The 57,671-nt window shown below is 70.8% G+C and carries 33 protein-coding genes (1 of these 33 running past the window's edge); 16 read left to right on the top strand and 17 right to left on the bottom strand.

The annotated features are described in order from the left end of the window. From ACFV9T_RS08715 to ACFV9T_RS08705, 3 genes are all read right to left on the bottom strand, one after another. On the bottom strand, positions 1-1,033 hold the 5' portion of the coding sequence (locus tag ACFV9T_RS08715; protein WP_385437685.1) for a substrate-binding domain-containing protein. The gene continues 917 nt to the left of window position 1, outside the view; the window shows 1,033 of its 1,950 coding nt (coding positions 1-1,033); the start codon lies at positions 1,031-1,033; its stop codon lies off the left edge, out of view. Beyond that, positions 1,023-2,570, bottom strand: coding sequence for a sugar ABC transporter ATP-binding protein (locus ACFV9T_RS08710; RefSeq protein WP_385437886.1), 1,548 nt, complete (start codon positions 2,568-2,570; stop codon positions 1,023-1,025). Before ACFV9T_RS08710 ends, ACFV9T_RS08715 begins: the two co-directional genes overlap by 11 nt. 95 nt (positions 2,571-2,665) lie before the next feature. Continuing rightward, positions 2,666-3,682 (bottom strand): LacI family DNA-binding transcriptional regulator, encoded by a 1,017-nt coding sequence (locus tag ACFV9T_RS08705; protein WP_385437684.1) that lies wholly within the window; start codon positions 3,680-3,682, stop codon positions 2,666-2,668. 209 nt (positions 3,683-3,891) lie between these two features. Between ACFV9T_RS08705 and ACFV9T_RS08700 the strand changes: the two genes are divergently transcribed. After that, a complete protein-coding gene (locus ACFV9T_RS08700) occupies positions 3,892-6,099 on the top strand; it encodes an ATP-dependent RecD-like DNA helicase (protein WP_385437682.1) in 2,208 nt (735 codons plus the stop codon). Between the two features lie 174 nt (positions 6,100-6,273). Then, entirely contained in the window at positions 6,274-7,578 is a 1,305-nt protein-coding gene (locus ACFV9T_RS08695) for a citrate synthase (protein WP_385437681.1), read from the top strand. 427 nt (positions 7,579-8,005) lie between these two features. Here the strand turns inward: ACFV9T_RS08695 and ACFV9T_RS08690 are convergent, their stop codons facing one another. The 3 genes from ACFV9T_RS08690 to ACFV9T_RS08680 form a co-directional block, all read right to left on the bottom strand. After that, the gene (locus ACFV9T_RS08690; protein ID WP_385437680.1) at positions 8,006-10,306 is read right to left on the bottom strand and encodes a heavy metal translocating P-type ATPase; all 2,301 of its coding nucleotides are present in this window, start codon (positions 10,304-10,306) and stop codon (positions 8,006-8,008) included. Beyond that, the gene (locus tag ACFV9T_RS08685; RefSeq protein WP_385437679.1) at positions 10,303-10,524 is read right to left on the bottom strand and encodes a heavy-metal-associated domain-containing protein; all 222 of its coding nucleotides are present in this window, start codon (positions 10,522-10,524) and stop codon (positions 10,303-10,305) included. The genes ACFV9T_RS08690 and ACFV9T_RS08685 overlap by 4 nt, the downstream gene beginning before the upstream one ends. A gap of 142 nt (positions 10,525-10,666) precedes the next feature. Further along, positions 10,667-11,317, bottom strand: coding sequence for a TetR family transcriptional regulator (locus tag ACFV9T_RS08680; RefSeq protein WP_385437678.1), 651 nt, complete (start codon positions 11,315-11,317; stop codon positions 10,667-10,669). Between the two features lie 176 nt (positions 11,318-11,493). Here ACFV9T_RS08680 and ACFV9T_RS08675 point away from each other — a divergent pair, with 176 nt between their 5' ends. Beyond that, a complete protein-coding gene (locus ACFV9T_RS08675) occupies positions 11,494-13,839 on the top strand; it encodes an MMPL family transporter (protein WP_385437677.1) in 2,346 nt (781 codons plus the stop codon). Between the two features lie 13 nt (positions 13,840-13,852). On the opposite strand, the gene ACFV9T_RS08670 is transcribed toward ACFV9T_RS08675, so the two are convergent. The 9 genes from ACFV9T_RS08670 to ACFV9T_RS08630 form a co-directional block, all read right to left on the bottom strand. Further along, positions 13,853-14,056: a helix-turn-helix transcriptional regulator gene (locus tag ACFV9T_RS08670; RefSeq protein WP_385437676.1), complete on the bottom strand. Its 204-nt coding sequence runs from the start codon at positions 14,054-14,056 to the stop codon at positions 13,853-13,855. 139 nt (positions 14,057-14,195) lie between these two features. After that, on the bottom strand, positions 14,196-15,218 hold the full coding sequence (locus ACFV9T_RS08665; RefSeq protein ID WP_385437675.1) for a Gfo/Idh/MocA family oxidoreductase: 1,023 nt from the start codon (positions 15,216-15,218) through the stop codon (positions 14,196-14,198). A gap of 45 nt (positions 15,219-15,263) precedes the next feature. Then, positions 15,264-16,703 (bottom strand): sugar porter family MFS transporter, encoded by a 1,440-nt coding sequence (locus ACFV9T_RS08660; RefSeq protein WP_385437674.1) that lies wholly within the window; start codon positions 16,701-16,703, stop codon positions 15,264-15,266. Positions 16,704-16,731: 28 nt separating this feature from the next. Then, entirely contained in the window at positions 16,732-17,589 is an 858-nt protein-coding gene (locus ACFV9T_RS08655; protein WP_385437673.1) for a sugar phosphate isomerase/epimerase family protein, read from the bottom strand. Positions 17,590-17,674: 85 nt separating this feature from the next. Continuing rightward, positions 17,675-18,694: a Gfo/Idh/MocA family protein gene (locus tag ACFV9T_RS08650; RefSeq protein ID WP_385437672.1), complete on the bottom strand. Its 1,020-nt coding sequence runs from the start codon at positions 18,692-18,694 to the stop codon at positions 17,675-17,677. A gap of 55 nt (positions 18,695-18,749) precedes the next feature. Next, entirely contained in the window at positions 18,750-19,670 is a 921-nt protein-coding gene (locus ACFV9T_RS08645) for a sugar phosphate isomerase/epimerase family protein (RefSeq protein WP_385437671.1), read from the bottom strand. Positions 19,671-19,870: 200 nt separating this feature from the next. Further along, positions 19,871-20,746 (bottom strand): ATP-binding cassette domain-containing protein, encoded by an 876-nt coding sequence (locus ACFV9T_RS08640; protein ID WP_385437670.1) that lies wholly within the window; start codon positions 20,744-20,746, stop codon positions 19,871-19,873. 5 nt (positions 20,747-20,751) lie between these two features. Further along, positions 20,752-21,822 carry an ABC transporter permease gene (locus tag ACFV9T_RS08635; protein WP_385437669.1) on the bottom strand — a complete coding sequence of 357 codons (1,071 nt, stop codon included), beginning with the start codon at positions 21,820-21,822 and terminating at the stop codon, positions 20,752-20,754. Between the two features lie 7 nt (positions 21,823-21,829). Then, on the bottom strand, positions 21,830-22,840 hold the full coding sequence (locus ACFV9T_RS08630) for a sugar ABC transporter substrate-binding protein (RefSeq protein WP_385437668.1): 1,011 nt from the start codon (positions 22,838-22,840) through the stop codon (positions 21,830-21,832). 301 nt (positions 22,841-23,141) lie between these two features. Between ACFV9T_RS08630 and iolC the strand changes: the two genes are divergently transcribed. The 9 genes from iolC to ACFV9T_RS08585 all read left to right on the top strand — a co-directional run bounded on the left by iolC (position 23,142) and on the right by ACFV9T_RS08585 (position 36,043). Continuing rightward, positions 23,142-24,089, top strand: coding sequence for a 5-dehydro-2-deoxygluconokinase (gene iolC / locus ACFV9T_RS08625; RefSeq protein ID WP_385437667.1), 948 nt, complete (start codon positions 23,142-23,144; stop codon positions 24,087-24,089). Positions 24,090-24,131: 42 nt separating this feature from the next. Further along, positions 24,132-25,010, top strand: coding sequence for a deoxyribose-phosphate aldolase (locus ACFV9T_RS08620; protein WP_385437666.1), 879 nt, complete (start codon positions 24,132-24,134; stop codon positions 25,008-25,010). Between the two features lie 67 nt (positions 25,011-25,077). Further along, positions 25,078-26,046, top strand: coding sequence for a 5-deoxy-glucuronate isomerase (iolB, locus tag ACFV9T_RS08615; protein WP_385437664.1), 969 nt, complete (start codon positions 25,078-25,080; stop codon positions 26,044-26,046). Then, positions 26,043-27,920 carry a 3D-(3,5/4)-trihydroxycyclohexane-1,2-dione acylhydrolase (decyclizing) gene (iolD, locus tag ACFV9T_RS08610; protein WP_385437663.1) on the top strand — a complete coding sequence of 626 codons (1,878 nt, stop codon included), beginning with the start codon at positions 26,043-26,045 and terminating at the stop codon, positions 27,918-27,920. Before iolB ends, iolD begins: the two co-directional genes overlap by 4 nt. A gap of 28 nt (positions 27,921-27,948) precedes the next feature. Then, entirely contained in the window at positions 27,949-29,445 is a 1,497-nt protein-coding gene (locus ACFV9T_RS08605; protein ID WP_385437662.1) for a CoA-acylating methylmalonate-semialdehyde dehydrogenase, read from the top strand. A gap of 141 nt (positions 29,446-29,586) precedes the next feature. Next, entirely contained in the window at positions 29,587-30,021 is a 435-nt protein-coding gene (locus ACFV9T_RS08600; RefSeq protein ID WP_385437661.1) for a hypothetical protein, read from the top strand. Between the two features lie 84 nt (positions 30,022-30,105). Beyond that, positions 30,106-32,214 (top strand): FUSC family protein, encoded by a 2,109-nt coding sequence (locus ACFV9T_RS08595; protein WP_385437660.1) that lies wholly within the window; start codon positions 30,106-30,108, stop codon positions 32,212-32,214. A gap of 136 nt (positions 32,215-32,350) precedes the next feature. After that, positions 32,351-33,112, top strand: coding sequence for a thioesterase II family protein (locus ACFV9T_RS08590; RefSeq protein WP_385437658.1), 762 nt, complete (start codon positions 32,351-32,353; stop codon positions 33,110-33,112). A gap of 105 nt (positions 33,113-33,217) precedes the next feature. Beyond that, positions 33,218-36,043, top strand: a complete 2,826-nt coding sequence (locus ACFV9T_RS08585) for an AAA family ATPase (RefSeq protein WP_385437657.1) — start codon at positions 33,218-33,220, stop codon at positions 36,041-36,043. A 6-nt stretch (positions 36,044-36,049) separates the two neighbouring features. On the opposite strand, the gene ACFV9T_RS08580 is transcribed toward ACFV9T_RS08585, so the two are convergent. Together ACFV9T_RS08580 and ACFV9T_RS08575 are read right to left on the bottom strand one after the other, a co-directional pair. Further along, complete coding sequence (locus ACFV9T_RS08580) at positions 36,050-36,682, bottom strand: response regulator (RefSeq protein WP_385437655.1); 633 nt, start codon at positions 36,680-36,682, stop codon at positions 36,050-36,052. After that, the gene (locus ACFV9T_RS08575) at positions 36,675-37,919 is read right to left on the bottom strand and encodes a sensor histidine kinase (RefSeq protein WP_385437654.1); all 1,245 of its coding nucleotides are present in this window, start codon (positions 37,917-37,919) and stop codon (positions 36,675-36,677) included. The genes ACFV9T_RS08580 and ACFV9T_RS08575 overlap by 8 nt, the downstream gene beginning before the upstream one ends. Before the next feature lie 179 nt (positions 37,920-38,098). On the opposite strand from ACFV9T_RS08575, the gene ACFV9T_RS08570 reads away from it, so the two are divergent. From ACFV9T_RS08570 to ACFV9T_RS08555, 4 genes are all read left to right on the top strand, one after another. Then, positions 38,099-38,713 carry a hypothetical protein gene (locus tag ACFV9T_RS08570; protein ID WP_385437653.1) on the top strand — a complete coding sequence of 205 codons (615 nt, stop codon included), beginning with the start codon at positions 38,099-38,101 and terminating at the stop codon, positions 38,711-38,713. A 69-nt stretch (positions 38,714-38,782) separates the two neighbouring features. Then, complete coding sequence (locus tag ACFV9T_RS08565) at positions 38,783-39,283, top strand: PH domain-containing protein (RefSeq protein WP_385437652.1); 501 nt, start codon at positions 38,783-38,785, stop codon at positions 39,281-39,283. Then, entirely contained in the window at positions 39,280-40,842 is a 1,563-nt protein-coding gene (locus ACFV9T_RS08560; protein WP_385437651.1) for a PH domain-containing protein, read from the top strand. Before ACFV9T_RS08565 ends, ACFV9T_RS08560 begins: the two co-directional genes overlap by 4 nt. Before the next feature lie 351 nt (positions 40,843-41,193). Continuing rightward, the coding region (locus ACFV9T_RS08555; protein ID WP_385437650.1) for a type I polyketide synthase at positions 41,194-57,671 on the top strand (16,478 nt) is incomplete at its 3' end.

Below are 57,671 nucleotides of genomic sequence, written 5' to 3'. Positions count from 1 at the left end.
CCTTACGGCCGCCGCCGGACGGCCCACCGGCCGACGCTCCCGGCGCTGCGGGCCGCGCCCCGGCGCGCCGTCGCACCGTGTCGAGCAGCACCGCGAGCGCGATGACGACACCGATGACGACCTGCTGCCAGAAGGCGGAGACCTCCAGCAGATTGAGCCCGTTGCGCAGCACGGCCAGGATCAGCGCGCCGATGAGCGTGCCGGACGCCTTGCCGACGCCGCCGGACAGGCTCGCGCCGCCGATGACGACCGCGGCGATCGCGTCCAGTTCGTAGCCGACCGCCGCCTGCGGCTGCGCGGAGGAGAGCCGGGAGGCGAGGACGATGCCCGCGATGGCGGCGAAGCCGCCGGACAGGGCGTAGATGACCAGCTTCTGGCGGCCCACCCGGATGCCGGAGAGCCGGGCCGCCTCCTCGTTGCCGCCGATCGCGTACATCGCGCGGCCCGCGTACGTACGGCCCAGCACTCCGGAGGTGATCAGGCCCATCGCGATCATCACGAGCACCGGAACCGGCAGCCAGCCGCCGAGCGTGTCACCGAGGCCGGACACCGAGTCGGGGACGGAGATGGGGCTGCCCTGCGAGATGACCAGGGCGAGGCCCCGGCCGACCGACAGCATCGCGAGCGTGGCGATGAACGGCGGCAGCTTGCCGAAGGACACCAGCGCCCCGCTGACCAGGCCGCACGCGACACCGGTGGCGACGGCGAGCAGCGCCGCGAGCCACACCGGCAGCCCCTGCGAACTCGCCGACCAGGCGAGCACGGTGGCGGACAGCGCGGCCACCGAGCCGACCGACAGATCGATGCCCGCGGAGACGATGACGAAGGTGACGCCGAAGGCGAGGATCGCGGTGACCGCCGCCTGGACGCCGACGTTGAGGAGATTGTCGGTGGTGAGGAAGTCGCCGGACAGCAGCGACATGGCCGCCACCAGCAGCACCAGGGCGCTCAGCGCGCCGTTGTCGAGCAGCACACGGCGCAGCACGGCCGGGCTCCCGGGGTCCTTCGTGGACGCGAGCGTGTCAGTGGCCACGGGAGCCCTCCTTTTCGTTGGCGCCGACGCCTTCGTCGTCGCCGTCTGTGCTTCCTTCGACGCCCTTGACGTCCTTCACCGCCAGGGCCATGACGGCGTCCTGGGTCGCTTCCCGCGCGGTCAGCTCTCCGGCGATCCGTCCCTGGGCCATGACCAGGACGCGGTCACTCATGCCCAGCACCTCGGGGAGGTCGCTGGAGATCATCAGGACGGCGTGGCCGGACGCCGTGAGTTCGTTGATGAGCTGGTAGATCTCGACCTTGGCGCCCACGTCGATGCCGCGGGTCGGCTCGTCGAGGATGAGCACCTTGCTGTCGGCGAGCAGCCACTTGCCGATGACGATCTTCTGCTGATTGCCGCCGGAGAGGGTGCGCACCCGCTGGTCGAGCCCTGCCATCCGGACCGCCAGCTGTTCGGCGACGCGCTCCGCCGCGCGGCGCTGCCCGGCCCGGTCGACGAGCCCGGCGCGGGTGGCGCCGCGCAGCGTGACCAGGCCCAGGTTCTCCTGCACGGACGCGTCCAGGACCAGCCCCTGGCCCTTGCGGTCCTCGGGGACGAGGCCGATCCCGGCGTCCATCGCGGCCACCACGTCATGGCGGGGCAGCGGGGTGCCCGCGACCTCGACGGTGCCGGTGTCGTACGGATCGGCGCCGAAGAGCGCCCGTACGACCTCGGTACGGCCCGCCCCGACGAGTCCGGCGAGGCCGACCACCTCCCCGGCGCGCACCTCGAAGCCGATGTCCTGGAAGCTGCCGCCCCGGCCGAGCCCCCGGACCTTCAGCAACGGCACGCCGTCGCCTTCAGTCTCGGGACGCTCCCTCGGGTACTGCTGCTCGATGGACCGCCCGACCATCAGCCGCACCAGTTCGTCCCTGTAGGTGGAGGCCGGGACCTGGGTGACGCTGCGGCCGTCGCGCAGGACGGTCACCCGGTCGCCCAGGGCGGCGATCTCCTCCAGGTGGTGGGTGATGAAGACGACGCCCACGCCGTCCGCGCGCAGCGTGCGGACGATACGGAAGAGCTTGTCGACCTCCTCCGTGGTGAGCACGGCAGTCGGCTCGTCCATGATGAGCACGCGGGCGTTCAGGGAGAGCGCCTTGGCGATCTCGACCATCTGCAGCCGGGCGATCCCGAGGTCGCGGACGCGGGTCCGGGGGGAGACGTCCACGCCGACGCGGGCGAGGAGTTCGGCGGCCCGCTCGTCCATCGCCGTACGGTCGATCAGCCCGAAGCGGCGCGGCTGGCGGCCCAGGAAGATGTTCTCGGCGACGCTGAGGTCGGGGACGAGGTTGAACTCCTGGTAGATGGTGGCGATGCCCAGCCGCTCGGCGTCCTGCGCCCCGTTGATACGGACCGGGCTGCCGTCGACCAGCACGCGGCCGCCGTCCGGGCGGTGCGCACCGGAGAGCATCTTGATCAGCGTGCTCTTGCCCGCGCCGTTCTCGCCGAGGAGTACGTGCACTTCGCCACGGCGGAGGTCGAAGTCGACGCCGTCCAGCGCGACCACGCCCGGGAACGTCTTCCGGACCCCCTCCATCCGCAGGATCTCCACCCCCTGGTCTGCGGGGCGGTCTGCGGGGCCGTCCGTGGGCGCGGGCGGCGCCGGTTCCGGCTCGGGGCTGGGCGTCGCGGTCATGGCGTGCTCCCTTCGGGCTCGCCGCAGGAGCGGCGGGGGACCAGGCGGGCGGACAGGGTCACCGATGCGGCGGGCCGCCCCTCGACGCGGTCGATCAGCGCGCGCACGGCGGCGTGGCCGAGGTCTCCGGTGGGCTGGGCGATGGCGGTGATCGGCGGATCGGTGTGGACGAACCACGGGATGTCGTCGAACGCGGCGAGCGCCACGTCGTCGGGCACCCGCAGCCCGCGCGAACGGATCTCGTCCATCGCGCCGAGCGCCATCAGATTGTCGGCGGCGAAGACCGCTTCGGGGGGCTGGGGCAGATCGAGGAAGCGGGCGGTCACCCGCCGCCCGCTGTCGGCCTGGAAGTCGCCCTGGCCGATGTAGTCGGCGGGCAGGGCGAGGCCGAACTCGCGCAGGGCGGAGCGGAAGGCGTCCACCCGCTCGCGTCCGGTGGTGGTGGCGGCCGGGCCCGCGATGATGGCGAGCCGGCGGTGGCCGAGGGCGTGCAGATGGGCGACCAGATCGCGGACCGCGCCCCCGCCGTCGGTGCGCACCACGGGCACCTCGTCCAATCCCTCGCCCTCGATCCAGCGGTCGACGAAGACCATGGGCGTCCCGGCGCGGGCGGCGTCCAGCATCAGCGGGGAGCCGCCGTCGGTGGGGCTGACCAGCAGGCCGTCGATACGGCGGTCCACCAGGGTGCGGACGTGGTGGTCCTGGAGGTCGGGCCGCTCGTCGGCGTTGCCGATGACGACGCTGTAGCCCCGGTCCCGGGCCGCGTCCTCGACCGAGCGGGCCAGCTCGGTGAAGAAAGGGTTCAGCACATCGCTGATGACCAGCCCGAGGGCGCGGGTCTGATGGGTGCGCAGCGAGCGGGCGACGGCGTTGGGCCGGTAGCCGAGGTCGGCGACGGCGGCGAGCACCTTGTCCCGGGTGTCCGTACGGACGGCCGGGTGGTCGTTGAGCACCCGGGAGACCGTCGCGACGGAGACCCCGGCGCGCTGCGCCACGTCCTTGATGGCCGGCATCGCCCCACCTCCTCGTGGAATCGATTACATCGATGATGCCGAGGAGATTGGAATCGATTACACGGGGCCGGGGCAAGATGCCGGAACCGGCCGAAACTGGATTGTGATGTTCCGCCCCGCCCCCTGCCCCGGAGTGCCCGCCGCCCGGTTATCCACAGGCCCGGCGTTCGCCCGGGACCGGTGTCCGCCCCGGGCGGTACGGTCGACGCATGCTCAAACTCGCGGTGGTCGAAGGGGTTCTGGAGCGGATCACCTACGCCAATGAGGAGAACGGGTACACGGTGGCCCGGGTCGACACCGGCCGTGGCGCGGGTGATCTGCTGACCGTCGTCGGCTCGCTGCTGGGCGCGCAGCCGGGGGAGTCGCTGCGGATGGAGGGCCGCTGGGGTTCTCATCCGCAATATGGCAAACAGTTCACCGTCGAGAATTACCAGACCGTCCTGCCCGCCACCGTGCAGGGCATCCGGCGCTATCTGGGCTCGGGGCTCATCAAGGGCATCGGCCCGCGCATCGCCGACCGGATCACCGAGCACTTCGGCGTCGACACTCTCGATGTCATCGAAGAGCAGCCCAAGCGGCTGGTCGAGGTCCCGGGCCTGGGCCCCAAGCGGACCAAGATGATCGCCGCCGCGTGGGAGGAGCAGAAGGCCATCAAGGAGGTCATGGTCTTCCTCCAGGGCGTCGGCGTCTCCACCTCCATCGCGGTGCGTATCTACAAGAAGTACGGCGACGCGTCGATCGCGATAGTGAAGAACGAGCCGTATCGACTGGCGGCCGACGTCTGGGGCATCGGCTTCCTCACCGCCGACAAGATCGCCCAGTCGGTCGGCATCCCGCACGACAGTCCCGACCGGGTCAAGGCCGGTCTGCAGTACGCGCTGTCCCAGTCCGCCGACCAGGGCCACTGCTATCTCCCCGAGGAGCAACTGATCGGCGATGCCGTGAAGTTGCTCCAGGTCGACACCGGGCTGGTCATCGACTGCCTGGGCGAGCTGGCCACCGAGGACGAGGGCGTGGTCCGCGAGCCGGTGCCGGGCCCTGAGGACGGCGAGCCGGTCTCGGCGGTCTATCTGGTGCCCTTCCACCGTGCCGAGATCTCGCTCGCCGGTCAGGTGCGGCGGCTGCTGCGCACAGACGAGGACCGGATGCCCGCCTTCCAGGGCGTCGACTGGGACGCGGCGCTCGGCTGGCTCGCCCAGCGCACCGGCGCCGATCTGGCCCCCGAGCAGAGCCAGGCGGTGCGGCTCGCGCTCACCGAGAAGGTCGCGGTGCTCACCGGCGGTCCCGGCTGCGGCAAGTCGTTCACCGTGCGGTCCGTGGTGGAGCTGGCCCGCGCCAAGAAGGCCAAGGTGGTGCTCGCGGCCCCCACCGGCCGGGCCGCCAAGCGGCTCGCCGAGCTGACCGGCGCCGAGGCGTCCACGGTGCACCGGCTGCTGGAGCTGAAGCCCGGCGGGGACGCCGCGTACGACAAGGACCGCCCGCTCGACGCCGACCTGGTGGTCGTCGACGAGGCCTCGATGCTCGACCTGCTGCTGGCCAACAAGCTGGTCAAGGCGGTCCCGCCCGGTGCCCATCTGCTGTTCGTGGGGGATGTGGACCAGCTGCCGAGCGTCGGCGCCGGGGAGGTGCTGCGCGATCTGCTGGCCGACGGCAGCCCGGTGCCCGCCGTCCGGCTGACCCGGATCTTCCGCCAGGCCCAGCAGTCCGGGGTGGTCACCAACGCCCACCGGATCAATTCCGGGACCCCGCCGATCACCCAGGGCCTGGCGGACTTCTTCCTCTTCGTGGAGGACGACACGGAGGAGGCCGGGCGGCTCACGGTGGATGTCGCGGCCCGCCGCGTCCCCGCGAAGTTCGGCCTCGACCCCCGCCGTGACGTGCAGGTCCTCGCCCCGATGCACCGCGGTCCGGCGGGCGCGGGCACGCTCAACGGACTGTTGCAGCAGGCCATCACCCCGGCCCGGCCGGACGTCCCGGAGCGGCGGTTCGGCGGCCGGGTCTTCCGCGTCGGCGACAAGGTGACCCAGATCCGCAACAATTATGAGAAAGGGGCCAACGGAGTCTTCAACGGCACGGTGGGAGTCGTCGCCTCGCTCGACAACGACGAGCAGCGGCTGACCGTGCTGACCGACGAGGACGAGGAGGTGCCGTACGACTTCGACGAGCTGGACGAACTGGCTCACGCCTACGCGGTGACCATCCACCGCTCCCAGGGCAGTGAGTACCCGGCCGTCGTGATCCCGGTGACCACCGGGGCCTGGATGATGTTGCAGCGGAACCTGCTGTATACGGCGGTGACCCGGGCCAAGCGCCTTGTGGTGCTGGTCGGCTCGCGCCGTGCGCTCGGGCAGGCGGTGCGTACCGTCTCGGCGGGCAGACGCTGTACGGCGCTGGATCACCGGCTCGGCGGGACATAGGAGTCGAGGGTGTCAAGAGGGTTTCCGAACGGTGACGAACGGGGCAGGATGGCCGTGTAGGCGGCACTGAGTGCCGCCAAAAGGCCCTTCAGTCGACCCCGAGTGCACACTCATCACCCGAGTAGGGGAAGGTGGGGGGAGTCAGGGCACCTCGAGGAAGAGAACCAGACGTCGGTGAGGGATGACGTGAGCGACGACAACTCTGTAGTACTGCGGTACGGAGACGACGAATACACCTACCCGGTGGTCGACAGCACCGTCGGCGACAAGGGCTTCGACATCGGCAAGCTGCGCGCCCAGACCGGTCTGGTGACCCTGGACTCCGGTTACGGCAACACCGCCGCGTACAAGTCCGGCGTCACTTACCTGGACGGTGAGCAGGGCATCCTGCGCTACCGCGGGTACCCCATCGAGCAGCTGGCGGAGCGCGCCTCCTTCGTGGAGACGGCCTTCCTCCTGATCAATGGCGAACTGCCGACGGTCGACGAACTCGCGGCGTTCCGCGAGGACATCACCCGTCACACGCTGCTCCACGAGGACGTCAAACGGTTCTACGACGGCTTCCCGCGGGACGCGCACCCGATGGCGATGCTGTCCTCCGTGGTCAGCGCGCTGTCGACGTTCTACCAGGACAGCCACAACCCATTCGACGAGAAGCAGCGCAACCTGTCGACGATCCGGCTGCTGGCCAAGCTGCCGACCATCGCGGCGTACGCGTACAAGAAGTCGGTCGGCCACCCGTTCGTCTACCCGCGCAACGACCTCAGCTATGTCGAGAACTTCCTGCGGATGACGTTCTCGGTCCCGGCTCAGGAGTACGACCTCGACCCGGTCGTGGTCAGCGCGCTCGACAAGCTGCTGATCCTGCACGCCGACCACGAGCAGAACTGTTCGACCTCCACGGTCCGGCTCGTCGGCTCCTCGCAGGCCAACATGTTCGCCTCCATCTCGGCGGGCATCAACGCCCTGTGGGGCCCGCTGCACGGCGGCGCCAACCAGTCGGTGCTGGAGATGCTGGAGGGCATCCAGGCGTCCGGCGGCGATGTCGACACCTTCATCCGCAAGGTGAAGAACAAGGAAGACGGCGTGAAGCTCATGGGCTTCGGGCACCGCGTCTACAAGAACTTCGACCCCCGGGCGAAGATCATCAAGTCTGCGGCGCACGACGTCCTCTCCGCGCTCGGCAAGTCCGACGAGCTGCTCGACATCGCGCTCAAGCTTGAGGAGCACGCGCTCGCCGACGACTACTTCGTCGAGCGCAAGCTCTACCCGAACGTGGACTTCTACACCGGTCTGATCTACCGGGCGATGGGCTTCCCGACCGAGATGTTCACCGTGCTGTTCGCGCTCGGCCGGCTGCCGGGCTGGATCGCCCAGTGGCACGAGATGATCAAGGAGCCGGGCTCCCGCATCGGCCGCCCGCGCCAGATCTACACGGGCGTCGTCGAGCGCGATTTCGTCCCGGTGGAGCAGCGCTAAGGGTCGATCCAGGCGCTAAGCCGATCCTGGCGCCAAAGGCCGGACCAAGCGCCAAAAGAGCAAACGAGAAGCGCCCCGCTGCCGATCCCCCCACGGGTCGGAGCGGGGCGCTTCCCTTGTCCCGGTTCGGATTCCCCCCACGGGATCCGGCCCGGGCGTTCAGTGGGCCCCTACGGGCTGTGCGGTCGCGATCTGCCGGGACGCGTACGTACGGGAGGGCCGCTCAAAGCTCCCCGAGTACGTCGCCCCGGCCACGCGTAGCAGGATGCGTCCCCCAAGACGTATCCTCACCGCCCCATTAGACTCACGACCCCCCGCAATGGTTACGTTGGGTTGCCTGTGATCTGCGTCTCTTGCCATATACGGGCGTAAAGGGCAAGAGCCTCGATTTAAAGATCAAGACTCTTGTGTATGGGTGTTGTGCGGCTTATGGGGACTTGGTGGAGACCGTGGACGCCGTGAAGGACCGCAGTCGCAGACTGTTGCTCACGACGAACACGGACGAGAACGCCATCGCGGCGCCCGCGATCATCGGGTTGAGCAGGCCCGCCGCGGCGAGCGGCAGCGCCGCGACGTTGTAGCCGAACGCCCAGAACAGGTTGCCCTTGATCGTGCCGAGGGTCCGCCGTGCCAGCCGGATCGCGTCGGCGGCCACCCGCAGATCGCCCCGGACGAGGGTGAGGTCGCCCGCCTCGATCGCCGCGTCCGTCCCCGTGCCCATGGCGAGCCCGAGGTCGGCGGTGGCCAGGGCGGCGGCGTCGTTGACCCCGTCGCCGACCATGGCGACCGTACGGCCCTCGTCCTGCAGCCGCTTCACGACGGCGACCTTGTCCTCCGGCAGCACCTCGGCGATGACCTCGTCGATGCCGACCTCGCGGGCGACCGACTCGGCCACGCGCCGGTTGTCACCGGTCAGCAGCACCGGGGTGAGGCCGAGGGCGCGCAGCTGGGTGACGGCCTCGGCGCTGGTCTCCTTGACCGCGTCGGCGACGGTCAGGACGCCGCGGGCGTGCCCGTCCCAGGCCACGGCGACCGCCGTACGGCCCTCCGCCTCGGCCGTGGCCTTGGCGGCGGCCAGCTCCTGCGGCAGGTCGACGGACCACTGGGCGAGCAGCTGGTCGCGGCCGACGAGTACCGCGTGTCCGTCCACGGTGCCCTGGACGCCGAGCCCGGGGACGGAATCGAAGCTCTCGGGTGCCGGGAGCGCCCCGGTGCGCTCGGCCGCGCCGTCCGCGATGGCGCGGGCGATGGGGTGCTCGCTGGCGTGCTCCACCGCGCCCGCGAGCCGCAGCAGCTCGTCCTCGCTGGTGCGCGGGGCCGGGATGACCTGGTGCAGTCGCATCCTGCCGGTGGTCACGGTGCCGGTCTTGTCGAGGACGACGGTGTCCACCCGGCGGGTCGACTCCAGCACTTCGGGGCCCTTGATGAGGATGCCGAGCTGGGCGCCGCGGCCGGTGCCGACCATGAGCGCGGTCGGGGTGGCCAGGCCCAGGGCGCACGGGCAGGCGATGATCAGGACGGCGACGGCGGCGGTGAAGGCGGCGGTCGCGTCGTCCGTCGTCAGCCACCAGGCCAGCAGGGTGCCCACGGCGATCAGCAGCACGATCGGCACGAAGATGCCGGAGACCCGGTCGGCGAGCCGCTGCACCTCGGCCTTGCCGTTCTGCGCGTCCTCCACCAGGCGGGCCATCCGGGACAGCTGGGTGTCGGCGCCGACCCGGGTGGCCTCCACGACGACGCGGCCCGCCGTGTTGACGGTCGCGCCCGCGACCGTGTCGCCCACCGCGACGTCCACCGGAACGGACTCGCCGGTCAGCATCGAGGCGTCGACGGCGGAGCTGCCCTCGACCACCGTGCCATCGGTGGCGATCTTCTCGCCGGGGCGTACGACGAAGCGGTCGCCGACCGCCAGTTCGCGCACCGGAACGCGCACCTCGCGGCCTCCGCGCAGCACGGCGACGTCCTTGGCGCCCAGCTCCATCAGGGCACGCAGGGCCGCTCCCGCCCGCCGCTTGGACTTCGCCTCCAGATAGCGGCCGATGAGGATGAAGGTGGTGACTCCGGCGGCTGCCTCCAGATAGATCGAGGACGAGCCGTTCGCGCGGGTGACGGTGAGATCGAAGCCGTGCTGCATGCCGGGCATGCCCGCGTCGCCGAAGAAGAGGGCCCATACGGACCAGCCGAGCGCCGCGAGGGTGCCGAGGGAGACCAGGGTGTCCATGGTGGCCGCGCCGTGCCGGGCGTTCGTCCAGGCGGCCTTGTGGAAGGGCGTACCGCCCCAGACGACGACGGGTGCCGCGAGGGTCAGGGAGAGCCACTGCCAGTTGTCGAACTGGAGCGAGGGCGCCATCGCCAGCACCACGACCGGCAGGGAGAGGACGAGCGAGACGAGCATGCGGTGGCGCAGCGGGTCGTGCCCGCCCGGCGCCGGGGCTTCGGTGCCGCTGGTCTCGGCGGGGTCGGCCTCGGGGGCGGGCTCGGGCTCGGCGGGGGGTGGTTCCTCGGCGGTGTAGCCGGTTTTGATGACCGTGGCGATGAGGTCCGCGACCTCGACCCCGCCGCCGTAGGAGACCTGGGCCTTCTCGGTGGCGTAGTTCACCGTGGCGGTGACCCCGTCCAGCCGGTTGAGCTTCTTCTCGATGCGCGCCGCGCAGGAAGCGCAGGTCATGCCGCCGATGGCCAGCTCGACCCGCGCCTCGTGCCCGGCGGCGGGAGCCGTGATGGTCATGCGAGTTCGTAACCCGCTTCGTCGACGGCGGCGCGGACGGCTTCGGCGTCCAGCGGGGCGGTCGAGACAACGGTGACCTGGCCGGTGGAGGCCACGGCCTTGACGGAGCTGACGCCGTCGAGGGCGCCGATTTCCTCGGCGACGGCGCCCTCGCAGTGGCCGCAGGTCATGCCGGTCACCTGGTAGACGGCGGTGACGGTGTTCGCCTCGGAGCTCATGGACTTCTCCTCTGTGGGGGAGTGGCTGACGGTACGCGAGGGACGCCGGTTGGCGCAGCGCCCCCTGACACCTCAACTTTATACCCCTAGGGGGTATTCCCGGAAGCCTGGGGTGCCACAGAGGTGGGTTGCCGGGTGGTGGTCAGTGCTGGGCTGGCGCTGTCTCGGTGCCGACGATGGGGGCCAGATACCCGTACAGGCAGTTCTTCAGCTCGGTGATGTACGCGTCCCGGTCCTCGCCCTCGTGGGAGAGGATCAGCTCCAGCCCGGCCTTGAACAGGGCGAACCCCATGGTCGCGATGTGGGTGCGGCGCTCCGGGGGCAGCTCGGGGGCGTAGGTGCCGATCAGCCCCTCGACCCGGGTCTGCAGCGTGGCCGCCAGCGCCGCGTGCTCCTCGGCGACCGTGCCCGGGGCGTCGGACGAGCAGATCAGGGTGAGGAAGACGGGGTTGTCGCAGTTGAACTCGATCATCGGATCGAGGACCACGTCCAGCATCTCGCCGAGCGGCAGCGCGGCGTTCTCCTCGGCGAAGGCCACGCCGTGGGTGTCCCGCATCCGCTGGGTGAGGCGGTCGCCCAGCTCGACGGCGATGGCCTCCTTGTTCGGGAAGAACTGGTACAGCGTGCCGGGTGAGACCCCGGCCTCGCGGGCGATCGCGTTGGTGCTCGCGGAGGCGTAGCCGGTGCGGCAGAAGACGCTGGCGGCGGCGTCCAGCAGCTGCTGGATCCGGCGCTCGCCGCGCGCCTGCCTGCGGCGCGGGGTCGCGGGTCGGGCTGCCTGGGTCTCGGTCACAATCCACAGTTTCCCATGTGCGATTGACAAACACGAGTGCCCGCTCGCATTCTTGAGAAATGCGAGCGGGCACTCGTGTTTGCCAGTCCGTGGCAATCAGCGACCCATGCTGCCCGCCTGCCCGCTCGCCCGAGCGGGGGCGGCCGCATGGGCACAGGTGAAGGGGACACCGCGTCATGACCGACGTCAATCGGCCGCCCGGCGAGCGGATCGGAGGATGGACCCGCCTGGTCACCGCCAGGCCACGGCTGTCCCTGCTGATCGCCCTGCTCTTCACGGCGCTCGCCGTCGTGGCCGGAAGCGGAGTCGCCGACCGGCTGTCGGGCGGCGGCTGGGAGGACCCGGCGTCCCAGTCCTCGTACGCCACCAAGGCGCTGGAGAAGCACTTCCCCGCCTCGCAGCCCAACCTCATCCTGCTCGTCGACGGCGGCGGCAAGAAGGTGGACGACCCGGCGGTCGCCGCCGAGGCCCGGGCGCTCGGCAAGAAGCTCGCGGCCGAGAAGGACGTCACCGGCGTCACCTCCTACTGGAATACCGGCGCGTCCGCCCTGCGCAGCAAGGACCACGGCTCGGCGCTCATCGCCGCGCGCGTCACCGGCGACGAGAACGCTGCGGGCAAGACGCTGGAGCGGATTGCCCCCGACCTGCGCGGGCGGCACGGACCGGTCGAGGTCTCCGTCGGCGGACCGGTCGCGGTCAAGCAGGAGATGCAGACCACCATCCAGGAAGACCTGCTGCGCGCCGAGATGATGGCCCTGCCCGTCACCCTGGTGCTGCTCGTCATGGTCTTCGGCAGCGCGGTGGCCGCCCTGCTGCCGCTCCTCATCGGCGTCATCGCGATCCTGGGCACCGACGCCGTGCTGCGCGTGCTCACCGAGTTCACCGATGTCTCGGTCTTCGCGCAGAACCTGACCACCGCGCTCGGCCTCGGACTCGCCATCGACTACGCCCTGTTCATCGTGCGGCGCTTCCGCGAAGAGCTGTCGGCGGGCGGGGAGACCCTCCCGGCCGTCGCCACCACCCTGCGCACCGCCGGGCGGACCGTGCTCTTCTCCGCGCTCACCGTCGCCGTCTCGCTCGCCGCGATGATGGTCTTCCCGCAGTACTTCCTGCGCTCCTTCGCCTACGCGGGCATCGCCGTGGTGCTCATCGCCGCGGCCGCCGCCCTGGTGGTGCTGCCCGCCGCGCTCATCCTGCTGGGCGACCGCGTCAACAAGTGGGACCTCACCCGACTGCTGCGCCGCCGTCGGCAGGCCGACAAGAGCGCCGACGGGGCCGCCGACAAGGCGGAACCTGGCGCGGGCTGGGGCCGGTTCGCCCGGCTGGTGATGCGGCGCGCCCCCGTCTTCGCCCTGGCCACCGTCGCCGGGCTGGTGGCGCTGGGGCTGCCCTTCCTGCGGGTGGAGTTCGGCACCGCGGACGACCGCCAGCTGCCCTCCGGCGCCGAATCCCACGTCGTCCAGCAGCACATCCGGGACGGCTTCGCGGGCGGACCCGGCGGCGGGGTGGAGATCATCGCCGAGGGCAAGCCCGGGGCCGCGGCGCTCGCCGACTACAGCGCCGAGGTCTCCGCCCTGCCCGGAGTGCTGCGGGTGGACAGCCCGGCCGGTCACTTCGCGGACGGCCACCAGGTGGGCAAGCCCGGCCCGGCCGAGGCGGCGCGCGCGGGCGGCGGCGCGGCGTATCTCAGCGTGCAGCCCAAGGGCGAGGGCGTCGAGCCCGCCACCCAGGACCTGGTGCGGGACATCCGGGCCCAGAGTCCCCCGTTCCAGACCTCCGTGACCGGCACCGCCGCCGTCCTGGTGGACACCAAGGAATCCCTGGGCGACCGGGTCCCCTGGGCGGGCGCGATCATCATCGCCGTCACCCTGCTGCTGGTCTTCCTGCTCACCGGAAGCCTGCTGATCCCGCTCCAGGCCGTGCTGCTCAACGCGCTCAGCCTCACCGCGATGTTCGGCGCCATGGTGTGGGTCTTCCAGGAGGGGCATCTGTCCGGACCACTGGCCTTCACCAGCTCCGGAGACATAGAGACGACCCTGCCCGTGCTCATGTTCTGCGTCGCCTTCGGGCTCTCCATGGACTACGGCGTCTTCCTGCTCTCCCGCATCAAGGAGGAGTACGAGCGCACCGGGGACCATGAGGCGGCGGTGGAGTTCGGACTGCGGCGCACCGGCGGGCTGATCACGGCGGCGGCGCTGATCCTGGCCGTGGTCATGGTGGCCATCGGCACCTCGCGGGTCACCAACACCAAGATGCTCGGCCTCGGTATCGCCCTGGCCGTGCTGATGGACGCGATGGTGGTGCGCAGTCTGCTGGTACCGGCGGTGATGAAGCTGACCGGCCGCGCCACCTGGTGGGCCCCGGGCCCGCTGCGCCGCCTGCACGCCCGGTTCGGGCTGAGCGAGGGGGAATCCGCCCCCTCGTACGACACCCCCTCCGGCGAACCCGGCGAGGAGGCGGGGACGGTCCCGGTAACGAAGGGGGACCGGCGCCGGGACCGGGATCGGGTGAGTACGCACTGACGCCCTGGTCCTCCTAGTCCTCGCGCCGGGCGCGGCGGTTGCCGGGTCTGCGGGCCACCCAGGCCCGGATCGTATCCGCGTACCAATACGGTTTGCCGCCCTCCACCAGATCGGGGGGCGGCATATGACCGTGCTTGCGATAGGACCGTACGGTGTCGGTCTGTACACCGATATGTGCGGCGATCTCCTTGTAGGACCACAGCCTTCGATCGGTCATCACACGCGCCCTTTCACTCGGCCTGTGTCCGGTGAACGAGGCCGGGTGACGGGCGGCTAGGGGCTGTTGAACACCTGTGACGTAAGCCGCGCGCAGATGTGACGCCTGTGACCGCCGGGTGACGCGACGGCCCCGGGGCTCACGCCTCCAGGTCGGACATGCGTTTGGTGATCTCGGTGAGCTGGACCGGGCGGTGCTCCAGGCGGGACAGCTCGCAGGCCTCGGCCACCAGCAGGGCGTACAGCGCCTGCTGGCCGGAGCACGGATTGGCGGCCTCCCCCCGGGCCGCCTTGACGAAGGCCGCAAGCTCCGCCCGGTACGCGGCCTCGAACCGCTCCAGGAAGTTCGCCCAGGGCCGGGCGGGGCCGGGGGGACCGCCCGGTTCGGCCGAGGTGAACGGCGTACGGTCGTCCAGCCCCACCACGAACTGGTCGCGCTCCCCGGACAGTTCCATCCGTACGTCGTAACCGGCCCCGTTGTAGCGGGTGGCGGTCGCGGTGACCAGCGTGCCGTCGTCCAGGGTGAGCAGCGCCGCCGCCGTATCGACGTCGCCCGCCTCGCGGAAGAAGGCGGCGCCGCCGTCCGAGCCGGACGCGAACACCTCCACCACCTCACGGCCCGTCAGCCAGCGCACGGCGTCGAAGTCATGCACCAGACAGTCCCGGATCAGCCCGCCCGAGTGGGGCAGGAACTCCGGCGGCGGGGGCGAGGCGTCGGAGGTGACGGCCCGCAGGGTGTGCACCCGGCCGAGCCGCCCGCTGCGCAGCGCCTCCCGCGCGGCCAGGTACCCGGCGTCGAACCGGCGCTGGAACCCCATCTGGAGCATGGTCCCGGCCCGTTCGACCTCGCGCAGCGCGCGGACCGTGCCCGCGAGGTCCAGGGCGATGGGCTTCTCGCAGTACGTGGGCAGCCCGGCGTGGGCGGCCCGGGTGATCAGATCGGCGTGGGTGACGGTCGGGGTGGCGATCACCAGGGCGTCGATGCCGCTCTCGAAGACCGCGTCCACCGACGCGGCGGCCCGGGCGCCGACGCGCTCGGCGACCTCGGCGGCCCGCCCGGCGTCGGCGTCACCGATCAGCAGCTCGTCGACCCCGTCCGTACCGGCCAGGGCGGCGGCGTGGAAGGCGCCGATGCGGCCCGCGCCGAGGAATCCGATGCGCATAAGGGTTCCCGTCTCGTTGAGGTCGTTGAGGTCGTAAAGGGGCGGTCAGTCGGTCTGTGGGGTGAGGCGGGCCGGGCCGCACAGGTCGGCCTCGATCTCCTCCAGCGTGCGCCCCTTGGTCTCCGGCAGACAACGGGTGGAGAAGACGATCGCGCCGATGCCGCACACCGCGAACAGCCAGAACGTGGCGGTCGAGCCCCAGGCGGCCACCAGCGGCGGGAAGGTCTGCGCGACCGCGAAGTTCACCATCCACAGCACCCATACGCACAGGCCCATCACGAACCCGCGCAGCCGCAGCGGGAAGATCTCAGCCAGCATCAGCCAGGTGACGGGCGAGATCAGACACTGCTGGAAGGCCACGAAGACCACCATGAAGGTGAGCACCACATAGCTGCGCACCCCGGACTCCGGCAGCGTGAAGCACAGCCCGAGCACGAAGAGCGAGGTCGTGGTGCCGATCTGCCCGGCGATCAGCATCGGGCGGCGTCCGGCCCGGCCCAGCAGCCAGATGCCCACGAAGGTCATGACGACCGAGATCACGCCGACCGAGATGGTGGAGACGAGCGAGGCGCTGGTGCCGAGTCCGGTGGACTCCAGGATGGACGGCGCGTAGTACATCACCGTGTTGATGCCGGTGATCTGCTGGCAGACCGCGATGCCCACGCCGATGAGGGCGAGCCGCCGGATCCACGGGGTCCGCAGATCCGCCCAGCTCGCCTTCGGCTGGTGCGCGGCGGAGGCGATCGCGGTGCGGATGGCCGCGAGTTCGCCGTCCGCCTCGGCCCTGGGCCGGGTCCGGCGCAGGACCCGCTGGGCCTCCGCGTCCCGGCTCCGGCTCGCGTACCAGCGGGGGGTGTCCGGCAGGAACAGCATGCCGACGAAGAGCAGCACGGCGGGCACCGCCGCGACCGCGAGCATCCAGCGCCAGATGTGCTCGCCGGACCACACCCGGTCGATCAGGGCGTTCACGGTGAACGCGATCACCTGACCGGTGACGATCATCAGCTCGTTCTGGGTGACGAGCCGACCGCGCCGGTGCGGGGGTGCCATCTCGGCGATGTAGAGCGGGACCACCGCCGAGGCGCAGCCGACCGCGAGCCCGAGCACCACCCGCGAGATCACCATCAGCGGCACATCGGGGGCGACCGCCGTGCCGAGCGCGCCGAGCCCGAAGAGCACGGCCGCGAGCAGCAGGGTGAGGCGGCGGCCCAGGGCGTCCGCGAGCCGCCCGCCGGTCAGCGCGCCGAAGGCGGCGCCGACCAGGAGCGAGCTGACGACCAGCCCCTCGGTGAAGGGCGTGAGCCCCAGGTCGTCCTTCATGAACAGCAGCGCACCGGAGATGACCCCGGTGTCATAGCCGAAGAGCAGTCCGCCGAGCGTGGAGATCACGGCGATCTTCGTGAGCGCGTGCCGTTGGGGTGCCGCCGATTCCTCCGGAGCGGCGGTGGGTGGTGCGTGGACCGTGGTGGGGCCTTCGGTCGTCATGCTGAATGCTCTCCTCGGTACGGGCCTTCTACTTCCAGGAGGAGAGGTATTCGTCGATCTTCCGGCGCATGAAGAGGGACGATTCGCGGGCGCGGTCCTCCCACGCGAAGACGCAGGAGGTCAGCGTTCCGTCGAAGTCGTTGTCGCGCAGCGCGCCGAACAGCGCGTCGAAGTCGACCTCGCCCTGCCCGATGTCCAGGTGCTGGTGGATACGGGCCGTGGAGCCGGGCGGGTTGATGATGTAGCGCAGCCCCGAGGACGCGGTGTGATCGAAGGTATCGGCCAGATGCACATGGGTGAGCAGATCGCCCGCGTGCTTGATCAGGCCGGGGGCGTCATTGCCGTGGTGGAAGGTGTGCGGGGCGCAGTAGAGGTAGGAGACCTGGGGGTGGTTGATGCCCCGGATCATGTTGATCGCCTCGTACCCCTCCTCGATGAAGTCATCGGGGTGCGGCTCCAGCGTCAGCCGGATGGACTCGCGCTCGAAGACCGGCAGCAGCTCCTCGATCGACCGCCAGAACTGGCCCTCGCTGCGGCTGGGGTCCTCGGGGCGGCCGTTGAACTCCGAGATCATGCTGTCCACGCCCAGATCGGCGGTGATCTGGATGGCCCGCTTCCAGTAGCGGACGGCGGCCTGGCGCTCGTCCTCGTCCGGTCCTGACCAGCGGAACAGCGGCAGTACGGAGGAGATCTTCACCCCGGCGGCGTCCAGCGCCTTGCGGAACTGGCGCACCGTGCCGTCATCGACCCTCGGGTGCTTGAAGAAGGGGATGAAGTCGTCCCGGGGGGACAGCTCGATGTACTCGAAGCCCAGCTCGGCGACGAGGGCCGGGAGTTCGAGCAGCGGCCCTTTGCGCAGCATATGCGGGTCGAGGGCGATCTTCATGAGAAGGAGAAACCTTTCCAGCAGGGAGAACGGGAGGGAGAAAGGGGCGGGCCGGTCGTGGCGGCGACCGGCCCGCCCGGGAGCGTCAGGCGTAGAAGGCGGGGCGCACGATCATGTCGACCGGGGTGCGCTCACCGGTGGTCTGCGCGCGCACGCCCGCCTCGCACACGGCGGCCGCCGCGTAGCCGTCCCAGGCGCTCGGGCCCTCGACCTCGCCGCGCTTGGTGGCGTTGACCCAGGCCTGCACCTCGCGGTCGTACGCCTCCTCGAAGCGGGCCACGAAGTCGGGGGCGATCTCGCCGCCCCAGGTGCCGGGGCGGTTGACGAGCATGCCGTGGGCGTCGCCGACGCGCGCGGTGCCGCGCTCGCAGACCGCCTCGGCCTGGACCTGGTAGCCGAAGCCGCAGCTCGCGAAGATCTCGACGTTGACGATCGCGCCGCCGGTGGTCTCGAAGATCACCAGCTGGGGGTCGGCAAGCCCCTCGGGGGCGTTCGAGTTGGGGGTCGGCTTGAGCACGGTGACGTTGGCGATCTCCTGCTCCAGCAGCCAGCGCGACTGGTCCATCTCGTGCACCACGGAGTCGTTGATCAGCATCTCGGTGGTGAAGTACGAGTGCACCGAGGCGTTGCGGTGACGGCAGTGCATCAGCAGCGGGCGGCCCAGCTCACCGGAGGCGAGCAGCGCCTTGAGCTTCATGAACTCGGTGTCGTAGCGGCGCATGAAGCCGACCTGGATACGGCGGTGACCGAGCCGCTGCTCGGCCTCCAGCACCCGCAGCGCGGACGCCGAGTCCGGGGTCAGCGGCTTCTCGCACAGCACCGGCAGATCGTGCTCGAACGCGCTGAGCAGCGCGGCCTCGTGCGCGGGTCCTGGCGAGGCGATGAGCACCGCGTCCACGCCCGGCGCGGCCATGGCGGCGGCCGGGTCGGTGAACGCCTGACAGCCCTCGGAGAGGTCGGCGACGGCCTTGGCGCGCGCCTCGTCGATGTCGACCACGGCCGCCACCCGGGCGCCGCTGATCACGTCGTTGATGCGGCGGACGTGGTCGGCGCCCATCTTGCCGGTCCCGATGACGGCGATCCCGAGCGTGCCCTGCTGGGTCATAGGTGTCTCTTTTCTCTTTCTGCTCGTCCGGAGGATCTAAGAGATCGGCGGAGGGTCAGGCGCCGCAGGAGCGCAGGAAGCGGCGGGTGCGCTGGGCGATGGGGAACGGCTGGTCGGGCGGGCAGGGGTACATGTCCTGCTCGACGATGGCGAACAGGTCCACGTCCAGCTTCTGGGCGGCCGCCAGGACCGGCTCCAGCTCCGGGACGCCCTTCGGCGGCTCGCACATCACGCCGCGCTTGACGGCCGGGCCGAACGGCACCCCGTTCTTGACCACGTCGGACAGGATCTCCGGGTCGACCTGCTTGAGGTGGAGGTAGCCGATGCGCTCGCCGTAGGTCTCGATGAGCTTGACGCTGTCCCCGCCGCAGTAGGCGTAGTGGCCGGTGTCCAGGCAGAGGTTGACCAGGTCGGAGTCGGTGGCGTCGAGGAAGCGGGCCACGTTCTCCTCGCCGTCGATGTGGGTGTCGGCGTGCGGGTGGACGACGATGTCGAGCCCGAAGCGCTCGCGCACCTCACGGCCGAGGCGCTCCATGCCGGTGGACAGGTGGCGCCACTGCTCGGCGGTCAGCTCGGCCGGCTCGATGATCTCGGCGGTCTTGTCGTCGCGCCAGAAGGAGGGGATGACCACGAGGTGCTTCGCGTTCATGGCCCGGGTCAGCTCGGCGACCTGGGAGACGTGCTCCCAGGTGGCGTCCCAGACGTCGGGGCCGCGGTGCAGCGAGGTGAAGATCGTGCCCGCCGAGACGGTGAGGTTCCGGCGGGTGATCTCCTCGGTGAGCCGGGCGGGGTCGGTCGGCAGATAGCCGTACGGGCCCAGCTCGATCCACTCGTAACCGGCCTCCGCGACCTCGTCGAGGAAGCGCTGCCAGGGGACCTGCTGCGAGTCGTCCGGGAACCACACCCCCCAGGAGTCGGGGGCCGAGCCGACCCGGATGCGGTCCAGGGCGGGTGCGGGGGAGGCGGCGGCAGTCATGGAAGAGGGTCTCCTCTCGCCGGTCGGGGGGACCGGGGAAGGGGGCAGTGCGGGTCGCTTGCGCTCGGTGGTGGTCACGGTGGTGGTCGGGGCCCGCGTTTCATGCTGGTTTGGGCAGCTTTACGGGCCGGACCGGGGGCCGTCAAGACTTTGCCAGGACATTCGGACGTAATGTCAGTACGTCATGTCGATACGTCCTGTCAGGCCGAGGGGGTGTCGACGGCCTCGGGAAGCTCCTCCACATCGACCCCGCGCACCTGCGCCAGCTCGTGTTTGAGGGCGGCCAGCTCGGTGCCGCCCGCCATGTGGTTGGTGAGTTCCTCGAGGCTGACGTCGTCGCGGGCGGCGTTCAGCTCCAGGGCGCCGAGTCTCAGCACCGAGAAGTGGTCGCCGACCATGTAGGCGTGGTGCGGGTTGTGGGTGATGAAGATGACGCCGAGGCCCCGCTCGCGGGCGGCCGCGATGTACTTCAGGACGACGCCGGACTGCTTGACGCCCAGCGCCGCGGTGGGCTCGTCCAGGATCAGCACTCTGGCGCCGAAGTACACCGCCCGGGCGATGGCCACGGACTGCCGCTGGCCGCCGGAGAGGGTGCCGATGGGCTGTTCCAGGTTGTCCAGGTGGATGCCCATGGCGGACAGCTCGGCCTGGGTGGTCTCCTTCATCCGCTCGATGTCGAGCCGCCGGATGGGCCAGGGGCCGCGGGTCAGCTCGGAGCCGAGGAAGAAGTTCCGCCACACCGGCATCAGGGGCACCGTGGCCAGGTCCTGGTAGACGGTGGCGATGCCGAGGTCGAGGGCCTCGCGCGGGTTGTGCAGCCGCACCGGCTTGCCGTCGACGACGTACTCGCCCTCGTCGTGCTGGTGCAGCCCGGAGATGATCTTGATGAGGGTGGACTTGCCCGCGCCGTTGTCACCGAGGACGCAGGTCACCTGGCCCGGCCGGACGTCGAGGTCGATGCCCTCCAGGGCCCGTACGTTGCCGTACAGCTTGCCGACGCCCTTGAGCTGGACCACCGGCTCCGTCGCGCCCTCGTCGGCGGCGGGGGCGGGCTTCGTGAGGTCGTTGGCGGACATTCCCATCACCTCCTGGTGGCCTGACGGCGCACCCACAGATTCACGAGCGTGGCCAGCAGGAGCATCACGCCGACGAAGAACTTGAACCAGTCCGGGTTCCAGTTGGCGTAGACGATGCCCTGGTTGACCATGCCGAAGATGAAGGCGCCGAGGAGCGCGCCGATCGCGGAGCCGTAGCCGCCGGTGAGCAGGCAGCCGCCGATCACCGCCGCGATGATGTAGTAGAACTCGTTGCCGACGCCCTCACCGGCCTGCACGGTGTTGTACTCGAAGAGCAGATGCATCCCGACGAACCAGGCCGCGAAGCCCACGGTCATGAAGAGCGCGATCTTGGTGAGGTTCACCGGGACGCCGACCGCCCGGGCGCTCTCCTTGGAACCGCCCGCCGCGAAGATCCAGTTGCCGAACTTGGTGCGCAGCAGGACCCAGGTGGCGAGGGCGGCGAAGGCCAGCCAGTAGAACACCGTGATGTTCACGTCGACGCCGAAGACCGGGACCTCGGAGGCGAAGACCGCCTTGGCCGAGTCGAAGCCGTCCATGTCGTTGATGGCGTTGGTGGCGACGTTGTCGGTCAGCAGCTTGGTGATGGCGAGGTTGAGGCCCTGGAGCATCAGGAAGCTGGCGAGCGAGACCAGGAAGCTGGGCAGCCCGGTCTTGATCAGCAGCAGCCCGTTGATCAGGCCCACTCCGAGCGAAACGATCAGAGCGACCCCGACGCCGACCCAGACGTTGGCGGTCATCTGGAAGCTGAGCATGCTCGCGGTCAGCGCCGAGGAGGTGACGGCGACACCGGCCGACAGGTCGAACTCGCCGCCGATCATCAGCAGGGAGACGGCGAGCGCCATGATGCCCAGGGTCGAGCCCTGGTAGAGCACGGTGGCGAACGAGTCCGCCTGGCGGAAGGTGGGGGCGACGGCGAAGAAGAAGGCGTAGACGCCGACGGCGGCGACCAATGCGCCGATCTCCGGCCGGGCGAGGGCCCGGCGGGCCAGCGAGCGGTCGGCGGAGCGGGTCTTGGGGGCCGCCGCGGGGGAGGCCGGTGGCATGGCGGCGGCGGGCGGGGCGGCTTGGGTCATGGCCGGATCACCGATTGCCCTTCGCGGCGAACTTCGCGATCTTCTCCACGTTGTCCTTGGTGACGAACGCGGGGCCGGTCAGCACGGGCGCCTCGCCACCGCCGCTGAAGTTGCCGTTGTTCTTGTAGAGCCACAGGGAGTCGACGGCCAGATAGCCCTGGAGGTAGGGCTGCTGGTCCACGGCCAGCTGCACATCCCCGCTCTGAACGGCGGCGATGAGGTCCTTGTTGAGGTCGAAGGTGGCGACCTTGGCCTTGCCGCCGGACTCCTTGGCGGACTGCACGGCGGTCAGGGCGAACGGCGCGCCGAGCGTGACGACGTAGTCGATGCTGGAGTCCTGCTTGAGCTTGGCGGAGATCGTGGACTTGACCGACGGCATGTCGGTCCCGTTGACGTAGAGGGTGTCGGTCTTGCCCTTGAAGGTCTTCTTCACGCCCGCGCAGCGGGCCTCCAGGGCGACATGGCCCTGTTCCTGGATGACGCAGATGTTGTGCTTGGCGCCCATCGCGTTGAGGCGCTTGCCGAAGGCCTGACCGGCGAGGTTCTCGTCCTGGCCGAAGTATTCGAGCAGCCCCTGCGCCTTCCAGTCCTCCAGTCCGGAGTTGAAGCCGACGACCGGGATCCCGGCCTGCTCGGCCTTGGCGATCGCGCCCTTCATCGCGGCGGGCTTGGCCAGGGTGACGGCGATGCCGTCGACCTTCTGGTTGATCGCGTTCCGGATGAGGTTGGCCTGGTCGCCACCGTTCGGATTGCTGGAGTAGACCAGATCGACGTTGTCCTTGGCCGCGGCCGCCTTGGCGCCCTTGCGGACTGTGTCCCAGAAGGTGTCACCCGGGGCGGCGTGGGTGATCATCGCGATCTTCATCCGGGGGGTGTTGGCCTTGCCCGCCGAGATGTCGTCCGCGGCGTCCTGGGCCTTCTTGCCCCCTTGACTGCTGCATCCCGTTGCGAGGAGAACCGTTACGGCGGCGATGGCGGTGAGTCCCGCGCGGCGGCGTCGGTCGAATCTGAGGTCCATTGCTCCAGCACCTCTCAAGCCAGTCCGGTGTTAACAGAGCTGTTGCATGAGGGGGAGCCAACTCCTCGCGGACACTGCCTGTCAAGAGTTTGTCATGACAACATTTCATCTGGACGTAACGAGACCATAACGCGCGGGCGGCGGCTCCGGGGTGGCTCTCGTGGTTAGGTCCGAATGTAATGACAAATCCTTGACAGCGGGCCGTGGGCGCGTCTAGACCTGAAGGGGCCGGGCGGGACCCGGTGTTCGCCCACCACAATCCTGAGCTGCGTCTTTCCCGAATTTTCCCGAAGGGGCACGCATGAGTGAGCCGTACGACCTGATCACGATGGGCCGCATCGGAGTGGACCTCTACCCGCTGCAGACCGGAGTGCCGCTACCGCAGGTCGAGTCATTCGGAAAGTTCCTGGGCGGCTCGGCGACCAACGTCGCGGTGGCCGCGGCCCGCTTCGGCCACCGCTCCGCGGTGATCAGCCGTACCGGGGCGGACCCGTTCGGCGAGTACATCCACCAGGAACTCCAGGGGTTCGGAGTGGACGACCGCTTCGTCACGCCGGTCGAGGACTACCCGACCCCCATCACCTTCTGCGAGATCTTCCCGCCCGACGACTTCCCGCTCTACTTCTACCGCCGCCCCAAGGCCCCCGACCTGGAGATCTACCCCGACGAGCTGGACCTCGACGCGGTCCGCGCCGCCCGGATCTTCTGGATGACCGGCACCGGCCTCAGCGAGGAGCCCAGCCGGGGCAGCACTCTCGCGGCCCTCGCCCACCGCGCCAAGAGCGGCACCACCGTCTTCGACCTCGACTGGCGCCCCATGTTCTGGAAGGACCCCGAGACGGCGCGCCCCTTCTATGCCGAGGCGCTGCGCCACGCCACCGTCGCCGTCGGCAACGTGGACGAGTGCGAGATCGCCACCGGTGTCCGGGAGCCCGTGGCCTGCGCCCAGGCCCTGCTGGACGCGGGCGTCGAGCTGGCCGTCGTCAAACAGGGCCCCAAGGGCGTCCTCGCCGTGCACCGCGACGGCACCGCCACCGAGGTCCCGCCCGTCCCGGTCGACGTCGTCAACGGCCTCGGCGCGGGCGACGCGTTCGGCGGCGCCCTGTGCCACGGGCTGCTGGCGGGCTGGGACCCGGAGCGGATCATGCGCTACGCCAACGCCGCGGGCGCGATCGTCGCGTCCCGCCTCGCCTGCTCCTCCGCGATGCCGACGGAAGCCGAGGTCGAGGCCCTGCTCAGCCAATCGTGACGCGGTTCGCCGTCCTGCCGGACCCTATGTAGGGAGCCTTAGTTGAGTATCAGCATCTCCGACCTCGTGACGGTGCGCAGCCGCCACCCGGAGGCCATCGCCGAGGCCGCCGCCCGCCGGGTCCGCCGCCCGCTGATCGGCGACAGCGGCCGACTCATGATCGTGGCCGCCGACCATCCGGCGCGCGGAGCCCTCGCCGTCGGCGGGCACAAGCTGGCCATGGCCAACCGGGCCGATCTGCTGGAGCGGCTGTGCCTGGCACTGTCCCGCCCGGGTGTCGACGGCGTGCTGGCCACCGCCGACATCCTGGAGGACCTGCTGCTGCTCGGCGCCCTCGACGGCAAGGTCGTCATGGGCTCGATGAACCGCGGCGGGCTGGCCGGTGCCTCGTTCGAGCTGGACGACCGCTTCACCGGCCACCGCCCGCAGGACATCGAACGGCTGCGCTTCGACGCCGGGAAGCTGCTGCTGCGGGTCGACTACGACGACGCCGGGTCGCTCAGCACCATGCTCACCACGGCCCGCGCCATCGACGAGATGGCGGAGCGGCGGCTCCCGGTGTTCGTCGAGCCGTTCATCTCCCGCCGGATAGACGGCCGGGTCTCCAACGACCTGAGCGCCGAGGCCGTCACCAAGTCCATCGCGATCGCCTCCGGGCTCGCCGGAACGTCCGCGTACACCTGGCTGAAGGTGCCGGTCACCAACGACCCGGACGAGATGGCCGCCGTCATGGAGACGAGCACCCTGCCCGCCGTGCTGCTCGGCGGCGAGGTGGGGAAGGACCAGGAGGGGGCGTACGAGAAGTGGCGCAAGGCGCTGCGGCTGCCCACCGTCCAGGGCCTGGTCGTCGGCCGCTCGCTGCTCTACCCGGCGGAGGGCGGCGTGGAGACCGCCGTGGACACCGCCGTCGGCCTGCTGTGAATCGGGCCCTCTGCTGGAAATCGCCGCGCCGCGAATCGGCCCCGGAACCGGAGGAAACACTGACGCCATGACCACCAACGAATCTTCCCTTGGCTTCCATGTGCAGGCCGGCAAGGCGGCCGACGGCCCGTACGCGCTGGACATCGACCCCGCGCGGGCCGGATGGGGCTACTCCAGCCTGCGCGTGCTCGACCTGCCGCCCGGCGGCTCGCACCAGCTGGTCACCGGCGACAGCGAGTGGATCGTGCTGCCGCTCAGCGGCGGCTGCACGGTGATCACCGAGGGCGAGACGTTCGAACTGCACGGCCGCGAGAGTGTGTTCAGCGGGGTGACCGACTTCGCCTACGTCCCGCGCGACGCCCACGCCACGATCGCCAGCGGCGCCGGGGGCCGCTTCGCCCTCACCGGCGCCCGCTGCGAGCGCAGGCTGCCCGCCCGCTACGGGCCCGCCTCGGCCGTCCCCGTCGAGCTGCGCGGCACCGGCAACTGCTCGCGCCAGGTCAACAACTTCGCGGCGGCCCCCGCCGGAGGCGGAAAAACAGGTGGCAGTTTCGAGTGCGACAAGCTCATCGCCGTCGAGGTGCTCACCCCCGGCGGCAACTGGTCCTCGTACCCGCCGCACAAGCACGACGAGTGCCGCCCCGGCGAGGAGAGCGAGCTGGAGGAGATCTACTACTTCGAGATCGCCGAGGCCCACGGCAACGAGGGCGTCGGCTACCAGCGCGTCTCGCCCTCCGGTCGGGGCCGCGGCACCGACGTGCTGGCCGAGGTCCGCTCCGGGGACGCGGTCCTCATCCCGGACGGCTGGCACGGCCCCTCCATCGCCGCGCCCGGCCACGCCATGTACTACCTCAACGTCATGGCGGGCCCCGGCGAGGAGCGCGCCTGGCTGATCTGCGACCACCCCGACCACGGCTGGATCCGCTCCACCTGGCCCGACCAGCCCGTCGACCCCCGCCTTCCGCTGTACGCAGCCCCTGAAGCTGCCGCCTCTGAAGCTCCCGCCCCTGACGCTCCCGCAGGAGACGCCCGATGACCACCCGCCGCCTCACCGTCGCCCAGGCCCTGGTCGAGTTCCTGGCGCACCAGTACACCGAGCGGGACGGGCAGCGGCACCGTCTGATCAACGCCACCTGGGGCATCTTCGGCCACGGCAATGTGGCCGGGCTCGGCCAGGCGCTGCTGGAGGCCGGGCAGGACACCATGCCGTACCTCCAGGGCCGCAACGAGCAGGCCATGGTGCACGCCGCCGTCGGCTACGCCCGCCAGTCCAACCGGCTCGCCGCCCAGGCCGTCACCACCTCCATCGGACCCGGCGCCACCAACCTGGTCACCGGCGCCGCGCTGGCCACCGTCAACCGGCTGCCGGTGCTGCTGCTGCCCGGCGACATCTTCACGACCCGGCCCGCCGACCCGGTACTCCAGCAGCTGGAGGTGCCGTACGCGGGCGACGTGTCCGTCAACGACGCGCTGCGCCCGGTCTCCCGCTACTTCGACCGCGTCGTACGCCCCGAGGCGCTGATCCCGGCCGCGCTCGCCGCGATGCGGGTGCTCGCCGACCCGGCCGAGACCGGCGCGGTCACCCTGGCCATGCCGCAGGACGTGCAGGCCGAGGCGTTCGACTGGCCGGAGGAGTTCTTCGCCGACCGGGTGTGGCGGGTGCGCCGCCCCGCCCCGGAGCACGCCGAGACCACCGCCGCCGCGCAGGCCATCCGTGCCGCCCGGCGCCCGCTGGTCGTCGCGGGCGGCGGCGTCCACCACAGCGAGGCCGAGGGGGCGCTGCGGGCGTTCGCCGACGCCACCGGCATCCCGGTCGCCTCCACCCAGGCGGGCAAGGGGTCGCTGCGCCACGACCACCCGGCCGACATCGGCGGCATCGGGCACACCGGTACCGCCGTCGCCGACGACCTGGCCCGCAGCGCGGACCTGATCATCGGGGTCGGCACCCGCTACAGCGACTTCACCACCGCCTCCGCGACCCTCTTCGCGGACCCGGAGGTCCGCTTCCTCAACCTCAACATCACCGGCTTCGACGCCCACAAGCTGGCCGCCACCACCCTGGTCGCCGACGCCCGCGCCGGTCTTGAGGCGCTCACCGCCGAGCTGGCCGGTCACCGGGTGGACGAGACGTACGAGGCCGAGTACCGCACCGGCAAGACCGCGTGGGAGCGCCGGGTGGACGCCGCGTACGCCGCCGAGGACGCCTCCGTACGCCCCTCCCAGACGCAGGTGCTGGGCGCGCTGGACGCGGTGGTCGGCGACGAGGACGTGGTGATCAACGCGGCGGGCTCGCTCCCCGGCGACCTGCACAAGCTGTGGCGGGCCCGCTCGCCCCGCCAGTACCACCTGGAGTACGGCTACTCCTGCATGGGCTACGAGATCCCGGGCGCCATCGGCGTACGGCTCGCGGCCCCCGACACCCCGGTGTGGGCGCTGGTCGGGGACGGTACGTATCTGATGATGCCGACCGAGATCGTCACCGCGGTCCAGGAGGGCATCAACATCAACATCGTCCTCCTCCAGAACCACGGCTACGCCTCGATCGGCGGCCTGTCGGAGACCACCGGCGCCGAGCGGTTCGGCACCGCCTACCGCTTCCGGTCCGCCGACGGTACGTACACCGGCGATCCGCTCCCCGTGGACCTGGCCGCCAACGCCGCCTCGCTCGGTATGGACGTGCTGCGCGCCGCGACCGTGGCCGAGCTGCGCGAGGCGCTCGCGGCGGCCCGCGCCTCGGACCGTCCCACATGTGTCTATGTGGAGACCGAAACGGGCGACACAGTGTCGGGCGCACCCGACGCACAGGCGTGGTGGGATGTGCCCGTAGCCGAGACCGCGAGCCGCCCGGCCGCCGTGAAGGCCCGCCAGGAGTACGACCGGCACGCCGCCGGCCGCCGCCGCCACCTCTGACGTTTTTCGAGAGAAAGGCTCCGCACCCATGAAGACCGTCAACCACTGGATCGGCGGGAAGTCCGTCGAGGGCACCTCCGGCAACCACGGCCCGGTGTACAACCCCGCCACCGGCGCCCAGGACACCCGGGTCGCCCTCGCCTCGGTCGGGGACGTCGACGCGGCCGTCGCGTCCGCGAAGGAGGCGTACCGGTCCTGGGGCACCGTCTCGCTGTCCAAGCGCTCCTCGATCCTCTACAAGTACCGCGAGCTGCTGGACGCCCACCGCGACGAGATCGCCGAGCTGATCACCGCCGAGCACGGCAAGGTGCACTCGGACGCGCTCGGCGAGGTGGCCCGAGGTCTGGAGATCGTCGAGCTGGCCTGCGGCATCGCCGAGAAGCTCAAGGGCGAGCTGTCCACCCAGGTCTCCACCGGGGTCGACGTCTCCTCGATCCGCCAGCCGCTGGGTGTCGTCGCGGGCATCACGCCGTTCAACTTCCCGGCCATGGTGCCGATGTGGATGTTCCCGGTGGCCGTCGCCTGCGGCAACACCTTCGTCCTCAAGCCCAGCGAGAAGGACCCGTCGGCCTCCTACCGGCTGGCCGAGCTGGCGGCCGAGGCGGGGCTGCCGGACGGTGTGCTCAACGTCGTCAACGGCGACAAGGTGGCCGTGGACCGGCTGCTGGAGCACCCGGACGTCGCTGCGGTCAGCTTCGTCGGCTCCACCCCGATCGCCAAGTACATCCAGTCCAAGGCCGTCGAGCACGGCAAGCGGGTGCAGGCGCTCGGCGGCGCCAAGAACCACATGCTGGTACTGCCCGACGCCGACCTGGACTTCGCCGCGGACAACGCGATCAACGCGGCCTACGGCTCGGCCGGTGAGCGCTGCATGGCGGTCTCCGTCGTGGTCGCCGTCGGCGACATCGGCGACGACCTGGTGAAGAAGATCGCCGACCGCGCGGCCAAGCTCCGTATCGGCCCCGGCAACGACCCGTCCTCCGAGATGGGCCCGCTGATCACCAAGGAGCACCGGGACAAGGTGGCCTCGTACGTCCACGGGGCCGCCGCCCAGGGCGCCGAGGTGGTCGTGGACGGCACCGGCTACTCGGTCGAGGGCCATGAGAACGGGTTCTTCATCGGCGTCTCGCTGCTGGACAAGGTCCCGGCCACCGCCGACGCCTACCGCGACGAGATCTTCGGCCCGGTGCTGTGTGTGGTCCGCGCCGAGACGTACGACGACGCCATCGAGCTGATCAACTCCTCGAAGTGGGGCAACGGCACCGCGATCTTCACCCGCGACGGCGGCGCCGCCCGCCGCTTCCAGCTGGAGGTGGAGGCGGGCATGGTCGGCGTCAACGTGCCGATCCCGGTGCCGGTGGGCTACCACTCCTTCGGCGGCTGGAAGGACTCGCTCTTCGGCGACCAGCACATCTACGGCAACGACGGGGTGCACTTCTACACCCGGGGCAAGGTCGTCACCACCCGCTGGCCGGAGCCGTCGGAAGAGGTCGGCATCAACCTGGGTTTCCCCAAGAACCACTGATCGCCTGACGCTGAATCCCCCGCCGGTCACCGACCGGCGGGGGTTTCGTCGTATGCGGGGGCAACCATCTACCCCTGTTGTAGGTCTTCTTGAGTGTTCGCCCGAACAATGGGCACACGACCACATTCAGGGGGATTTCCTATGCTTCGTACCCTTCGCTGTTCCGCTGCCGCGCTCGGCCTCGGACTCGTGCTGGCCGCGGGCGCACCCGCGGTCGCGGCCCAGAAGACCGATCCGAACGGCCGCTTCACCGCCGAGGAGATCCACCACTTCCTGGAGGGCTTCTACGGCAACCACGGGCCGCGTCCCTGGGAGCGCGAGAACCTGGTCTCCGACCAGCTGAAGGAGCGGATCGCCCAGAACCCCGGCTACGACCTGCTGCTGTGCGCGCAGAACGAGCCGAGGGACATCGAGGTCGGCGAGGTCACCACGGCGCAGTCCGCCCGGGTCGGCTGGGCGACCATCACCACGCACTGGGGCCAGGGCGCGACCGACTCCTTCACCGCGTACGTCGACCTCGACGCGACCCGGCCCATCGAACTGCTCGATGTGGACTGCGCGACACCTGAGGGCTGACGCGGGCCGAAAGAGCGGGTACGCCAGGAATCCGCCGAAGACGGCCGGTTCCTCGCGTGCAGATCAAGGTCGTAGTCTCGGCGTATGAGCTGGTCACACGCGCTGAAGCAGACGGCCCAGGCCGGTTTGACGATCGAGCGCATCCGGCTGGAGCCGCTGGTCGCGGTCCGTGGCGCCTGCGGTGTGGCCATCGTCATCGGGCTGACCCTCTGGTTCGGCTCGCCGACCCTCGCGGTGTCGTCCGCGTTCGGCGCGTTCTCCGCCGGGATCGCCATCTTCCAGAAGAGCTGGCGGCCCCGCCCGGAGTTGGCGCTCGCCGCCGCGTCCCTGCTCGCCGTCTCCACCTTCCTCGGCTATCTGGCCGCCGCCCACGTCGCCACGTTCGTCGTGATGCTCGCCATATGGACGCTGCTGACCGGCATGTCGTGGGCGGTCGGCCCGGTCTCCGGGCTGGTGTCGACCCAGATGGTCGCGGTGATGCTGGTCACCGTCACCCTCCCCACCTCGGTGCTCGGCGCCCTGGAGCACGCCGCGCTGATCGGGCTCGGCGGCGTCGTCCAGGCCGTGCTGATCGTGCTCTTTCCGGTACGGCCCTGGGGTGTGCAGCGCGACGCCCTCGCGGACGCGCTCGCGGGCGTCGCCGACTACGCCCGGCGGCTGCGCCACGACCCGCAGGCGCCGTTCGACCCACAGCCGCTGATGGACGCCCGCAGCGCCGCCGCGCTCACTCCGCGCGAGGCGAAGCGCCGCCCGCGCCAGCTGCGCGGCTACCGGCTGCTGGCCGAGCGGATACGTCCGGTGCTCGCCTCGATGGCCGACCCCGTGGTCGGCGCCCCGATGCTCGGGCCCGAGCGCGACCGGGTGCGGGAGCTGCTGGCCGCGACCGCCACCGTGCTGGACGCGGTGGCCCACGCCATCCGCCGGAACAAGCCGGTCCGGCTGCCGCCCGAGGCGATGGCGGTGCTGGAGGTACCGGCGAGCGGCCCCCTGCTCAACGGCGCGGCCCGCCGCGCCGCGCTGAAGCTGATGGCCCTGGTGAACGACGTCGTGGAGTCCTCGGACGAGCGGGTGGAGACGGTGACCGCCGAGGGCACCAGGGACCGCCGCCACCTGCCCCGCCCCACCGTCCCCGGCCTGGTGCCGGTGGCGCTGCGCGCGCTGCGCCGCGAGGCCCGCTGGGACTCGCGCATCCTGCGGCACGCGGTGCGGCTCTCGGTGGTCGCCGTCTGCGGCTATCTGCTGGGCGCCATGCTGCCGTTCGGCCATGGCTACTGGGCGCCGCTGACCTCCGTGATGGTGCTGCGTCCGGATTTCGGCCAGACCTTCTCGCGCGGGGTCGCCCGCTTCTTCGGCACCCTGGCCGGGGTCCTGATCGGCGGGCTGGTGGTGACGCTGGCCCACCCGGACCCGTATGTCAGCGCCACGCTGGCCGTGGTGTGCGCGGCCTTCATGTTCATGCTGCTGCGCACCGGCTTCATCGTGGCCTCCCTGTGCGTGAGCGCGTACGTGGTCTTCCTGCTCGGCATCGCGGGCGCGGAGGTCGGCCAGACCGTCCAGGCGCGGGTGGCGCTGACGCTGCTGGGCGGGCTGATGGCGATGGCCTCGTACGTGGTCTTCCCCGCCTGGGAGACTCCGTTGATGCGCGACCGGCTGGCCGACTGGCTGGATACCGGCGGCCAGTACGCCGTCGCCGTCTTCGACGCCCACGCCCGCCCCGCCGAGCGCCGCCCCCGGCAGGTGCGGGAGGCGCTGCTGGACCAGCGGGCGGCGCGCAGCGAGTACGAGGCGCTGGAGGCCCGGGCGCGCCGGGAGCCGGTGCGCCACCGCGGGCTCGGCCCCCGGGCGGCGCAGGAGGCGCAGACAGCGCTGTCCACCGCGGGCCGGGTCACCATGCTGCTGGAGGCGCATCTCCCGGACCGTGACGCGGCCCCGTCGAAGGAGTCCGGGGAGTTCGCCGCGGCGCTGCGGACGGCGGTTCCGAAGGCGGTGGAGGCGGTCCGGGAGCGGCGGCCGCTGGACTGGACCGCCGTACAGGAGTCGCTGGAGCACTGGCAGGAGCGCGCGGGGGAGCGGCAGGGGGTCGCGGTGCGCAGCGCCGAGCTGTTGGTGGAGGCGCTGGACGACCTGGCGCAGGCGCTCGCCGGGGGCGCGCGGCAGCAGCCGGCGCTCCAAGACCCCACGCGTGGGGGGTGACCCCTCGCTGTTAGGGGTGCCCCCTACATCTACTGTCGTGTTAGAACATTTAGGGGCAGCTTGTTCTGACACATCTTCTGATGGGTGAGCGGCTGTTGCGACCGCGAACCCGATGAGGGAAAGACTTTTCACGTACATGGGTGCTCAGCAAGAAGGCAGCGTCTGGATTCGACGGTTCCATCCGGCCCCCGACAGCCGCGTGCGGCTGGTCTGTCTGCCGCACGCCGGGGGTTCGGCGCCGTTCTTCTTCCCGGTGTCACAAGCGCTTTCACCGGCCGTCGACGTCCTCTCGCTGCAGTATCCGGGGCGTCAGGACCGGCGTCTCGATCCGCGGATAGAGAACATCGGTGAGTACGCGGACGCCATCGCCGCCGAGTTGAAGCCCTGGCTCGATCGGCCGATCGCCTTCTTCGGCCACAGCATGGGCGCCGTCCTCGCGTTCGAGGTGACGCGGCGACTGGAGGCGGCCGATCCGGAGTTCTCCCCGGTCGCCGTCTTCGCCTCGGGCCGCCGGGCACCGTCCCGTTACCGGGACGAGAATGTGCACCGCCGTGACGATGACGGCATCGTGCGCGAAATGAAGGTGCTGAGCGGAACCGACGCACGGGTCCTCGGAGATGAGGAGATCCTGCGCATGGTGATGCCCGCGATCCGCGGTGATTACAAAGCGATCGAGACCTACCGCTCCGAGCCGGGTGCCACCGTCCGCGCCCCGATCACCGTGCTGACCGGCGACGACGACCCCAGGACCAGCCTGGACGAGGCGCGGGCGTGGCAGGAGCACACCACCGGCGCGTTCGACATCCGGGTGTTCCCGGGTGGCCACTTCTTCTTGGCCAACCATCAAGCGGAAATCACGAGTCTGGTGTCCGGGGTGCTTTCGGCGTCACGTCCCTGACCCGGCCGATTCGTATCGCACGACCGAAACGCAATTCGCCATACGTCACGTTTCAGGCCCTCGGCGTCATCGACCCGGGGGCGTGAGGCGATGATTCGCCGGGGGATGAGTCCTGTGCCCATAAATCTCTTCGAGTGGGAGAGCCGTCTCTCCGTCCTGCGTGAAATGCTGCACGGCGCGACGCAGGGCCGAGGACGGCTGGCGCTGGTCAGCGGCGCGGTGGCCAGCGGCAAGACCCGGCTGCTGGACAGCTTTGCCGAACAGGCAATCGACAGCGGCGCGTTGCTCCTCGAAGTGACCGCTTCGCGGGCCGAACGCGAACTCCCCTTCGGTATTCTCCGAAAGATATTCGACAACGCCGCCATGCCCCCGGACGTCCGCTCCGAGGCGGTCACCCTGCTGGCCGACATGGGTCCGGAGAGTACCGCCGCGGCCCGTATGCACGTGATGTCCCAGATTTCGTCGGTGCTGCTGCGGCTGGTCGACGAACGCACGCTGGTGATCGCCGTCGACGATGTGCACTGCGGCGATGATCATTCCCTGCAATTCCTGCTCCACCTCGCGCGCCGGGTCCGCCAGGCGAGGGTGCTCATCGTCCTCACCGAATCCCCCCGGCTGCGCCAGCGGCAGCTCACCTTCCACGCCGAACTGCTCCGCCAGCCCAACTGTGTGCGCATGCGGCTGCCCATGCTCACCGAGGCGGGCGTCGCCGAGGCGCTGTCCAACACCCTGTCCGCCACCGTCGCCGCCCGGCTCGCCCCCGAGTGCCACCGCCTCTCCGGCGGCAACCCGCTGCTGCTGCGCGCGCTGCTGGACGACTGGCGGGCCGGTGGCGAACACGGCGAGGCCCTGCAGCGCCCCACGCCCGGCGACGCGTTCGCACAGGCCGTCCTCGGCTGTCTGTACCGGGGCGAGCCCGACGTGGCGGCGATCGCCCGCGGTGTCGCCGTTCTCGGCGACGCCCGTTCCCCCCGCCACCTGAGCAGCCTCCTCGACCTGAGCGTCGGCACGGTCGAGCAGGGCGTCCAGGACCTCCACGAGTGCGCCGTCCTGGACCACGGCCGGTTCCGCGACGAGGTCGCCCGTACCGCCGTACTCGACGCGGCGCCCGCCGCCGTCCGCCACGACCTGCACACCCGGGCCGCCCGGCTGCTGCACGCCGACGGCGCCTCCGCGCTCGACATCGCCCGCCATCTGGTCCGCGGCCACCAGGACGGCGAGCCCTGGACCGTCCCGGTCCTGCGCGAGGCCGCCGAATACGCCCTGGTGCAGAAGGAACTCGACGTCGCGCTCCGCTGCCTCGAACACGCCCACCGCGCGTGCGAACCGGGGCCCACCCGCACCGCCCTCAAGGCGCGGCTCGTCAGCGTCGCCTGGCGGGTCGGCCCCGCGGTCGCCGAGGGATATCTGCCGTCGCTCACCGAGGAGGCCGAGAAGGGCTGGCTCGCCCCGCGCGACATCGCCCCCATCACCTCGTACCTCGCCTGGTCGGGGCGGCTGGACACGGCCGCCGACGCCATCACCGCGCTGAGCCGCACGGCGGGCCCCGGCGTCACCGATGGCGACGACCCCGCGATGGGCGCCGCCCTCTCGGCCTCCATCCAGTGGCTGACGATGCTCAGCCCGCCGCTGCGCGACCGCCTCCCCGCCCTCGGCGCCGGGGCCGCGAAGGCCACCGGCTCCCCGCACGACGTGGCCGACCTCGCCCACGCGCACGCCGCCGCCACCCTGTCCACCGCCTTCACCGAGGGCCGGACCGACCAGGCGGTCATCGAGGCCGAACGGGTCCTGCAGCGCTACCACCTCGGCGACAACACCCTCCAGCCGCTGGTCATCGTCCTGTACGCGCTCGTCGTCACCGGCCGCCTGGACCTCGCCCTGTCCTGGTGCGAGCGGCTGCTCGGCGAGTGCTCCTCCCGCAGCGTCCCCGCCTGGCAGGCGATGCTGTCCGCCGTACGGGCCGAAATCGCGCTGCGCCAAGGCGACCTCCAGGTGGCCGCGCACCAGGCGCGCGGCGCCCTGGCGCAGATTCCGGCGCCGGGCTGGGGGGTCGGCATCGGTCTGGTGCTGTCCTCGCTGATCCAGGCCGAGACCGGGATGGGCCACTACGACGAGGCCATGGCGCTGCTCGAACAGCCGCTCCCCGACGGGCTCTTCCGCACCGTCCCCGGGCTGTACTACCTGCGCGCCCGAGGCCGCTGCCACTTGGCCACCGGCCGCTACCACGCCGCCCTCGGCGACTTCACGGACTGCGGGGAACTGGCCGCGTCGTGGCGCATGGACACGCCCCGGCTGGCGTCGTGGCGGCTGGACGCCGCCGAGGCGTGGCTCGCCCTCGGCAACCCCGCCCAGGCCCGGTCCCTCGCCGAGGAGCAGCTGCGGCGGGGCGCCGGTGACGGGCGGCTGCGCGGCGGTCTGCTGGTGGTCCTGGCCCGCACCGACCAGCAGCGGCAACGGCTGCCCCGGCTCAAGGAGGCCGTCGAGGTGCTGGAGGGCGGCGACGACCGCATCCAGCTCGCCGTCGCACTCGGCGAACTCGGCCGCGCCTACCGCGCGATGGGCGACTTCAACCGGGGCCGGGTCTACGTCCGCAAGGCGTGGCACGTGGCCAAGTCCTGCGGCGCCGAGCCGCTGTGCCGCGAGCTGATGCCCCGCCACGCGGAGAGCGGCGAACTGGTGGCGGCCGCCGCCGCCCAGCCCGGCCAGGGCGCCGAGCCGCAGCGCGATGTGGAGGCCCTGACCGAGGCGGAGGTGCGGATCGCGGTGCTGGCCGCGCACGGCAACACCAACCGGGAGATCGCCTCGAAGCTGTTCGTCACCGTCAGTACGGTGGAGCAGCACCTGACCCGCATCTACCGCAAGCTGAACGTCAAGCGCCGCCGGGACCTGCCCGCCAAGCTCTCCGACAGCAGCCTGACCGGCACGGTGTGACACCCCCTAGGCCAGGAGGCCCCGTTCCATGGCCGTCATCACCGCGGCCGTGCGGTCGGAGACGCCGAGCTTCTTGAACGAGCGCAGCAGATGCGTCTTGACCGTGGCCTCGGCCACGAACAGCTTGGCGCCGATCTCGGCGTTGGTCAGCCCCTGGCCCACCAGCCGCAGTACCTCACGCTCGCGCCCGGAGAGCGGCGACGGCTCGGCCGCCCTGCTGCGGAAGAGCTTGCCCGCGAGGGACGGCGTGAGCACCGTCTCGCCGCGCGCCGCGGTCTGCACGGCGCTGATCAGCTCCTGGCGTGAACTGCCCTTCAGCAGATAGCCCGCGGCGCCCGCCTCCACCGCGCGCAGGATGTCGGAGTCGTCCTCGTACGTGGTCACGATGACGACCTTGCAGCCGGGCACCTGCCGCAGGATCTGCGTGGTGGCCTCGACGCCGTCCATCCCGCCCATGCGCAGATCCAGCAGGATGATGTCCGGCCGCAGCGCCTTCGCCTGGACCACCGCCTCCTCACCGGAACCGGCCTGTCCGACGACGGTGATGCCCTCGGCGGAGTCCAGCATGGCGCTCAGACCCTCCCGCACCACGGGGTGGTCGTCGGCCAGCAGCACCCGGATGGGTTCTTGGTCAGCCATGCGCTGCCTCCCCGGCCAGCGCCGTCGCCGGCACGTCCACCTCGACGGTGGTGCCCCGCCCGGGGCTGCTGGTGATGGACGCCATTCCGTCGATCTCCTCCATCCGGGCCTGCATCCCGCGCAGCCCGTACCCTTCCTGCGTGCCGTCCGGGGTGAAGCCCTCGCCGTCGTCGCGGATCAGCAGCCGGATGCCGTCATCGTCGAAGACCAGGACCACGTCCACCGTACGGGCCTGCTTGGCGTGCTTGCGGACGTTCGCGATCGCCTCCTGCACCGAGCGCAGCAGGACGACGCTGACCGCCATCGGCAGGGGCGGTTCTTCGCCCCTGACCGAGCACCGCACCTCCAGGCCGGTTTCGGCGATCAGCCCGTCCGCCTGCCGCCGCACCGCCTGCACCAGCGAGCCGCCGCGCAGCGCGGGCGGGGTGAGCGCGGCCACGAAGTCACGGGCCTCGGCGAGTGATTCCTTGGCCACCCGCCCGGTCAGCGCCAGATGGTTCACCGCCTGGTCCGGTGCGTCGTACACCTCCGACTCCGCCGCCTGGACCAGGCTGATGATGCTGGTCAGCCCCTGCGCCAGGGTGTCGTGGATCTCCCGGGCCAGCCGCTCGCGCTCGGCGGAGATACCGGCCTCGTGGGACAGCCGGGCCTCCCGCTCCCGGCTGCGCCGCAACTCCTCGATGAGCAGCCCCCGCTCCTTGCTCTGCCGCACCACCCGTTTGATCCACATGCCCAGCAGCAGCGACAGCGCGATGCTCAGCAGGGAGATGGGCACCACCTCCCAGACGTTCAGACCCACGTCCTCGCCGACGAACGCCACCACCAGCACGGGGCACAGATTGGCCACCGTGGCCAGCACGACCGCCGGGCCCATCGGCAGGCTCATGATCAGCATCGGGATGACCGCGAACAGCGCGAAGGCGCCGATCAGGTTGAACGCCGTGGTGGCGCAGAACAGCGCCACCAGGACGAGCGCGAAGACCAGGTTCCGCGGCCCGTGGCTCGCCTCGATCATCAGCCCCCGGCCGACCGCCGCGTACCAGGGCACGATCAGGGTCAGCGCGGCGATCGGGAGGGAGTGGTCGACCTGGGAGCCGCTGGAGAGCAGCAGCAGGGCCGCGGTGACGACGTAGGAGACGGCGAAGAAGCCGTCCCAGAGGCCGAACCAGCGGGTGCCGGACTCGGGGCCGTAATACGCGCCGGTCGGCGAGTCGTCCCCCGGGGAGTGATTGCGCACGGCCTCAGTACTACCACGCGTGTCCCCCGTGTCCACCGGTCGGTTGACAGCCGGATCCCACCGTTCAGTCGTCGCGCGGCGCGGGGCCCGCTTCTAGCGTTGTTCCCGGTGGGACCGGTGGGACAACCAGCCGTCACACCACGAAGCACATCGCCCTCTTGGCTTGGAGAACGTCGTATATGCCACAGCTGAGCCAGTTCATGGCCGCGCTGATCGCCAGCGGAACGATTCTGACGATCGTCCTGGCGACCGACCTCGGCCGCCGCCGCATCACCACGATGCGGATGGCGCGTTCGATCATCGCCGTGGCCGTCGTCATCGCGATCTTCGTCCACTCCTTCCCGACCAAGGGCGACAACGACCTGTCGCTGCAGCTCGTGGGTGTCGGCATCGGTGTCATCTGCGGCCTGATCGCCGGAGCGCTGCTGCCCGCCTATAGGGACGCCTCCTCGGGCGCGCTCTACACCATCGGTGGCATCGGCTACGCGGTGGTGTGGATCATCCTCTCCAGCGGGCGCATCATCTTCGTCTACGGCGCCGAGCACTGGTTCCCGATGGGCCTGATCAAGTTCTCCATCGAATACGGGATCAGCGGTCAGGACACGTACTCCAACGCCTTCATCTTCATGGCGCTGGCCATGGTGCTGACGCGTACGGCCGTCCTGCTGGCCAAGATGCGCAAGCTGAAGGCCCAGGAGGCCGCCGGAAACGGTCAGCTGCCCGAGCAGGCCCCTGACGGTCAGCAGACCGCGGACAGCCAGCAGACCGCGGACAAGGCATCGGCCGAAGCCTGATTACATAGGCCGCCAACCCCGCCGGGCCCGCACCCGGCACCCATCTGGAAGCAAGAGCAGGGTGAAACAGTGGAACGCCATGACAATCTGAGGCTCCGTCCGCCTCGTCACCGGGTCGACCGCCGTGCGATCGGCTGGTGGACGCTGCAGTCGACACTGTTCGCCCTGCCCCTGCCCCTCACCTTCGGGATCCTGTGGGCCACCATCCCCCCGACGCGTGAGTTCTTCATGTGGGCCACGCTGATCTCGTTGGTCCCCGGGCTGCTCTACATGGCCGTCATGCCCGCCTGGCGCTACCGGGTCCACCGCTGGGAGACCACCGACGAGGCCGTGTACGCGGCCTCCGGGTGGCTGTGGCAGCAGTGGCGGGTCGCCCCGCTGTCCCGCGTCCAGACGGTGGACACCCTGCGCGGTCCGCTGCAGCAGATGTTCGGGCTCTCCGGCGTCACCGTGGCCACCGCCTCCTCCTCGGGCGCGGTGAAGATCAAGGGCATCGACCACCAGGTCGCCCAGGACCTGGTCGAATTCCTGGCCGCGCGCGTCGAGTCGGTCCCGGAGGACGCCACATGACACCTGATACGACGGTGTCGCCCCCCACGGTCGACCAGGACTGGGGGCGGCTGAACCGTCGGCTGCTCCTGGTCAACCTGTCCATCCTCGGCGCACCGCTGGCCATGTTCCTCGCCAGCCTCGCGGTCACCGGAGGCAAGACCAACCTCCAGGTCATCATCACCCTCGCGTCGCTGTTCGTGACCTTCCTGGTCATCAGCGGCATCGGGCTGATGCGGCTGTTCACCACCCGCTACCGGCTCACCGAGGACCGCTTCGAGCTGCGCAAGGGGCTGCTCTTCCGCAGCGAGCGCTCGGTCCCGATCGGCCGCATCCGTGGCGTCGACCTCACCGCCAACCCGGTCCACCGGGTCTTCGGACTCACCACGCTGCGGATCGACAGCGGGGAGCAGAGCGACGCCGTCGCGCGCAAGCTCGCCCTCGACGGCATCACCAAGGCCGAGGCGCTTGAGCTGCGCCGCCGGATCCTCGCCCTGCGCGACGCGGGCCGGTCTCCGGCGGTGGCCGACAACGACGGTGTGCTCTGCCAGCTGGACTGGTCCTGGCTGCGCTACGGCCCGCTCACCGTCTGGGGCGTCGGCGGTGTCTTCATCGCCGCGGGCAGTGTGTACCGCACCTTGAACGAGATGCAGGTCAACCCGCTCGAACTCGGCATCGTCAAGGACCTCCAGCACCGCTTCGGCTCCGTTCCGCTCTGGTACGGAATCCTGGTGTCCGTCCTCGTCATCGTCGCCCTCGGCATGGTCGGCTCCACCGCCACGTTCATCGAGAACTGGGCCGGTTACGAGCTGCGCCGCGAAGAGGGCGGAGCGCTCCGGGTCCGCCGGGGACTGCTGGCCACCCGCTCCGTGACCATCGCGGAACGGAATCTGCGCGGCCTCGAACTCGTCGAGCCCATTCCGCTGCGCTGGGCCAGGGGCGCCAAGCTCAACGCCGTCGCCAGCGGCCTGGGCGGTGAGGACGAGAATCGCCGCCGCCGCGCCCTGACCTCTCCCGTCCCGCGCGCCGAGGCCGTGCGGGTCGCCGCCGAGGCGCTGCCGGTGGACGAGCCGGGCGTGAACGAACGCGGGGGCCTGATCGAGCGCGACGGCCTCACCGGGCATCCCCGGGCCGCCCTGCGGCGCCGTATCAACCGTGCCCTCATCTGGTCGGTCCTGATCGCGGCGGTCCCGGTGGGTCTTGGGCTGTGGCTCAGCACCGGACTCGTCATCGGCGGTGTGATCACCGGGGTGGTGCTGGTGCCGATCCTGGTGGCGTTCGCGTTCAACGCGTACCGCACCCTCGGCCATGGGCTCCGCGGCCGCTATCTCGTCACCTCCGCCGGGACGTTCGCCCACCGCACCGTTGCCCTGGAGCGCGAGGCGATCATCGGCTGGAAGATCTCCCGCACGCCCTTCCAGCGCCGGGCGGGGCTGCTCACCGTCGGCGCCACCACGGCGGCCGGTGAGGGCGCCTACCACGTGTACGACCTGACCGAAGGCCAGGGGATCGCCCTCGCCGAGACCACGGTCCCCGGGCTGCTCGCCCCATTCATCGAGCGCGCCCCGGACCGCGGCTGACCACCCATTGACCAACTGGCGATCCCCCGAGAGGTGGAGGGGCGGACCGAAAGTCCGCCCCTCCACCTCTGAACACCTTCCCGCCGCCGCGGCTCGCTTCCCCGGCTCGCTTCCCTTTTGAACGCCCTTCGTTCCTTCGAACTCCTTGTCGTCACCGAAATTCTCATGCATTCTGGTGAGCCAAGCGCGGCCATTATGGAATGGTCGGCGAATACGGGGTCCCAAAGGAACAATAGGGGTGCCCGTAGGGGGGTTGAAGGGTTATCCCGCCGTCCTGCCCTGTGTAAGGCTGGCCTACGGTCTAGGTGTATGTCTTGCGAGGTAATGGGGCGCGTGATGGTGAGTGAGTCCGTGGATTTGACGCCCGAGCACACGGAAATACCGGCCGTCGGCCCCGACGGAGCCTCCCCGTGGCGGGACCACCTCGCAGCCCTTCCCGAAGCCGAGCGCGCCGAGGCCCTCACCGCATGGGTCGGCGAGGTCGTCGCACAGGCCCTCAAGGACAAGGCGCCGGACGTTCTCGACCCCGAGCGTCCCTTCCTCGACCTGGGATTCGACTCCCTCGCCACCGTCGACCTGCACGCCCGGCTGACCGCCGCCACCGGACTGCGGCTGCCCGTCACCCTCGCCTTCGACCACCCCACCCCGGCCGACCTCGCCCGCCGTCTGCGGACCGACCTGCTCGGCGCCGACGACACCTCCGACGCCCCCTCGGACGACGCCGATACGGCCCCGATCGCCGCCGACGAGCCCATTGCCATTGTCGGAATGAGTTGCCGATTCCCCGGTTCCGTCGGTTCCCCCGAAGAACTCTGGGATATTGTCGCGGGCGGAAAAGACGTCATCTCCGAATTCCCGGTGGGCCGGGGCTGGGATCTTGACGGGCTTTACGACCCCGACCCGGACAAGGCGGGCAGCAGCTATACCCGCGAAGGCGGATTCCTGCACAACGCCGATGAGTTCGATCCGGCGTTCTTCGGAATCTCGCCGCGCGAAGCTCTCGCGATGGATCCGCAGCAGCGGCTGCTGCTGGAGACCTCCTGGGAGGTCTTCGAACGGGCCGGGATCGACCCCGCGACCCTCCGGGGCGGCCGGGCCGGTGTGTTCGTCGGCGCCGAGACCCAGGACTACGGCCCCCGGCTGCACGAGGCCGAGCAGGGCTTCGAGGGCTATCTGGTCACCGGCAACGCGGCCAGCGTCGCGTCCGGCCGCATCGCCTACACGTTCGGCTTCGAAGGCCCGACCGTCACCGTCGACACCGCGTGCTCGTCCTCGCTGGTGGCGCTCCACCTGGCCGTCCAGGCGCTGCGTACGGGCGAGTGCACCATGGCGCTCGCCGGTGGTGCGGCGGTCATGGCCAACCCCGGCTCGTTCATCGCCTTCAGCCGCCAGCGCGGGCTCGCCGCCGACGGCCGCTGCAAGCCGTTCGCGGCGGCGGCGGACGGTACGGCCTGGGGCGAGGGCGTCGGCATGCTGCTCGTCGAGCGGCTGTCCGACGCGCAGCGCAACGGCCACCGGGTGCTGGCCGTCGTCCGTGGCACGGCCATCAACCAGGACGGCGCCAGCAACGGCCTCACCGCCCCCAGTGGCCCCGCCCAGCAGCGCGTCATCCGCCAGGCGCTGGCGGGTGCGGGGCTGTCGGCCGGTGACGTGGACGTGGTCGAGGCGCACGGTACGGGGACGACACTGGGCGACCCGATCGAGGCGCAGGCGCTGCTCGCCACGTACGGGCAGGAGCGCGCGGCGGGCCAGCCGCTGTGGCTCGGGTCGCTCAAGTCGAACGTGGGCCACACCCAGTCCGCGGCCGGTGTCGGCGGCATCATCAAGATGGTCATGGCGATGCGCCATGGAGTGCTGCCGCAGACACTGCACGTGGATGAGCCGACCCCGCACGCCGACTGGACCAGCGGTGACATCGAGCTGCTGACCGAGGCACGGCCCTGGCCGGAGAACGGCCGTCCGCGCCGTGCCGCTGTCTCCTCCTTCGGCATGAGCGGCACCAACGCCCACGCCATCATCGAGCAGCCGCCCGCCGCCGAAGAGGTCGCCGGGGAAGCGCCTGGGGACTCCGCCCCCGCCGTACTGCCCTGGGTCCTGTCCGCCAAGACCACCGACGCCCTCCGCGACCAGGCCGAACGGCTGCGCGCGCTGCTGGAGTCCGACCCCGGGCTCGCCCTCACCGACATCGGCCACTCCCTGGCCACCACCCGCGCCACCTTCGACCAGCGCGCCGTGCTCCTGGCCGACGGCCGCGACGGCGCCCTCGCCGCGCTGCGCGCCCTCGCCACGGGCGGCGACACCCCGTCCGTCGTCCGGGGCGCCCCCGCCGCCGGAAAGCTCGCCCTGCTGTTCACCGGCCAGGGCAGCCAGCGCCTCGGCATGGGCCGCGAGCTGTACGACACGTACCCCGTCTTCGCCGAAGCCCTCGACGACGCCTGCTGGTACCTCGAAGAGCAGCTGGAACAGCCGCTTCTCGACGTGCTCTTCGCCGAGGAGGGCTCGCCCGAGGCGGCTCTCCTCGACCGCACCGACTACACCCAGCCCGCCCTGTTCGCCATCGAGGTCGCGCTCTACCGCCTCGTCGAGTCCTGGGGGCTGCGCCCCGAACTGCTCGCCGGACACTCGATCGGTGAGATCGCCGCGGCCCACGTGGCAGGGGTGTTCTCCCTGGAGGACGCCGCCGCGCTGGTGGCGGCGCGCGGGCGGCTGATGCGGGAACTGCCCGCCGGTGGCGCGATGGTCGCGGTGCGGGCCTCCGAGGACGAGGTGCTGCCGCTGCTCGGCGAGCGGGTGAGCATCGCCGCGGTGAACGGACCCGCGTCGGTGGTCATCTCGGGCGACGAGGACGCGGTTGCTGAGGTCGCGGCTTCGTTCGAGGCGCAGGGGCGTAAGACCAAGCGGCTCACGGTCAGCCACGCCTTCCACTCCCCGCTCATGGACGACATGCTCGCCGAGTTCCGGCGCGTCGCCCAGGTGCTGGAGTACGCGCCGCCGCGCATCCCCGTGGTCTCCACCGTCACCGGGCAGGTCGCCACCGCCGAGGAGCTGTGCTCGCCCGAGTACTGGGTACGCCACGTCCGCGACGCGGTGCGCTTCCTCGACGGTGTCCGCACCCTGGCCGACAAGGGCGCCACCACCTTCCTGGAGCTGGGCCCGGACGCCGTGCTCACGGCCATGGCGCAGGACTGCCTGCCCGAGGCGGACGGCACTCGGTACGCGTCCCTGCTGCGCGGCGCGCGCCCCGAGGCCGAAACCTTCACCTCGGCCGTGGCGCTGGCGTACGTACGCGGCAAGAAGGTCGCCTGGGCCACCCCGTACGCGGGTACCGGCGCGACGGCGGTCGACCTGCCCACGTACGCCTTCCAGCGCCAGAGCTACTGGCTCAACGCCCCTGCCCCCACGGCGGCCGTCGCCGCGCCGGGTGGTGTGGTCGATGGGCGGTTCTGGGATGTGGTGGAGCGTGGCGATGTGGCCGCGCTGGCTGCCGAGTTGGAGGTGGACCCGGGGCTGTCCCTGGGTGAGGTGCTGCCCGCGCTGTCGTCGTGGCGGCGGCAGGCGGCAGTGCGTTCGACGGTGGACGGCTGGCGCTATGGGGTGTCGTGGAAGCCGGTCACCGGCCGTTCCACCGCTTCTCTGAGTGGTCGTTGGCTGGTCGTCGTACCGGCGGGGTCGGTCGAGGACGCGTGGGCTGCCGGTGTCGTCGGGATGCTGGACGACCGTGGTGTCGACGTGGCGCGGGTCGAGCTGGCTGCCGATGAGGACCGTGCTGCGGTGGCGGCGCGGTTGACCTCGGCTGTTGGCGACGAGGCTGTGTCCGGTGTGGTGTCCTTGCTGGCCCTCGCCGAGGGCGATGCGCTGCTGGGTACGGCCGCGCTGACGCAGGCGCTCGGCGACGCGGGTGTGGGCGCGCCGTTGTGGGTGGCGACGCGGGGCGCGGTGTCGGTGGGGCGCTCCGATGGCGCGGTGGTGCCTGGTCAGGCGCAGCTGTGGGGCCTGGGTCGGGTGGCGGCGCTGGAGTTGCCGGAGCGGTGGGGTGGGTTGGTCGATCTGCCGGAGTCGGTGGATGAGCGTGCGTTGGCGCGGCTGGCGGGGGTGCTGGCCGGGTCCGGTGGTTCCGGTAGTGGTTCTGGTGGTGAGGATCAGGTCGCGGTGCGGGCGTCGGGCGTCTTCGGGCGTCGGCTGGTGCGCGCTTCGGTGTCCGGGTCGTCGTCCGCGCCGTCGGGTGGTTCATGGCGTCCGGGTGCGGGGTCTGTGCTGGTCACGGGCGGTACGGGTGCGTTGGGCGCGCGCGTGGCGCGGTGGCTGGTGGACAGTGGCGCCGAGCATGTGGTGCTGAGCAGCCGCCGTGGTCTGGACGCTCCGGGCGCGGTGGAGCTGCGCGATGAGTTGGTGGCGTCGGGCGCGCGGGTGACGGTTGCCGCGTGCGATGTGGCGGATCGGGACGCGCTCGCGGAGTTGCTGGCGTCGCTGCCGGAGGAGCTGCCGCTGACGGGTGTGTTCCACACGGCGGGTGTCCTGGATGACGGTGTGCTGGACTCGCTCATGCCCGAGCGGTTCGCCTCGGTGCTCCGCGCGAAGGTCGACGCCGCGTTGCATCTGGACGAGCTGACGCGTGAGCTGGATCTGTCGGCGTTCGTGCTCTTCTCGTCGATCAGTGGTTCGGTGGGTGCGGCCGGGCAGGGCAACTACGCGGCGGCCAACGCCTATCTGGACGCGCTGGCCGAGCGGCGGCGTGCCGAGGGCCTGGTGGGGACGTCTCTCGCGTGGGGTCCGTGGGCCGAGGGTGGCATGGCGGCGGACGATGCGCTGGAGCGGCGTATGCGTCGCGAGGGCATGCCGCCGATGGCGCCGGAACTGGCGCTTGCCGCCCTTCAGCAGGCGCTCGACGCCGACGACACGTGCGTGACGGTCGCGGACGTCGACTGGGACCGCTTCGTCGGCACCCTCAGCGCCGTACGGCCGAGCCCGCTGATCGCCGAACTGCCGGAGGTGGCCGGGTCGGAGTCGGCCGCTTCTCGGACCGCGTCGCAGCCTGCGGCCGGGCCGTATGGCGGGCGTGTGATCACCGACGCCGACGCCGCGTCTCCGCTGGGGGAGCGGCTCGGCGGGTTGCCGCGTGCCGAACAGGACCGTGCGCTGCTGGAGTTGGTCCGTACGCACGTCGCGGCTGTGCTGGGCCACGACGGGGCCGACGCGGTCGAGGCGGGGCGTGCCTTCAAGGAGCTGGGTTTCGACTCGCTCGCCGCCGTCGAACTCCGTAACCGACTTGGCGCCGCGACCGGTCTGGCGCTGCCCGCCACGCTCATCTACGACTACCCGTCGTCGGCCGCGCTGGCCGAGTACCTGCGGACGGAGCTGGTCGGCGCCGCTCAGATCGCCCCGGCGGGCGGGGCTGGCGATGTGGCCGTGGCCGTCGAGGACGATCCGATCGCGATCGTGGCGATGAGCTGCCGTTTCCCGGGTGGGGTGCGCTCGCCGGAGGAGCTGTGGCAGCTGCTGACTGCGGGTGGGGACGCGATCGCCGAGTTCCCGTCCGACCGTGGCTGGGACCTGGCCGGGCTGTACGACCCGGAGGTGGGGCGTCAGGGGACGTCGTACACGCGTGAGGGCGGTTTCCTCTACGACGTGGCCGACTTCGACGCGTCGTTCTTCGGGATCTCGCCGAGGGAAGCCCTGGCGATGGATCCGCAGCAGCGGTTGCTGCTGGAGACATCGTGGGAGGCGTTCGAGCGGGCGGGTATCGACCCGGTGGCGCTGCGCGGCAGCCGTACCGGTGTCTTCGCGGGGACCAACGGGCAGGACTACGCCGGGCTCGTCTCCGCCACGCCCGAGGGGCTTGAGGGCCACGTGGGCACGGGCAACGCGGCGAGCGTGGTGTCCGGGCGGATCTCGTACACCTTCGGGCTTGAGGGCCCGGCGGTGACGGTGGACACGGCGTGTTCGTCGTCGCTGGTCGCGCTGCATATGGCGGTGCAGGCGCTGCGGAGTGGTGAGTGCTCGATGGCGCTCGCCGGTGGTGTCACCGTGATGTCCACGCCCGAGGCGTTCGTGGACTTCAGCCGTCAGCGGGGGCTGGCGGCGGATGGGCGGATCAAGGCCTTTGCGGCCGGTGCGGATGGCACCGGGTGGGGCGAGGGCGTCGGCATGCTGCTGGTGGAGCGGCTGTCGGACGCGCGGCGTAACGGCCATCCGGTGTTGGCGGTGGTGCGGGGTTCGGCCATTAACCAGGATGGTGCGTCGAATGGTCTGACGGCGCCGAATGGTCCGTCGCAGCAGCGGGTGATTCGGCAGGCGCTGGCGGGTGCGGGGTTGTCCGCTGGTGATGTGGATGTCGTTGAGGCGCACGGTACGGGTACGACCTTGGGTGACCCGATCGAGGCGCAGGCGCTGCTGGCCACGTACGGGCGGGAGCGGGATGGGGACCAGCCGTTGTGGTTGGGGTCCATCAAGTCGAACATCGGGCACACGCAGGCGGCGGCTGGTGTCGCGGGCATCATCAAGATGGTGCTGGCGATGCGGCACGGTGTGCTTCCGCAGACGCTGCATGTGGACGAGCCGTCGCCGCATGTGGACTGGGCGTCGGGTGCGGTCGCGCTGCTGAGCGAGGCCCAGGAGTGGCCGGAGACGGGTCGTCCGCGCCGTGCGGGTGTGTCGTCCTTTGGGCTCAGTGGTACCAACGCGCACACCATCATCGAGCAGGCGCCGCTGGTCGATGAGCCGGGTGAGGTGGCCGAGCCGGGGTCGCGTGGTCTGGGTGGTGTGTTGCCGTTCGTGCTGTCGGCGAAGAACGCCGAGGCGCTGCGGGAGCAGGCTGCGCGGTTGCGGGCGTTTGTCGAGACACGTCGTCCGGAGTCGGGGCTGCTCGATGTCGCCCATGCGTTGGCTGTTGGGCGGGCTGCGTTGGAGCGGCGTGCGGTGGTCAGCGTTGGTGGCCGGGATGAGCTGCTGCGGGCGCTCGGTGCGCTGGAGCGGGGCGAGTCCGCGTCGGGTGTGGTCGAGGGGACGGTCGCTGAGGGCGGCAAGGTGGCGTTCCTGTTCACGGGGCAGGGGAGCCAGCGGTTGGGGATGGGGCGTGAGCTGTACGACGCCTTCCCGGTGTTCGCGGATGCGTTGGATGAGGTGTGTGCGCATCTGGATCTGCACCTTGAGCGGCCCTTGCGGGATGTGCTGTTCGGGGACGATGCGGGGGTTCTGGATCAGACGGGGTTCACTCAGCCTGCGTTGTTCGCGGTTGAGGTGGCGTTGTTCCGGCTGGTCGAGGCGTGGGGTGTGCGGGCGGACTTCCTGTCGGGGCATTCGATTGGTGAGTTGGCTGCCGCGCATGTGGCGGGTGTGTTGTCGCTTGCGGATGCGTGTGTGTTGGTGGCGGCGCGTGGGCGGTTGATGCAGGAGCTTCCGGCCGGTGGTGCGATGGTCGCGGTGCAGGCGTCGGAGGATGAGGTTCTGCCGCTGGTCGGTGGTGGTGTGAGCATTGCCGCCCTCAACGGGCCGTCGTCTGTGGTCATCGCGGGTGACGACGATGCCGTGGCTGAGGTTGCGGCGTCGTTTGAGGCGCAGGGTCGTAAGACGAAGCGGCTCACGGTGAGCCATGCGTTCCATTCGCCGCGTATGGACGGGATGCTGGAGGCGTTCCGGGAGGTCGCGGAGGGGCTTTCGTACGAGGCTCCGCGTATTCCGATCGTGTCCAACCTGAGCGGGGATGTTGTTTCCGCTGAGGAGATGGCGACCGCCGATTTCTGGGTGCGGCATGTCCGGGAGGCTGTGCGGTTCCTCGATGGTGTGCGGGTGCTGGAGGCTCAGGGCGTCACGACGTTCGTGGAGCTGGGTCCGGACGGTGTGCTCACCGCCATGGCGCAGGAGTGCGTGACCGGCCATGACGATGCCGCGTTCGTCTCCGTCTGCCGCAAGGACCGTCCCGAGGCCGAGGCGCTGACGGCCGCCGTCGCGCGTGCGTACGTCCGTGGCGTGGCGCTGGACTGGGACGCCGTCTTCGGCGGAACGCGTGCCCGCGTCGAGCCCGCCGAGCTGCCGACGTACGCCTTCCAGCGGCAGCGGTACTGGCCCAGCGCCGCCGCCCTCGCGGCGGGCGACCCGGAGTCGATCGGGCTCGGCGACATCGACCATCCGCTCCTCGGCGCCGCCGTCGCGCTCGCGGACGCCAATGGCTGCCTGCTCACCGGGGTGCTCTCCACCCGTACCCACCCCTGGCTCGCCGACCACGTGGTCATGGGCAGCGTGCTGCTGCCCGGTACGGCCTTCGTGGAGCTGGCGAGCGCGGCGGGCGCGCAGGTGGGGTGTGAGCGGTTGGACGAACTGACTCTGGAAGCTCCGCTTGTGCTGCCGGAGCGCACCGGGGTGCGGGTGCAGCTCGTCGTGGAGGGGCCGGATGAGTCCGGTCGCCGTTCGTTCAGTCTGCATTCGCGGCGGCAGGACGCGTTCGGGGCCGAGCCGTGGACGCGGCATGCCACCGGTGTGCTCGCGGTCGGGGTCCGGGGCGCTGAGCTGGATGAGCTGGGTGTCTGGCCGCCGCAGGGCGCCACGCCGATCGCGGTCGATGGGCTGTACGCGGAGCTGGCCCGGGAGGGCCTTGGCTACGGGCCGGTTTTCCGGGGGCTCAAGGGCGCGTGGCGGCTCGGTGGGGATCTGTACGCCGAGGTCGGTTTCCCCGAGGACGCGCCGCTGACGTCGGGTGCCGAGGCCGAGGCGTTCGGGTTGCACCCGGCGCTGCTGGACGCCGCGCTGCATGCCATCGGCCTTGGCGGTTCTTCCCGTGAGGCGGAGTCGGCGGCATCGGCGGAGGGTGCGCTGCTTCCGTTCGCGTGGAGTGGTGTGCAGTTGCACGCGGCGGGGGCCGGTGCGCTGCGGGTGCGGCTGTCCGAGCAGTCGTCGAACGCGGTGTCGCTGCTGGTGGCCGACGGCACGGGGCGTGCGGTGGCCACGGTCGAGTCCGTGGCGCTGCGGGCAGCCTCGGCCGACCAGGTGCGTGCGGCCCGGGGTGGGCTGCATGAGTCGATGTTCCGGCTGGAGTGGTCGGCGGTTCCGGCGCCCGCGACGGGTGCGGCGTCGGGTGACTGGGCGGTGCTCGGTGCGGATGCTGGTGAACTCGCTTTGTTGGGCAGCGGGTTCGGGCCTGGGGTTCGGGTTGGGGCGTATGGCGATCTGGCGGCGCTGAGCGCGGCGGTGGATGCCGGGGCGGCCGTGCCGGAGACCGTGGTGCTGGCCGGTTTTGGTGGCGGTGGCGGTGGCTGTGGCGGTGGCCGTGGCGATGCGTTGGCCGTGCACGAGGCGACGCAGGCCATGCTCTCCTTGTTGCAGTCGTGGTTGGCTGATGAGCGGTTCGTCGGGTCGCGGTTGGTGCTGTTGACCCGGGGTGCGGTGGAGTCCGTGCCGGGTGCGGGTGTGGCGGCTGATCTGTCGCAGGCCGCTGTGCGTGGTCTGTTCCGTTCCGCGCAGTCGGAGAACCCTGGCCGTCTGGTGCTGCTGGACGTGGACGAAGACGAGAGCTACGGGGTGGTGCCCGCCGCGCTGGGCGTGGACGAGGCGGAGCTGACGTTGCGCGGGGGTGCGGTGCTCGCGCCCCGGCTGGCCCGGGTACCGGTCGCCGACGAGGCTGAGACCGACGCCGATGTGGCTCCGTCGTTCGATGAGGACGGCACGGTACTGGTCACCGGCGCCTCGGGATCTCTGGGTGGTCTCTTCGCGCGCCATCTGGTCTCGGCTCATGGCGTGCGGCAGTTGCTGCTGGTGAGCCGTCGCGGTGCCGACGCCGATGGTGCGGAGGAGCTGGCTGCTGAACTGACGGCGGCTGGCGCGACCGTGACGTGGGCGGCGTGTGATGTGGCGGATCGGGACGCGCTGGTTGGGGTGTTGGCGGCTGTTCCGGCTGAGCATCCGTTGACTGGTGTGGTGCACACGGCGGGTGTGTTGGATGACGGCGTTCTTGGTTCGTTGACGCCTGAGCGGGTGGCGGGGGTGTTGCGTCCGAAGGTGGATGCGGCGCTGAATCTGCATGAGCTGACGCGGGATGACGACCTGTCGGCGTTTGTGCTCTTCTCGGGTGCGGCGGCCGTCTTCGGCGCGCCGGGGCAGGCGAGCTATGCCGCTGCTAACTCCTTCCTGGAGGCGCTTGCCCAGCAGCGTGTGGCGCAGGGGCTCCCGGCCACCGCGCTGGCCTGGGGCCTGTGGGCCGGTGAGGGTATGGGCAGCGGCCTGGACGAGGTGGGGCTGCGGCGTATCGCGCGTGGCGGCGGCGCTCCGATCGCCGCTGATGAGGGGCTTGCGCTGTTCGACGCGGCGCAGGCCGACGGCGCGGCGGTGCTGTTCCCGATGCGGGTCGACTACGCGGGGCTGCGCACCGAAGCGGCGGCGACCGGTATCGTCCCGGCCCTGTTCCGTGGCCTGGTGCGGGCCCCGGTCCGGCGGGCGGCCACTGCGGCCGCCACCGCCGATGGCTCCTCGCTCGTACGGCGCCTGGCCGGGCTCGCGCGGCCCGAACGGGACCGTGCACTGCTGGAGTTGGTGTGCGGGCGAGTTGCCACGGTGCTGGGCTACGCGGGTCCGGAGGCGGTGGAGCCCGGACGGGCGTTCAGGGAGCTGGGCTTCGACTCGCTGACGGCGGTCGAACTGCGCAACGACCTGAAGACGGTGACCGGGCTGAGGCTTCCGGCCACGCTCGTCTTCGACTACCCGACCCCGAACGCCCTGGCTGGCTATCTGCGTGACGAGCTGCTGGGTGCCGAGGAGGCCGTGGCACCTGCTGCCATCGGGCGTACGGGTGCGGTGTCGGCGGTGGCCGACGACCCGATCGTCATCGTCGGCATGAGCTGCCGCTTCCCGGGGGGCGTGAGCACGCCCGAGGAGCTGTGGGACCTCGTCGCCGGGGGTGGCGACGGCATCTCCGGTTTCCCCGCCGACCGTGGCTGGGACCTGGACGGCCTGTACCACCCGGACCCCGATCACGCGGGGACTTCGTACACCCGCGAGGGCGGCTTCCTGCACGACGCCGCCGACTTCGACCCGGCGTTCTTCGGGATCTCGCCGCGCGAGGCGCTGGCGATGGATCCGCAGCAGCGGTTGCTGCTGGAGACGTCGTGGGAGGCGTTCGAGCGGGCGGGTATCGACCCGTCGACCGTGCGCGGCAGCCAGACCGGTGTCTTCGCGGGCGTCATGTACCACGACTACCTCGTCGGTACGGGCGAGATTCCCGATGGCGTCGAGGGCTACATCGGCACCGGCAACGCGGGCAGCATTGCCTCCGGGCGGGTGGCGTACACCTTGGGCCTGGAGGGTCCGGCGGTGACGGTGGACACGGCGTGTTCGTCGTCGTTGGTGGCGCTGCACCTGGCGATCCAGGCGCTGCGGAGCGGTGAGTGCTCGATGGCGCTGGCCGGTGGCGTGGCGGTCATGGCCACGCCCGAGACGTTCGTGGACTTCAGCCGTCAGCGGGGCCTGGCCACGGATGGCCGGTGCAAGTCGTTCGCGGCGGCTGCGGACGGTACGGGCTGGGGTGAGGGCGCGGGCATGCTGCTGGTGGAGCGGCTGTCGGATGCGCGGCGTAACGGGCACCCGGTGTTGGCGGTGGTGCGGGGTTCGGCGATCAACCAGGACGGTGCGTCGAATGGTCTGACGGCGCCGAATGGTCCGTCGCAGCAGCGGGTGATTCGGCAGGCGTTGGCGGGTGCGGGGTTGTCCGCTGGTGATGTGGATGTCGTTGAGGCGCACGGTACGGGTACGACGCTGGGTGACCCGATCGAGGCGCAGGCGCTGCTGGCCACGTACGGCCGGGAGCGGTCCGGCCAGCCGTTGTGGTTGGGGTCCATCAAGTCGAACATCGGGCACACGCAGGCGGCGGCCGGTGTCGCGGGCATCATCAAGATGGTGATGGCCATGCGGCACGGTGTGTTGCCGCAGACGCTGCATGTGGACGAGCCGTCCTCGCAGGTCGACTGGGCGGAGGGCGCGGTCTCGCTGCTCACGGAGGCGCGGGAGTGGCCGGAGATCGAGGGTCGTCCGCGCCGTGCGGGTGTGTCGTCGTTCGGTATCAGCGGCACCAACGCGCACACCATCATCGAGCAGCCGCCGGTTGTCGAGGCCCCGGCGGTGGTGTCCGAGTCGGGCGTCCCCGGTGGTGTGCTGGCGTGGCCGCTGTCGGCCATGGGCCAGGAGGCGCTGCGGGACCAGGCCCGCCGCCTGCGTGATCGGCTGAGCGTCGGGGATGAGACGGACGACCTCGCCGACCTTGACCTCGACCTCGCCGACATCGGGTACACGCTGGCCACCGGGCGTACCGCGTTCGAGGACCGTGCGGTGCTGGTGGCCGATGGTCGTGAGGGTTTCCTGCGTGCTCTGGAGGCGCTGGCTTCCGGTGAACCGGCGACGGGTGTGGTGCAGGGTTCGCCGGTGGCGGGCAAGCTGGCGTTCCTGTTCACGGGGCAGGGCAGCCAGCGGCTGGGGATGGGCCGTGAGCTGTACGAGGCGTACCCGGTGTTCGCGGAGGCGCTGGACGAGGTGTGCGCACACCTGGACGCGCATCTTGAACGGCCGCTGCGGGATGTCCTGTTCGGGGATGACGCCGCTGCGCTGGATCAGACCGGTTTCACCCAGCCTGCGTTGTTTGCGGTTGAGGTGGCGTTGTTCCGGCTGGTCGAGGCGTGGGGTGTGCGGCCCGACTTCCTCTCTGGGCATTCGATTGGTGAGTTGGCTGCCGCGCATGTGGCGGGTGTGTTGTCGCTTGCGGATGCGTGTGTGTTGGTGGCGGCTCGTGGGCGGTTGATGCAGGAGCTTCCGGCTGGTGGCGCGATGGTCGCGGTGCAGGCTTCGGAGGATGAGGTTCTGCCGCTGGTCGGTGGTGGTGTGAGCATTGCCGCCCTCAACGGGCCCACTTCGGTGGTCATCGCGGGTGACGACGATGCCGTGGCTGAGGTTGCGGCGTCGTTTGAGGCGCAGGGTCGTAAGACGAAGCGGTTGACGGTGAGCCATGCGTTCCACTCGCCGCGTATGGACGGGATGCTGAACGCGTTCCGCGAGGTTGCTGAGGGGCTTTCGTACGAGGCTCCGCGTATCCCGATCGTGTCGAACCTGACTGGGGATGTCGTCTCCGCTGAGGAGATCACGACCGCTGAGTTCTGGGTGCGGCATGTCCGGGAGGCTGTGCGTTTCCTCGACGGCGTCCGCACTCTTGAGGCGCAGGGTGTGACCACCTGTCTCGAACTGGGCCCGGAAGGCGTGCTGTCCGCGATGGGGCAGGACTGTCTCACCGAGGGCGACGCGGCGGCTTTCGTCGCTGTTCTGCGTGAGGGTCGTTCGGAGGCCGGTTCGCTGGCCGGTGCTCTTGCCGCGTTGCAGGTCCGGGGCGTGGCCGTGGATTGGGAGGCGTTCTACGCCGGTGCCGGTGCGCGGCGGGTGGAGTTGCCGACGTATGCCTTCCAGCGTCGGCGTTACTGGCTGGATGTGTCGACGGCCGCCGTCACCTCCGGTGCTACGGCGCTGGATGCGGTGGACGCCCGCTTCTGGGAGGCCGTGGAGCGCGGGGATCTGGAGTCGCTTGCCGCGACACTGGGTCTTGGTGACGAGGACAACGGGGCGCTGGAGGCGCTGCTGCCCTCGATGTCGTTGTGGCGTCGGCGGCAGTCGGAGCGTTCGACGGTGGATGGCTGGCGTTACCGGGTGTCGTGGAAGCCGGTCACCGACCGCGCTGCCGCTTCTCTGAGTGGTCGTTGGCTGGTCGTCGTACCGGCAGGGTCGGCCGAGGACGCGTGGGTCGCCGGTGTCGTCGGGATGCTGGGCGACCGTGGTGTCGACGTGGCGCGGGTCGAGCTGGCCGCTGATGAGGACCGTGCTGCGGTGGCGGCGCGGCTGACCTCGGCTGTTGGTGACGAGGCCGTGACGGGCGTGGTGTCGCTGCTGGCCCTGGCGGACGGCGGCGATGCGCTGCTGGGTACGGCGGCGTTGACGCAGGCGCTTGGCGATGCGGGTGTGGGCGCGCCGTTGTGGGTGGCGACGCGGGGTGCGGTGGCCGTGGGTCGTTCGGACGGTGCGGTCAGCCCGGTCCAGGCGCAGCTGTGGGGTCTTGGCCTGGCGGCGGCGTTGGAGCTGCCCGAGCGCTGGGGTGGTCTGGTCGATCTGCCGGAGACGGCCGATGAGCGCGCGGTGGCGCGGCTGGCGGAGGTGCTGGCCGGGGTCGGCGGTGAGGACCAGGTCGCGGTGCGCGCGTCGGGCGTGTTCGGGCGTCGGCTGGTGCGCGCTTCGGGGTCCGCGACGTCCGGTGACTCCTGGTCGCCGGGCATGGGGTCTGTGCTGGTCACGGGCGGTACGGGTGCGCTGGGTGCGCGGGTGGCCCGCTGGCTGGTGGCGAACGGCGCTGGGCATGTGGTGCTGACCAGCCGTCGTGGGCTGGAGGCTCCGGGCGCGGTGGAGCTGCGGGATGAACTGTCGGCGTCGGGTGCCCGGGTGACGGTGGCGGCGTGTGATGTGGCCGACCGTGACGCGCTTGCGGAGCTGCTGGCTGGGCTGCCGGAGGAGCTGCCACTGACCGGTGTGTTCCACACGGCGGGCGTGCTGGACGACGGGATGCTGGACTCGCTCACCCCGGAGCGTTTCACGGCCGTGCTGCGGGCGAAGGTGTCCGCTGCGGCGCATCTCGATGAGCTGACGCGTGAGCTGGATCTGTCGGCGTTTGTGCTGTTCTCGTCGATCAGTGGCACGTTCGGTGCGGCCGGGCAGGGTAACTACGCGGCCGCCAATGCCTCGTTGGACGCGCTGGCTGAGCGGCGTCGGTCCGAGGGTCTGACTGCCACGTCGATCGCCTGGGGTCCGTGGGCCGAGGGCGGTATGGCTGCGGACGACGGTCTGGAGCAGCGGCTGCGTCGTGGTGGTCTGCCGCCGATGGACGCCGAGGTGGCGGTGGCCGCGCTGCAGCGCGTGCTGGACCTGGGCGACGGGGTGGTCGCTGTCGCGGACATCGACTGGGCTCGGTTCGCGCCGGACTTCACTGCCGTACGCCCGAGCCGCCTGATCGCGGACTTCGCGGATGTGGCGGACGTGGCGCAGTCGGGGCAGGCCACCGGTGGTGCGTCTGCCGATGGCGGGCTGGCCGCGCGGCTGGCCGGGCTGGGCGAGGCCGAGCGGGACCGGTTGCTGCTGGATGTGGTCCGTGGCCAGGTGGCCGCGGTGCTGGGGCATGACGGTTCCGAGTCGATCGGGGTCGAGCGGGCCTTCAGTGAGCTGGGCTTCGACTCGCTCACCGCGGTCGAGCTGCGTAACCGGCTGAACGCGGCGACGGGTGTCCAGCTGCCCGCGACCTTGATCTTCGACTACCCGACGGCGTCGGCTCTCGCGGACTATCTGCGGACCGAGCTGCTGGGCGTGGACGTGGCGGTGCCCGGTGGTGTGGTTGCGCCGACGGTTGCGGTGGCTGACGATCCGATCGCGATTGTGGCGATGAGCTGCCGTTTCCCGGGTGGGGTGCGTTCCCCCGAGGAGCTGTGGCAGTTGCTGTCGGCGGGCGGGGACGCGATCGCCGAGTTCCCGTCCGACCGTGGCTGGGATCTGGACGGGCTCTACGACCCGGACGCGGAGCGTCAGGGGACCTCGTACACGCGTGAGGGTGGATTCCTTTACGACGTGGCCGACTTCGACGCGGCGTTCTTCGGTGTTTCACCGCGTGAGGCGCTGGCGATGGATCCGCAGCAGCGGTTGCTGCTGGAGACGTCGTGGGAGGCGTTCGAGCGCGCGGGCATCGACCCGGCCACGGTGCGTGGCCAGCAGGTCGGTGTGTTCGCCGGGACCAACGGCCAGGACTATCTGTCGCTTGAGCGGGCGTCGGAGGGGCTTGAGGGCCACTGGGGCACGGGCAACGCGGCGAGTGTGGTGTCGGGCCGGGTGGCGTACACCTTCGGGCTTGAGGGCCCGGCGGTGACGGTGGACACGGCGTGTTCGTCGTCGCTGGTCGCGCTGCATATGGCGGTGCAGGCGCTGCGGAGTGGTGAGTGCTCGATGGCGCTCGCCGGTGGTGTCACGGTGATGTCCACGCCGGACAACTTCATCGACTTCAGCCGTCAGCGGGGGCTGGCGGTCGATGGGCGTATCAAGGCGTTCGCGGCCGGTGCGGATGGCACGGGCTGGGGTGAGGGCGCGGGCATGCTGCTGGTGGAGCGGCTGTCTGATGCGCGGCGTAACGGGCACCCGGTGTTGGCGGTGGTGCGGGGTTCGGCGATCAACCAGGACGGTGCGTCGAATGGTCTGACGGCGCCGAATGGTCCGTCGCAGCAGCGGGTGATTCGGCAGGCGCTGGCGGGTGCGGGGTTGTCCGCTGGTGATGTGGATGTCGTTGAGGCGCACGGTACGGGTACGACGTTGGGTGACCCGATCGAGGCGCAGGCGCTGCTGGCCACGTACGGGCGGGAGCGGTCCGGCCAGCCGTTGTGGTTGGGGTCCATCAAGTCGAACATCGGGCACACGCAGGCTGCGGCTGGTGTCGCGGGCATCATCAAGATGGTGCTGTCGATGCGGCACGGTGTGTTGCCGCAGACGCTGCATGTGGACGAGCCGTCGCCGCACGTCGACTGGTCGGCGGGCTCGGTCGCGCTGCTGACCGAGCGGGTGGAGTGGCCGGAGACCGGCAGTCCGCGCCGCGCGGGCGTGTCCGCGTTCGGTATCAGCGGTACCAACGCGCACACCATCATCGAGCAGGCGCCGCTGGTCGATGAGCCGGGTGAGGTGGCCGAGCCGGGGCCGCGTGGTCTGGGTGGTGTGTTGCCGTTCGTGCTGTCGGCGAAGAACGCCGAGGCGCTGCGGGAGCAGGCTGCGCGGTTGCGGGCGTTTGTCGAGAC

Source organism: Streptomyces sp. NPDC059850, from assembly GCF_042731515.1.
Classification (GTDB): domain Bacteria; phylum Actinomycetota; class Actinomycetes; order Streptomycetales; family Streptomycetaceae; genus Streptomyces.
This window is presented reverse-complemented; position numbering and strand designations above follow the sequence as displayed.

Coding starts and splice junctions, on each gene's coding strand:
- ACFV9T_RS08560 (WP_385437651.1), top strand. CDS start 39,280: ATGACACCTGATACGACGGTGTCGCCCCCCACGGTCGACCAGGACTGG.
- ACFV9T_RS08660 (WP_385437674.1), bottom strand. CDS start 16,703: ATGACGACCGAAGGCCCCACCACGGTCCACGCACCACCCACCGCCGCT.
- ACFV9T_RS08685 (WP_385437679.1), bottom strand. CDS start 10,524: ATGAGCTCCGAGGCGAACACCGTCACCGCCGTCTACCAGGTGACCGGC.
- ACFV9T_RS08595 (WP_385437660.1), top strand. CDS start 30,106: ATGAGCTGGTCACACGCGCTGAAGCAGACGGCCCAGGCCGGTTTGACG.
- ACFV9T_RS08670 (WP_385437676.1), bottom strand. CDS start 14,056: ATGACCGATCGAAGGCTGTGGTCCTACAAGGAGATCGCCGCACATATC.
- iolD (WP_385437663.1), top strand. CDS start 26,043: ATGACCACCCGCCGCCTCACCGTCGCCCAGGCCCTGGTCGAGTTCCTG.
- ACFV9T_RS08585 (WP_385437657.1), top strand. CDS start 33,218: ATGAGTCCTGTGCCCATAAATCTCTTCGAGTGGGAGAGCCGTCTCTCC.
- ACFV9T_RS08650 (WP_385437672.1), bottom strand. CDS start 18,694: ATGACCCAGCAGGGCACGCTCGGGATCGCCGTCATCGGGACCGGCAAG.
- iolC (WP_385437667.1), top strand. CDS start 23,142: ATGAGTGAGCCGTACGACCTGATCACGATGGGCCGCATCGGAGTGGAC.
- ACFV9T_RS08605 (WP_385437662.1), top strand. CDS start 27,949: ATGAAGACCGTCAACCACTGGATCGGCGGGAAGTCCGTCGAGGGCACC.
- ACFV9T_RS08700 (WP_385437682.1), top strand. CDS start 3,892: ATGCTCAAACTCGCGGTGGTCGAAGGGGTTCTGGAGCGGATCACCTAC.
- ACFV9T_RS08675 (WP_385437677.1), top strand. CDS start 11,494: ATGACCGACGTCAATCGGCCGCCCGGCGAGCGGATCGGAGGATGGACC.
- ACFV9T_RS08655 (WP_385437673.1), bottom strand. CDS start 17,589: ATGAAGATCGCCCTCGACCCGCATATGCTGCGCAAAGGGCCGCTGCTC.
- ACFV9T_RS08580 (WP_385437655.1), bottom strand. CDS start 36,682: ATGGCTGACCAAGAACCCATCCGGGTGCTGCTGGCCGACGACCACCCC.
- ACFV9T_RS08570 (WP_385437653.1), top strand. CDS start 38,099: ATGCCACAGCTGAGCCAGTTCATGGCCGCGCTGATCGCCAGCGGAACG.
- ACFV9T_RS08590 (WP_385437658.1), top strand. CDS start 32,351: ATGGGTGCTCAGCAAGAAGGCAGCGTCTGGATTCGACGGTTCCATCCG.
- ACFV9T_RS08645 (WP_385437671.1), bottom strand. CDS start 19,670: ATGACTGCCGCCGCCTCCCCCGCACCCGCCCTGGACCGCATCCGGGTC.
- ACFV9T_RS08640 (WP_385437670.1), bottom strand. CDS start 20,746: ATGTCCGCCAACGACCTCACGAAGCCCGCCCCCGCCGCCGACGAGGGC.
- ACFV9T_RS08630 (WP_385437668.1), bottom strand. CDS start 22,840: ATGGACCTCAGATTCGACCGACGCCGCCGCGCGGGACTCACCGCCATC.
- iolB (WP_385437664.1), top strand. CDS start 25,078: ATGACCACCAACGAATCTTCCCTTGGCTTCCATGTGCAGGCCGGCAAG.
- ACFV9T_RS08710 (WP_385437886.1), bottom strand. CDS start 2,570: ATGGAGGGGGTCCGGAAGACGTTCCCGGGCGTGGTCGCGCTGGACGGC.
- ACFV9T_RS08665 (WP_385437675.1), bottom strand. CDS start 15,218: ATGCGCATCGGATTCCTCGGCGCGGGCCGCATCGGCGCCTTCCACGCC.
- ACFV9T_RS08705 (WP_385437684.1), bottom strand. CDS start 3,682: ATGCCGGCCATCAAGGACGTGGCGCAGCGCGCCGGGGTCTCCGTCGCG.
- ACFV9T_RS08690 (WP_385437680.1), bottom strand. CDS start 10,306: ATGACCATCACGGCTCCCGCCGCCGGGCACGAGGCGCGGGTCGAGCTG.
- ACFV9T_RS08635 (WP_385437669.1), bottom strand. CDS start 21,822: ATGACCCAAGCCGCCCCGCCCGCCGCCGCCATGCCACCGGCCTCCCCC.
- ACFV9T_RS08600 (WP_385437661.1), top strand. CDS start 29,587: ATGCTTCGTACCCTTCGCTGTTCCGCTGCCGCGCTCGGCCTCGGACTC.